The organism is Staphylococcus equorum, from assembly GCF_029531845.1.
GTDB classification, from domain to species: Bacteria; Bacillota; Bacilli; order Staphylococcales; family Staphylococcaceae; genus Staphylococcus; species Staphylococcus equorum_C.
The window spans coordinates 1-42,284 of the sequence record NZ_JAMBPV010000016.1 but is presented as its reverse complement, the minus strand read 5'-3'; the positions used below and the strand labels follow the sequence as shown (position 1 = coordinate 42,284).

At 31.3% G+C, this 42,284-nt stretch carries 49 protein-coding genes and 1 pseudogene; 22 read left to right on the top strand and 28 right to left on the bottom strand.

Annotated features, from left to right (window positions below; translation table 11 throughout):
- Positions 1-29: 29 nt before the first annotated feature.
- The 4 genes from M4L39_RS13545 to M4L39_RS13530 all read right to left on the bottom strand — a co-directional run bounded on the left by M4L39_RS13545 (position 30) and on the right by M4L39_RS13530 (position 1,901).
- Positions 30-443 carry an urease subunit beta gene (locus tag M4L39_RS13545; RefSeq protein ID WP_277582470.1) on the bottom strand — a complete coding sequence of 138 codons (414 nt, stop codon included), beginning with the start codon at positions 441-443 and terminating at the stop codon, positions 30-32.
- A gap of 15 nt (positions 444-458) precedes the next feature.
- Positions 459-761 (bottom strand): urease subunit gamma, encoded by a 303-nt coding sequence (locus M4L39_RS13540; RefSeq protein ID WP_277582472.1) that lies wholly within the window; start codon positions 759-761, stop codon positions 459-461.
- A 499-nt stretch (positions 762-1,260) separates the two neighbouring features.
- Positions 1,261-1,575, bottom strand: coding sequence for a DMT family transporter (locus M4L39_RS13535; RefSeq protein ID WP_277582469.1), 315 nt, complete (start codon positions 1,573-1,575; stop codon positions 1,261-1,263).
- 2 nt (positions 1,576-1,577) lie between these two features.
- On the bottom strand, positions 1,578-1,901 hold the full coding sequence (locus M4L39_RS13530) for a DMT family transporter (protein WP_277582468.1): 324 nt from the start codon (positions 1,899-1,901) through the stop codon (positions 1,578-1,580).
- Between the two features lie 580 nt (positions 1,902-2,481).
- Between M4L39_RS13530 and M4L39_RS13525 the strand changes: the two genes are divergently transcribed.
- On the top strand, positions 2,482-3,474 hold the full coding sequence (locus M4L39_RS13525) for a hypothetical protein (RefSeq protein WP_277582467.1): 993 nt from the start codon (positions 2,482-2,484) through the stop codon (positions 3,472-3,474).
- 420 nt (positions 3,475-3,894) lie between these two features.
- Here M4L39_RS13525 and M4L39_RS13520 read toward each other — a convergent pair whose 3' ends face one another.
- The 8 genes from M4L39_RS13520 to M4L39_RS13485 are packed head-to-tail and all read right to left on the bottom strand — an operon-like array spanning position 3,895 to position 12,262.
- Positions 3,895-4,899 carry a zinc-binding alcohol dehydrogenase family protein gene (locus M4L39_RS13520; RefSeq protein ID WP_277582466.1) on the bottom strand — a complete coding sequence of 335 codons (1,005 nt, stop codon included), beginning with the start codon at positions 4,897-4,899 and terminating at the stop codon, positions 3,895-3,897.
- Positions 4,900-4,920: 21 nt separating this feature from the next.
- A complete protein-coding gene (locus tag M4L39_RS13515; RefSeq protein ID WP_277582465.1) occupies positions 4,921-6,420 on the bottom strand; it encodes a tagaturonate epimerase family protein in 1,500 nt (499 codons plus the stop codon).
- 25 nt (positions 6,421-6,445) lie between these two features.
- A complete protein-coding gene (locus M4L39_RS13510; protein ID WP_277582464.1) occupies positions 6,446-7,693 on the bottom strand; it encodes an MFS transporter in 1,248 nt (415 codons plus the stop codon).
- 17 nt (positions 7,694-7,710) lie between these two features.
- Positions 7,711-8,544, bottom strand: coding sequence for an SDR family oxidoreductase (locus M4L39_RS13505; RefSeq protein ID WP_277582463.1), 834 nt, complete (start codon positions 8,542-8,544; stop codon positions 7,711-7,713).
- Positions 8,537-9,619, bottom strand: coding sequence for a mannonate dehydratase (gene uxuA, locus M4L39_RS13500; RefSeq protein ID WP_277582462.1), 1,083 nt, complete (start codon positions 9,617-9,619; stop codon positions 8,537-8,539). The genes M4L39_RS13505 and uxuA overlap by 8 nt, the downstream gene beginning before the upstream one ends.
- Positions 9,620-9,637: 18 nt before the next feature.
- Positions 9,638-10,654 carry a zinc-binding alcohol dehydrogenase family protein gene (locus tag M4L39_RS13495; RefSeq protein WP_107365649.1) on the bottom strand — a complete coding sequence of 339 codons (1,017 nt, stop codon included), beginning with the start codon at positions 10,652-10,654 and terminating at the stop codon, positions 9,638-9,640.
- Positions 10,655-10,669: 15 nt separating this feature from the next.
- Complete coding sequence (locus M4L39_RS13490; protein WP_277582461.1) at positions 10,670-11,614, bottom strand: sugar kinase; 945 nt, start codon at positions 11,612-11,614, stop codon at positions 10,670-10,672.
- 9 nt (positions 11,615-11,623) lie between these two features.
- The gene (locus M4L39_RS13485) at positions 11,624-12,262 is read right to left on the bottom strand and encodes a bifunctional 2-keto-4-hydroxyglutarate aldolase/2-keto-3-deoxy-6-phosphogluconate aldolase (RefSeq protein WP_277582460.1); all 639 of its coding nucleotides are present in this window, start codon (positions 12,260-12,262) and stop codon (positions 11,624-11,626) included.
- A gap of 158 nt (positions 12,263-12,420) precedes the next feature.
- Here M4L39_RS13485 and M4L39_RS13480 point away from each other — a divergent pair, with 158 nt between their 5' ends.
- Entirely contained in the window at positions 12,421-13,173 is a 753-nt protein-coding gene (locus M4L39_RS13480; RefSeq protein WP_277582459.1) for an IclR family transcriptional regulator, read from the top strand.
- A gap of 40 nt (positions 13,174-13,213) precedes the next feature.
- On the opposite strand, the gene M4L39_RS13475 is transcribed toward M4L39_RS13480, so the two are convergent.
- Together M4L39_RS13475 and M4L39_RS13470 are read right to left on the bottom strand one after the other, a co-directional pair.
- A complete protein-coding gene (locus M4L39_RS13475) occupies positions 13,214-13,414 on the bottom strand; it encodes an Ldh family oxidoreductase (protein WP_277582458.1) in 201 nt (66 codons plus the stop codon).
- Between the two features lie 442 nt (positions 13,415-13,856).
- Complete coding sequence (locus tag M4L39_RS13470; protein WP_277582457.1) at positions 13,857-14,585, bottom strand: DUF536 domain-containing protein; 729 nt, start codon at positions 14,583-14,585, stop codon at positions 13,857-13,859.
- A 418-nt stretch (positions 14,586-15,003) separates the two neighbouring features.
- On the opposite strand from M4L39_RS13470, the gene M4L39_RS13465 reads away from it, so the two are divergent.
- Positions 15,004-15,975 (top strand): replication initiator protein A, encoded by a 972-nt coding sequence (locus tag M4L39_RS13465; RefSeq protein WP_277582456.1) that lies wholly within the window; start codon positions 15,004-15,006, stop codon positions 15,973-15,975.
- Between the two features lie 65 nt (positions 15,976-16,040).
- A complete protein-coding gene (locus M4L39_RS13460; protein ID WP_277582455.1) occupies positions 16,041-16,541 on the top strand; it encodes a GNAT family N-acetyltransferase in 501 nt (166 codons plus the stop codon).
- Positions 16,542-16,975: 434 nt separating this feature from the next.
- Here M4L39_RS13460 and M4L39_RS13455 read toward each other — a convergent pair whose 3' ends face one another.
- Positions 16,976-17,614: an HD domain-containing protein gene (locus M4L39_RS13455; protein ID WP_277582454.1), complete on the bottom strand. Its 639-nt coding sequence runs from the start codon at positions 17,612-17,614 to the stop codon at positions 16,976-16,978.
- A gap of 830 nt (positions 17,615-18,444) precedes the next feature.
- On the opposite strand from M4L39_RS13455, the gene M4L39_RS13450 reads away from it, so the two are divergent.
- The 5 genes from M4L39_RS13450 (at position 18,445) to M4L39_RS13430 (ending at position 23,321) form a co-directional block, all read left to right on the top strand.
- Positions 18,445-18,696, top strand: coding sequence for a hypothetical protein (locus tag M4L39_RS13450; protein ID WP_277582453.1), 252 nt, complete (start codon positions 18,445-18,447; stop codon positions 18,694-18,696).
- 794 nt (positions 18,697-19,490) lie between these two features.
- Positions 19,491-20,441, top strand: a complete 951-nt coding sequence (gene speB, locus M4L39_RS13445; RefSeq protein WP_277582452.1) for an agmatinase — start codon at positions 19,491-19,493, stop codon at positions 20,439-20,441.
- Positions 20,442-20,475: 34 nt separating this feature from the next.
- Positions 20,476-21,867 carry a sodium:solute symporter gene (locus M4L39_RS13440; protein WP_277582451.1) on the top strand — a complete coding sequence of 464 codons (1,392 nt, stop codon included), beginning with the start codon at positions 20,476-20,478 and terminating at the stop codon, positions 21,865-21,867.
- Between the two features lie 41 nt (positions 21,868-21,908).
- A complete protein-coding gene (locus M4L39_RS13435) occupies positions 21,909-23,075 on the top strand; it encodes an aminotransferase class I/II-fold pyridoxal phosphate-dependent enzyme (RefSeq protein ID WP_277582450.1) in 1,167 nt (388 codons plus the stop codon).
- Between the two features lie 150 nt (positions 23,076-23,225).
- Complete coding sequence (locus M4L39_RS13430) at positions 23,226-23,321, top strand: type I toxin-antitoxin system Fst family toxin (RefSeq protein WP_277582449.1); 96 nt, start codon at positions 23,226-23,228, stop codon at positions 23,319-23,321.
- Between the two features lie 161 nt (positions 23,322-23,482).
- Here the strand turns inward: M4L39_RS13430 and M4L39_RS13425 are convergent, their stop codons facing one another.
- On the bottom strand, positions 23,483-24,583 hold the full coding sequence (locus tag M4L39_RS13425; RefSeq protein WP_277582448.1) for a glycerol dehydrogenase: 1,101 nt from the start codon (positions 24,581-24,583) through the stop codon (positions 23,483-23,485).
- 369 nt (positions 24,584-24,952) lie between these two features.
- Here M4L39_RS13425 and M4L39_RS13420 point away from each other — a divergent pair, with 369 nt between their 5' ends.
- Positions 24,953-25,225, top strand: coding sequence for a hypothetical protein (locus M4L39_RS13420; RefSeq protein ID WP_057511401.1), 273 nt, complete (start codon positions 24,953-24,955; stop codon positions 25,223-25,225).
- A 228-nt stretch (positions 25,226-25,453) separates the two neighbouring features.
- Here the strand turns inward: M4L39_RS13420 and M4L39_RS13415 are convergent, their stop codons facing one another.
- The 3 genes from M4L39_RS13415 to M4L39_RS13405 all read right to left on the bottom strand — a co-directional run bounded on the left by M4L39_RS13415 (position 25,454) and on the right by M4L39_RS13405 (position 27,947).
- The gene (locus M4L39_RS13415; protein ID WP_277582447.1) at positions 25,454-26,335 is read right to left on the bottom strand and encodes an alpha/beta fold hydrolase; all 882 of its coding nucleotides are present in this window, start codon (positions 26,333-26,335) and stop codon (positions 25,454-25,456) included.
- Between the two features lie 207 nt (positions 26,336-26,542).
- Positions 26,543-26,905 (bottom strand): plasmid segregation protein ParR, encoded by a 363-nt coding sequence (locus M4L39_RS13410; protein WP_277582446.1) that lies wholly within the window; start codon positions 26,903-26,905, stop codon positions 26,543-26,545.
- Complete coding sequence (locus M4L39_RS13405) at positions 26,886-27,947, bottom strand: parM protein (protein ID WP_057511404.1); 1,062 nt, start codon at positions 27,945-27,947, stop codon at positions 26,886-26,888. Before M4L39_RS13405 ends, M4L39_RS13410 begins: the two co-directional genes overlap by 20 nt.
- Before the next feature lie 463 nt (positions 27,948-28,410).
- Here M4L39_RS13405 and M4L39_RS13400 point away from each other — a divergent pair, with 463 nt between their 5' ends.
- The 3 genes from M4L39_RS13400 to M4L39_RS13390 all read left to right on the top strand — a co-directional run bounded on the left by M4L39_RS13400 (position 28,411) and on the right by M4L39_RS13390 (position 29,773).
- Positions 28,411-29,148, top strand: coding sequence for an SDR family oxidoreductase (locus M4L39_RS13400; RefSeq protein WP_057511405.1), 738 nt, complete (start codon positions 28,411-28,413; stop codon positions 29,146-29,148).
- A 17-nt stretch (positions 29,149-29,165) separates the two neighbouring features.
- Positions 29,166-29,402, top strand: a complete 237-nt coding sequence (locus M4L39_RS13395) for a hypothetical protein (RefSeq protein ID WP_057511406.1) — start codon at positions 29,166-29,168, stop codon at positions 29,400-29,402.
- A gap of 278 nt (positions 29,403-29,680) precedes the next feature.
- Positions 29,681-29,773 carry a type I toxin-antitoxin system Fst family toxin gene (locus tag M4L39_RS13390; protein WP_156393372.1) on the top strand — a complete coding sequence of 31 codons (93 nt, stop codon included), beginning with the start codon at positions 29,681-29,683 and terminating at the stop codon, positions 29,771-29,773.
- Positions 29,774-29,947: 174 nt separating this feature from the next.
- Here M4L39_RS13390 and M4L39_RS13385 read toward each other — a convergent pair whose 3' ends face one another.
- Positions 29,948-30,625 (bottom strand): SDR family NAD(P)-dependent oxidoreductase, encoded by a 678-nt coding sequence (locus M4L39_RS13385; RefSeq protein WP_057511407.1) that lies wholly within the window; start codon positions 30,623-30,625, stop codon positions 29,948-29,950.
- 151 nt (positions 30,626-30,776) lie between these two features.
- On the opposite strand from M4L39_RS13385, the gene M4L39_RS13380 reads away from it, so the two are divergent.
- Positions 30,777-31,331: a TetR/AcrR family transcriptional regulator gene (locus tag M4L39_RS13380; protein ID WP_277582445.1), complete on the top strand. Its 555-nt coding sequence runs from the start codon at positions 30,777-30,779 to the stop codon at positions 31,329-31,331.
- A 14-nt stretch (positions 31,332-31,345) separates the two neighbouring features.
- Here M4L39_RS13380 and M4L39_RS13375 read toward each other — a convergent pair.
- Together M4L39_RS13375 and M4L39_RS13370 are read right to left on the bottom strand one after the other, a co-directional pair.
- A pseudogene (locus M4L39_RS13375) lies at positions 31,346-31,435 on the bottom strand (helix-turn-helix domain-containing protein); the annotation flags it as partial.
- A gap of 4 nt (positions 31,436-31,439) precedes the next feature.
- Positions 31,440-32,141 (bottom strand): NAD(P)H-dependent oxidoreductase, encoded by a 702-nt coding sequence (locus M4L39_RS13370; RefSeq protein WP_057511408.1) that lies wholly within the window; start codon positions 32,139-32,141, stop codon positions 31,440-31,442.
- A gap of 271 nt (positions 32,142-32,412) precedes the next feature.
- On the opposite strand from M4L39_RS13370, the gene M4L39_RS13365 reads away from it, so the two are divergent.
- Together M4L39_RS13365 and M4L39_RS13360 are read left to right on the top strand one after the other, a co-directional pair.
- Positions 32,413-32,661: a type II toxin-antitoxin system Phd/YefM family antitoxin gene (locus M4L39_RS13365; RefSeq protein WP_002508597.1), complete on the top strand. Its 249-nt coding sequence runs from the start codon at positions 32,413-32,415 to the stop codon at positions 32,659-32,661.
- Positions 32,662-32,931, top strand: coding sequence for a Txe/YoeB family addiction module toxin (locus M4L39_RS13360; RefSeq protein ID WP_002508598.1), 270 nt, complete (start codon positions 32,662-32,664; stop codon positions 32,929-32,931).
- Positions 32,932-32,983: 52 nt separating this feature from the next.
- On the opposite strand, the gene M4L39_RS13355 is transcribed toward M4L39_RS13360, so the two are convergent.
- Both M4L39_RS13355 and M4L39_RS13350 read right to left on the bottom strand, forming a co-directional pair.
- Positions 32,984-33,172: a hypothetical protein gene (locus M4L39_RS13355; RefSeq protein ID WP_156393374.1), complete on the bottom strand. Its 189-nt coding sequence runs from the start codon at positions 33,170-33,172 to the stop codon at positions 32,984-32,986.
- 283 nt (positions 33,173-33,455) lie between these two features.
- The gene (locus M4L39_RS13350; protein WP_057511409.1) at positions 33,456-34,799 is read right to left on the bottom strand and encodes a gluconate:H+ symporter; all 1,344 of its coding nucleotides are present in this window, start codon (positions 34,797-34,799) and stop codon (positions 33,456-33,458) included.
- A 240-nt stretch (positions 34,800-35,039) separates the two neighbouring features.
- Here M4L39_RS13350 and M4L39_RS13345 point away from each other — a divergent pair, with 240 nt between their 5' ends.
- From M4L39_RS13345 to M4L39_RS13320, 6 genes are all read left to right on the top strand, one after another.
- The gene (locus M4L39_RS13345) at positions 35,040-35,903 is read left to right on the top strand and encodes a transketolase (RefSeq protein WP_277582471.1); all 864 of its coding nucleotides are present in this window, start codon (positions 35,040-35,042) and stop codon (positions 35,901-35,903) included.
- Complete coding sequence (locus M4L39_RS13340) at positions 35,900-36,847, top strand: transketolase family protein (RefSeq protein ID WP_057511411.1); 948 nt, start codon at positions 35,900-35,902, stop codon at positions 36,845-36,847. Before M4L39_RS13345 ends, M4L39_RS13340 begins: the two co-directional genes overlap by 4 nt.
- A 15-nt stretch (positions 36,848-36,862) precedes the next feature.
- A complete protein-coding gene (locus tag M4L39_RS13335; RefSeq protein WP_057511412.1) occupies positions 36,863-37,621 on the top strand; it encodes an SDR family NAD(P)-dependent oxidoreductase in 759 nt (252 codons plus the stop codon).
- Positions 37,622-37,722: 101 nt separating this feature from the next.
- Positions 37,723-38,424, top strand: a complete 702-nt coding sequence (locus M4L39_RS13330; RefSeq protein WP_057511413.1) for a FadR/GntR family transcriptional regulator — start codon at positions 37,723-37,725, stop codon at positions 38,422-38,424.
- A gap of 33 nt (positions 38,425-38,457) precedes the next feature.
- Positions 38,458-39,138, top strand: coding sequence for a ribose-5-phosphate isomerase RpiA (rpiA, locus tag M4L39_RS13325; protein ID WP_082587021.1), 681 nt, complete (start codon positions 38,458-38,460; stop codon positions 39,136-39,138).
- Positions 39,139-39,151: 13 nt separating this feature from the next.
- A complete protein-coding gene (locus tag M4L39_RS13320) occupies positions 39,152-39,571 on the top strand; it encodes an organic hydroperoxide resistance protein (RefSeq protein WP_057511414.1) in 420 nt (139 codons plus the stop codon).
- A 134-nt stretch (positions 39,572-39,705) separates the two neighbouring features.
- On the opposite strand, the gene M4L39_RS13315 is transcribed toward M4L39_RS13320, so the two are convergent.
- The 4 genes from M4L39_RS13315 to M4L39_RS13300 all read right to left on the bottom strand — a co-directional run.
- Entirely contained in the window at positions 39,706-40,257 is a 552-nt protein-coding gene (locus M4L39_RS13315) for a recombinase family protein (RefSeq protein WP_057511415.1), read from the bottom strand.
- 216 nt (positions 40,258-40,473) lie between these two features.
- Positions 40,474-40,980 carry a GNAT family N-acetyltransferase gene (locus tag M4L39_RS13310; protein ID WP_277582444.1) on the bottom strand — a complete coding sequence of 169 codons (507 nt, stop codon included), beginning with the start codon at positions 40,978-40,980 and terminating at the stop codon, positions 40,474-40,476.
- Positions 40,981-41,159: 179 nt separating this feature from the next.
- A complete protein-coding gene (locus tag M4L39_RS13305) occupies positions 41,160-41,372 on the bottom strand; it encodes a hypothetical protein (RefSeq protein WP_277582443.1) in 213 nt (70 codons plus the stop codon).
- A gap of 212 nt (positions 41,373-41,584) precedes the next feature.
- Positions 41,585-42,284, bottom strand: a 700-nt coding sequence (locus M4L39_RS13300; protein ID WP_277582442.1) for an urease accessory protein UreD, incomplete at its 5' end; no start/stop codon positions are given.

The window sequence follows — 42,284 nt, the reverse complement described above, 5'->3', positions numbered from 1 at the left end:
CGTATATTGAGATTGCGTCATTTTAAAACTCATCTATCATACCCACTTTCTTTATTAGCATTTTCACCTGTTAAATTAGAATCATCTATAATTTCAGTTTTTGAATCGTCGTCTTCAGGCTTATAGACGCGAGATTCGTCGATTGGGCCGTTTACCTCACCATGAAAACCGAAAATTTTACGCTTACCACTATATTCAACCAATTGTATTTCTTTTTCATCTCCTGGTTCAAAACGAACAGCAGCGCCTGCTGGAATATCTAGACGTTTACTGTATGCTTTTTCACGTTCGAATTGAAGTGCAGGATTAGCTTCGAAAAAGTGATAATGTGATCCGACTTGAACTGGTCGATCTCCTGTGTTTTTAACATCAATTATTGTAGCATTAAGACCTTTATTCACTTCGATCTCTGTACGTTTAACAATGATTTCACCTGGTTTCATAATATAAATCCTCCTTTATACAATTGGGTGATGGACGGTAATTAATTTAGTACCATCTGGGAAAGTTGCTTCAATTTCCAAGTCAGTTATTAAATCTCCAACCCCATCCATAACATCATCTTCACTCAATATTTTTCTACCGTAACTCATAAGCTCTGCGACAGATTTTCCATCTCTTGCACCTTCAAGTATTTCATAGCTAATAATGGCTACTGCTTCTGGATAATTTAACTTTAAACCTCGTTGTTGGCGTCTACGTGCTAAATCTGAAGCTACGACTAACATCAACTTATCTTGTTCACGTTGAGTAAAATGCACGGTTTTCACTACCTTTCTCTGTATTAATTATATTTTATGCATAAATATACGTCCACACTTTAATAATAAGACTATGGTATGATAACTACAAGAATTACGCTCCCAGTCGTTATGTTAGGTTATAGGTTAGTAACGATTCCTTTTGTTTTATATTTGAACGCTAGCGTTATACTACAACTTTTTGGTATTCCTCCAATTTTGAGTTCACTCCGAACTAAATAGATGCTTGTCAGCATTCACTATTTCTTATAGGACTTTTTAACTCCACTTATTACAAAAGAGACATACATAATATGTATATTCCTTAATTTCTTCAAAATCAAACCTGTCTTAATTACGAAGTTTTTTTATATTTATACAAATTATCAAAGTATGGTTGTAGCTTTAATGTAGTAGTCGCCCCTAACGTTAAAAACCAAAATAAAAAGTAGAGCACGCATTTATAGAAAATTTGTTGGAGGCAAGGTTTCTGAGGCTGAAGATCAATAAAGCGATAATATTAGCTAACTAATTTTAAACCGATTGTGCTACCTAATATTAAGGTGATGAATATAATACGTTTTATATTTTTAGATTCATTAAAGAAAACTATACCTACAATAGCTCCTCCAACTGCTCCTATCCCAGTCCAAACAGCATAACCAGTACTCATTGGAATAGTAGTAAGTGCCATTGATAAAAAGATAAAGCTAATACCAAAATATATTATGAGTTGAATTATGTGCGTCTTTTTTGCTGTTTTACTGTAGAAATTCATAAAAGTGACTCCTAACATCTCAAATATACCTGCTATGATTAATATTATCCATGCCATAATTAATTTTCTCCTTTCTGATTAGTCACTAATTTTAGTCCTATCACTCCAACAAGTAATAAGAAAATAAGTAAGATTTTTGATAGTTGAAAGGGTTGGTCAAAAAGCAGTAAATCACATAGTGTAACTCCTGTTGTACCTAATCCTACAAAGACAGCATAAGTTGTGCCTACAGGTAAGTGTTTAGAAACGTTAATTAATAAATAAAAGCTAATTATTATAGCTATGATAGTTAAGGCTATTTCAAATATATTGCTAGAATGAGTCAATCCTAGTACCCAACCTACTTCAAATATAGCTGCGATGATAATTTTTATCCAATTCATTGTGGTCCCCTCCGTGTCATACAATTAGTTGTATGTTTTTTTTAGATCATACTATTTTAATTCTCGAACAGTCTTAAGAGGCTTGAGAAAATATCCAAACGCCACGCCTATGGCAGGTAATATATTCTTTGTTATTGACTCAATTTCAATATAGTAGAAAAAAATAACTCGGAAATAATTGGTGCTACTAAATACAAAACTACGCTTTTATTTCCAATACTTATAAATTGAATTACTATAGAAGGACTTTATTATGGCCCTTACGTAAAAAGTGAAACATTGATTTTGAACTTCAAAGAGCTAAATTTCTACTTTTATGTTCATCAATATACTGTTTATATTCAGAATTGGCCTTTTTAATTCTTATTTTGTTATTAAAAAGTGTTGCTTGTTTTAGTTACCCTAATGAATCTTTTAGTAAGTATTAAAAAGACACCTATGTAGCATATAAGCACCCTTAACATTTCAAAATCAAAACCATATTTCCTTATTCTCATTTTTTACGATGTGAAAATTTTTGCTGACATTTAATTTTTTTTTTTTGCTATTGTTAAATGATTCGCTAAGAAGGAGAATATAAATGAAAAGAAAATATGAACCATTATTTCAAGCATTTCAGTTAACAGAATATATAGAATTAAAAAATCGTTTTGTTTTAGCGCCCTTAACCCATCTATCTTCAAACGAAGATGGATCAATTTCAGAAGAGGAACTTATCTATATCGAAAATAAGTCTAAAGATGTCGGAATGGCTATCACAGCAGCAGTTTATACATCTTTTAATGGTATAGCAGTTGCTAATCAAGCATCCATAGCAGAAGATAAATTTATAGATGGTTTAAAAAAACAAGCAGCAGTTATGAAAAAGCATGATGCTAAAGCAATACTTCAATTGCAACACGCTGGTGGTTTAGGATATTCTGAACTATTACCTAATAAACAGCCTTTAGGACCGAGTAATATTCAACGAGAGGGTTACAGCCAGCCTAAGTCGCTAGAACATGACGAAATTTTAAAAATTATTAAAGAAGTCCTAAAAGTTAAAAGCGAAGAAAATAAGGCGTTTATTGTTGGTTATAGATTTTCTCCAGAGGAACCAGAACGTGGTGGCATAAAAATGGAGGATACTTACAAATTATTGCAAAAAATAATTAAGACAGATTTAGATTACCTTCATGCCTCTACAATGCATGTTACTTCGAATGTAAAAGAAGGCAATTTTAAAGGACAAAACAAGTTAGAATTGCTTCGAAAATGGATTCCTTTAGAGATGCCCTTAATTGGTGTTGGTTCAATGTATAGTCCAGATCAAGCAGTAGAAGTTTTAAACCAAGATGTTCCTTTGATTGCCTTGGGACGTCCTCTACTTATAGATTCTAACTACATACAAAAAATAATAGAAGGTAAGGAAGATACTATAGAAAAAGCACTAGAATATAATAGAATAGATAAACATGGTTTAACTCAAATATTTTATGAAGATGCTTTAAAATCTGATTGGATGCCGACTAGAGATAAATATAAGAGTCAAATAAGTGGAGGCGAAGAAGACAAACACAAAGAATATAAATAAAATTTATGAATGCCTAGAAGAAAACCAACTTTTGAACAAACTGACAACGAATGGACAGCAAACGGCTTAAATAGTATACTTTTCAAAACATTTTTGTCGGTCAGTTTATCTACAAATAATAATAAAGACACATACATAATATGTATGTGTCTCAATCGTTTCAAAATCAAATTTCGTCTTAATAAGAATCTGGGACATAAATACACTTTATCAAACTCAAAACCTCACTCCTTTGAATGTTTAAAGGAGTGAGGTTTTCTATTTAAAATCAATCTTACGATTTTTCATGTGCATGCTCACCTAGAGTATGGATCGAGCTGCACCATCTCACATACCATCCCTCGGCGTCTGCACTTTACAAAATAGTGGAAGTTTATAAGTTACATAAAATAGCGATTATAATAGGGTTATTTTCTAATTCTATATTTCTATAACTGTTTTGTTCGTTTTAAATACACCTTGTTCAAAGAAATTTGGTACTTTATCAAATTCAAGTCTCTTAGTAAAATAACTCTCCTGTATTTTACCTTCTTTGATTTGATTTATAACAAAATCAAAATCTGTTAATGTAGCGTTTCTACTTGCCATTAAAGTAATTTCTTTTGCGTGTAAATCAGAATCTACGAACTGAATATTATCTTTTACTAACCCTACGTATACAATTCTACCTCCGTGATTTACATAATTGAATGCTTGTTCCATTGAATTCTTATTGCCTGTAGCATCCAACACTACCGTTGGTAATTTATTGTCATTTATTTCTTTAATATCTTCGATGATATTTTCATTTGATTTAATTATTTCATCACATTCAGACCATTCTTGACAAAATTTTAATCTTTCTTCACTTAAATCTGCAACAATAACTTTTGCTCCGAGTAGCTTAGAGAATCTTGCCACACCCAATCCTATAGGTCCTGCTCCAACTACTAACACCGTTTCATCTTGTTGAATACTCGCTCTTCTGACCCCATGAGCACCAATACTTAAGGGTTCGATCATAGCACCCATTTTTAGCGGCAAATCATTTATTTTAATAACATTTGAGTATGGTACAGATAGATATTCTGTCATACCTCCATCTTTGTGCACTCCAATTACTTCTATATTTTCACAGCAATTAGTTTTGTCATTTAAACATGATAAACAATGTCCACAAGATACGTATGGAATAATTGTAACTTTATCTCCATATTGAAAATCCTCAACTAATTTACCTGTTTTTTCTACTTCTCCTGACAATTCATGCCCCAAAATTCTTGGATATTCAAAGAAAGGTTGATTCCCTCCATATGCATGAATATCTGTTCCGCATACCCCAATATATTTTATCTTAATAAGAACATGATCATCTGAGACTTTTTTATTTAATTGTTCACTTTTAATCACCATATTGCCTGGTTTTTCACAAATTATTGATTTCATAATATACACTTTCTTTCTATATTATTTAGAAATTATATTTAATAATTCTAGATGGTAACCGATATGTTTATTTAACAATTGATAATATTCTTCTTCATATTTTTCTAACATATCGTATATATCTTTTTTAAATAGATATTCTCCTTTTTCATTTTTAGCAGTTAATAATAATCCATAAGAAACATGTAAAACTTGTCGAGCATTATCATCTTCTAAATAATCTTGATATTTTGTTTTTTCCATATCATTTATAGGCGTAATATTATCAACATCAGGGGTTATGTGATAATATTTTTGAGTTTCAGGAAAATATTTTAAAGAATATTCATGTAGTTCTTTATATAATACAGGGTTATATATTGATATTAACCTTAAGGCTTCTAACCAATTAGTTCCTGCAGTTTTAAGATGGAAGAGGCCATTAGTTTTTTCACTTATTAAAGGAAATACTGAAAATTTATCGCTTCCAGAATGTATACTTAACTTGTATTTAAAGTAATCAGCAATTAAGGCATGAATTTTCAAATCTTTTTCAAATTGCTTTATATCACCTATATAATCAATGCCTTTTTGAAATTCTCCACAAAATCTTGGTGCTAAGCTTGTCACTTCTATCCTTTGATCATATAATTCTTGTGCAACAAAGAAATGATCAAAAGGTGATGTAATCGTTTTAGTTTCATCAATAGAAATTTCAAAATCAATATCTTTATCTAACGTTTTAATATAAGTTTTATAAATATGAACCATATAATCTAAAGCTTTAGAATAAACAACTACAACTTTCATAAGATCTGATTTTCTAAAATCAAGAAATTCATCATTAACTTTGAAAGTTTGTCCGAGATATTTATTTTCATAATATATTCTAGTATCTTTGTTTAATTTATTATATGCACTTTCAATATCGGATTCATCGTCTAAGTTTATATCATTTCTTATATAATCCGAACAATCCAAAGTAAGCATAGAAATTCCTAATTTTAACTCATGTTCAATATCTTTTTCTTTCTTCAAATGATCTCCATCTGCTCCATAACCACCATCATAGCCTTCTTGTATGACTCCAAATGCTGCTTTATCTATAACATCTTCCATTGAACGATCTGTTAAATCTAGTTCTCTTATACTTTGTTGTGCAAAAATAGGTTTCGCATCAGTTCTACTCATTGCCATTACGTGGCCTGGAGTTGCTAACCCTAGTCTATCCCCTAGACCAATAGTAGTTTCACCCCTACCAAAAGCTTGAGGTTTTGTGAACTCAAAATAATGATTTAAAACTAATCTGTTTTCATGACTTAAATCACATAATTTTGCTTCATCTCTAATTAATTCACCTGCTAAATTATTAAATAAATCACTCTCTCCTACAGCTAATATATATTTACTATTATCATACTTAACCATGATTAAATGTGTTTCTTCATAGCTGAGTAAGGATTTTTTATATATTTTAATGTCGTTTGAAGTTGGTACTTTTTTATTTTTCAATGGTTCAATTATTTCTATTAAGCTCTCCATTAAATTTCCCCCTTTTAAAATATGCTTATACCTCTTCAGTTTTTGCTATTGGTTTAACAAAGAAAATGACTGCTATTGAAGCTACTACTGCCAACCCTCCTGCCAATAAAAATGCTGCTGTATAAGTTCCAGTAGTTTGTATAATATATCCTGTTACAGTAGGACCAATAATACCTGCTGTATTAGCTAATAAATGCATAAAACCACCAACTGAACCTACATTGTTGCTATCTACTACATCTTGCACAATTGCCCAATATATTGCGCCAGTTAAATACAAGAATAATACTGATAAAGCAACTAAAGTAACTGCTCCAGCTGTAGTTGTAACAATTCCTGATACACCTATACAAATCGCAGAAATAAACAAACAGACTACAAGGACAACTTTTCTTGAGAATAAAACTCCTTTTTGAACAGTATGTCGGTAAACAAAATCTGACACAATACCACTTAACGCTAAACCTAAGAAACCAAGTATCCACGGTATTACAGTGATTAAACTCATGTTTTCTACACTTAAATTTCTAGCATCTACTAAATAACTTGGGAACCAAGTTAGGAAGAAGAACAAAATATAGTTATATGCGAAAAATGCAAAGGCCGTAAAAAGTACGGTAGGATTTTTTAAATAAAATCCTAGTTTAAATGTTGCTATTGGTGCTATTTCTGCTTTTTTATCTATTGTTGTTTCTTCTATTTGATCAGGTTTTTCTTTTGCGACAAACCACCAAGAAATTGCCCAAATAATACCAATGATCATGATGGCAACGAAAGAAACTCTCCATCCTAAATGCAATGCTATAAAACCTACTATTGGTCCAGAAATTGCGCCACCTAATGGCGTACCACTGTTAGCTAAACCAACTGCAGTAGCTCTTTTAGAAGGTGGGTACCAGTTATTGACCATTTTATTTATAGTGGTGCTTAGTGGGCCTTCTCCCATACCAAAGAGAATTCTCACTATAAATAAACTAGCGAATCCAACAACTAGGACAATTGCTCCGCTAAATAATGACCAAACTATCATTGCGACAAATAATGTTATTTTTGCCCCAAATTTATCTGAAGCTATCCCTCCAACAAAGTTAAAAATTGCATACCCTATAGAAAAACTACTAAAAATTATTCCCATTTGACCTGGTGTTAAATTTAAATCAGATTGTATAAACGGTGCTGCTACTGAAAGAGCAGATCTATCTAGATAATTAATCACGCCTGCTAGAAAAAGAAATATTAAAATTATTTTTCCATCTTTGTTTATTTTCCCCATGTTTCCATCCCCCTTAATTAAACACCAGAATAAGCCATAAATCCTCCATCAACAGGTACCGTTATGCCATTTACAAAAGAAGAATATTCTTTATCTAATAACCATAATGTTGTACCAATTAGTGCTTCTGGTTCTCCGAATTCGGCTAGTGGGGTTTGACTTATAATTTTATTTGAACGCTCAGTTAAACTTCCATCTTCATTTAAAAGTAAGTCTTTATTTTGTTCTGTTAAGAAAAATCCTGGTGCTATTGCGTTAACTCGAATATCTTCTTCTGCAAAGTAAACTGCTAACCATTGTGTAAAATTATTGATAGCAGCTTTAGCAGCACTATATGCTGGAACTTTAGTCATTGGAGAATAGGCACTCATTGATGAAAAATTAATTATGCCTGCGTTTTCTGACTTTAATAATTCTTCTCCAAATACTTTAGATGCAACAAATGCACCTATAAAATTATTGCTAAATACTTGTTCAAAACCACTTTTTTCTAAGTTGAAAAAGTTATTCTTATCATTTGAATCATATGCTTCGCCATCAGTTATAGCGTCTGGATGATTTCCACCTGCTCCATTTATTAAATAATCAATTTGTCCGTAATCAGCTAAAATTGCATCTTTTGCTTTTTTTAACTCTTCTTCATTTGTGACATCAGCTGAATAATTACTTGATGTGCCGCCCTCTTCTTCAATTTCTTTAACAATTTTTGCACCTTTTTCAAATGTACGGTTCACAATTGCAATTCTCATGTTTTGCTTTGCTAAAGCTTTTGCTATTGTGCGACAAAGCACTCCACTTCCACCTGTAATCACAATTACTTTACCTTTTAAATTTTCGTGTTTACTAAACATGTTTTTCACCTTCTTTTTCAAGTTGATATGCATCCCAAAGACCATTAAGATACATAATACCTAATGCTCGATCATATAAACCGTATCCTGGGCGACATTCTTCTTCCCATAAGTGTCTCCCATGGTCTGGCCGAACATATCCTTTATAATCAACATCTGATAAATGCTTCATAATTTGCTTGATATCTATATCCCCATCTTCTGTATAATGAGATTTCTCAACGAAACTACCATCATCTGAAATATGAACATTTCTAATATGCATAAATGGTGCATGCTTATGATATTTTTTTGCTATTTTAGCCATATCATTTTTCTTAGACGCACCCATTGAACCAGTACATAAAGTAATTGCATTATTAGGACTGTCATTGATTTCAAACATTCTTTCGTAACTTTTCGCACCTGTAATGATACGAGGTAAATTAAATATAGAATATGGTGGGTCATCTGGGTGTATTGCCATTTTTATGCCGTAACGTTCAGCGGTTGGTATAATAGCATTTATAAAGTAACTAAAATTCTCCCAAAGCTTTTCTTCATCAACGCTTTTGTAAGATTCAATTAATTCCGAAATTTGATCGAGCTTTTCTTTCTCCCAACCTGGCATCGTCAAATTATTGCTTGAACTTGCTACTGTTTCAATTAATTCTTTCGGGTCTAAACTTTTTACTTTTTCATAATCAAAATATAAAGCTGTTGAACCATCTTCAAGAGGGTGAAACATCTCTGTTCTTGTCCAATCAAATATAGGCATGAAGTTATAACAAATTACTTCTACACCGTATTCAGCTAAATTTTCTATAGTTTGTTTATAATTCTCTATGAGTTCATCACATTCACTATTACCTAATTTGATTGATTCGTGAACATTAACGCTTTCTACGACTTTTGCGTTAAATCCATGTGATTCTATATATTCAACTTCTTCTTTAATTTCTTTTTTCTCCCATACAGCACCAACTGGCTTCTCATGCAACGCCCAAACTATACCTGTTGTATTCGGTATTTGTTTAATATCTTCTAATGAAATCGTATCGTTATTTCTTCCATACCAACGAAAAGTCATTTCCATTGTCTTCATCTCCTCTGTTTAATTGAAATTAATAATTGCTTTTTTTACTTTTTCAGGATGTTCATCTATAAATTGAAATGCTTCTTTCACTTGATTCAAATCATATTGGTGTGTAACTAAATCAAAATCATCAAATTTATGATTTTCCATATTTTCAATTACATCTTTAAATTTATAAGTTTGTAATCTTGAACCCACAATTGTTAATTCATTTTTAGTAATTGGCATTTGGATTATATTTGCTGGTTTTTCATCAAATCCTAAAACGACAACTCTACCTGCAGCCGACGCAACATTAATACTTAACTCAAATGTTTTAGGCATACAAACCGCATCAATTGATACATTAACTCCTTCCCCGTCTGTTAGTTTATGAATTTCTTCGACTAGGTCTAAGTCTTTTACATTTATAGCTACATCAGCACCTTGTTCTTTAGCGTAATCTAATCTTGACTGATCTAAATCAGAAATAAATACAGTTACATCATTCAACTTTGCATATTTCAAAATACATAAACCTATTGGTCCTGCACCTTGTATAAGTACTGTATCTCCATCTTTTAAATCTCCTCGACTAGTCGCTTGGGCGCCTATAGTTAAAGGCTCAATTAAAACGCTTTTTTCAAAAGCAACATCGTGATGCACTTTATGTAACTTGTTTTCACTAGCTGTAAAAAACTCTCTCATTCCTCCATCTTCATGAACGCCAAATACTATTAAGTTTCGACATACATTCGGTCTGTTTTGTTTACATGCATAGCACTCACCACACGGTGTTATAGGTTCAACAACTACATGCTCTCCTACTTGTAATTCAGATTCTCCATAAATTTCTTCTACTATACCTACTACTTCATGACCAACTATTCTTGGTATTGTTGCTAGAGGATTAGTGCCATGTAAAATATGTCTGTCCGAACCACATATGCCAACTTTTTTTGTTTTAACTAATATGTTTCTTTTTTCATCTGGTACAGGTTGTTCTATTTCTTCTATAATAATTTCATTTTCACCTATTACTCTAGCTGCTTTCATTTTTTCACCCTTCTTTTATCTCAAGATTAGTTTTTCCTCATTTAAAAATTTTTCTACTTGTTCTAAATATGGCAACCCTTCATTATCTCCCAAAACTTCTGTCACCATACCACCTACAGCGTTTGCAAAAGTCACTCTTTTTTTAGCATCATAACCTCTACTCATCGCATATAAATATCCACTCGCAAATCCATCACCTGCGCCTACTGTATCTATTGGATTGACTTTAAATACTTCTTTATCAAATTGTTTATCTTTACTTACATACTGTGTAGATAAATGACCACGTTTTACAATGATTTCCTCCATCTGATATTCGTCTAATAAAGATTTTATGTCTTTAAATGGTGTTGCAATTTTTAAAACTTCAAGTTCGTCATCACTTGTTAGCAAGATGTCCACATAAGGTAATAACTCACCTAAAAAAGTGCTTGCTGTTTCTTCATCCCATGTTTTAAGTCTGATGTTGGGATCTAAGCTGATTTTGACATCATTTTCCCTTGCTTTTTTCACTAAAGTTTTAATTAAATCAATTTTATGATGTAGTAATGCCACAAACACGCCACTAACATGGAAGTAATCGAAATCTTCAAAGTTCACACTTTCAATATCTTCTTGAGTAATATCCTTAATAGGTGTTGCATCTCTGTAATAAAATGATGCGCCACTTCCATCTGCATTAATTTGTTTAAAATATACTGAAGTCGATTTCTCTTTGACTTGTTCAATTATTTCAGTATCAATGCCTTCTCCTCTTAACACATTAATAATATGTTGACCAAATTCATCCTTACCTACTTTAGAATAAAATGTAGTATCAAGTCCGAGCCTACTAGCACCGATTGCTACGTTTAATTCTGCGCCACCAATTGTCCTTTCAAATGTATGATTAAATCTTAATGGCCCTTTATTTTTTGGATTCATTGCAATCATTGAATCTCCTATTGTGAATAATTTCATCAACCCCACTCACTTTCGTTTATTTCTATAAGCGTCTACATAAGCTTTTGCTTTTTTTGATATCACTTCACAATTATTTCCAGTGAATTCTTTTGTTAAATCACTTCCAATGCCTACCGCAAAGGAACCATTTTCCATCCATTCTGAAATATTTTCTAAATTAACTCCTCCTGAAGGCATTAATTCAACATTGGGAATTGGCCCCTTAATATCTTTAATGAAGCTTGCACCCAAATGTCCTCCAGGGAACAGTTTTACTAAATCTGATCCATAACGTAATGCTTCAATGATTTCAGATGCACTACTGCAACCTGGTAAATAAGGAATTGAATACACATTACATACTTTAGATATTTCAGTATCCAAATGAGGACTAACAATATACTGAGCACCTTTACTAATTGCTATACGAGCTGTAGTAGCATCCAACACTGTTCCTGCCCCTAAAACGATCTCATTACCATATTCTTTATTTACTCTTTCAATAACAGATTCTGCATTTGGTACAGTAAATGTAATTTCTATATTCTTAAATCCACCCTTTATTATTTCGTCAATAATTTTTTTTGTTTCGTCCTCGTTACTGCCCCTTATCACTGCTACTAAATAATGTTCGTGCAACTGATTCAATATTTTATATTTTTTCAAAATTTACCTCCGTTTCACATTATGATACAATGTACTGTATAATGACATTGAATATTATTATAACGTTTATGTAAGCGTTGTCAATAATTTATGTAATCATAAAATGCTACTATAAATGGGTATATATGTGATATATTTTTAATAAAGAGGTGGTTAACATGGCTTCAAACGTGCAATCAATTGATCGTGCTTTAAATATTTTAGAAATTATTTCAGAGCAAGAACAAATATCTTTAAAAGATTTAGTCGAGGCAACAAAATTATCAAAAGCAACAGTTCATAGGCTTGTTAATTCTCTGATTAATAATGGCTATGTAGAAAAAAATGAATTAACAGGACAATATGAAATTACTTTTAAAATGTTCCAATTAGGTAATAAACGGGTCCAAAATATAGATTTTTTAAATGTAGCTAAAAGTATGATAAGCCAGTTAACAAATACTTTAGGAGAAACATGTCATTTAGTAGTGGAAGATAATTATGAAGTTTTATATGTAGATAAATTTGTACCAAATAACAATACACGAGCTATGGCTTCTAAAATAGGTACAAGAGCTCCTATGTACTGTACAGCTGTAGGTAAATCTATACTTTCTACATATGATAATGAAAAAATAAAAGAAATATGGGAACGATCGAATATTGTGAAATTAACAGAGAATACGATTATTGATTTTACGCAGTTAATGCATGAGATTAAAGAAATTCGTAAACGAGGGTATTCAGTAGATAATGAGGAAAACGAAAGAGGAATATACTGTGTAAGTACATATTTTGTGAATTATAGAAATGAAGTTCAAGGAGCAATAAGTCTTTCTTTTCCGACAACACAATTAGATAAAAAAGAGTACTTTGTAAAGCAATTAAAAGAGTGTGCGGATAAAACATCTAAATTATTAGGTTATAATTAAAATAGGATTGAATATTATATATAAAAACTAATGACTCTTCTTAAACATACTTATTAATACAACCAGATTTAATTCTTTTAACATAATGTTCTAAACGGAGAACTCCATGAGAATCAACACCTCTTAAATTGGCATTTAGCAAAACATTCGAAATAATTTTAGCTTGTTCTTCAGATAAATGCTGTTTTTTAAAGATTTTTGTTGTTTCACTTAATAAATTTTCATATGTGGTTGAGTGCATGTTAAAATTCCTTCTTAACCTTAAGTTTTATAATATAGAATGAAGTTATACATTATAATAAAGATAATACAACACTAAGTGTAAGCGATATCAAAAACCAAAAGAACAAAAACTATCGATTTATAGATATTAATAATTTTTAACTATAAAATATTTTGAAATTGATTCATTTAATATTAGTGGTGGCTCCACCCCTATTGATCTAGTAACTTTAAAAACCTTGGTGCTTGATCACTTGGCTAAAAAATATTTCAATGATGAATATTTTATGGACTTAATTCAGAACTCACAACCAATAAGCCAAGCTGTATCAAATTTGTTGGGTTAACATAATCGATGATTATCAGAAGTTCAGATGATATAAATAAAAGCGCTACAAGTTCTTTAACTTGTAGCGCTTTTTTAATAAATACAGTCTTTTCAAGCGATTATTATAATATAATTAGCCACCAAACAAACGACTCCAGAAGCCTTTTTTAGGTTGCGTTTCTTCACTCTTTTCTTCTATATCACTATCATTGTCATTTTGATTAGATGGAACATCTTCATCTTGTGTACTTTCATCGCTTTGACTTTCAGATATATCCTTATGTTGAATCTCTGCTTCTTTCTCTTCTTCCTGGTGTTGATTAATATTTACAGAATCAGTAGTATACGTTGCTTCTTGTGCATCAACGTTTTGTCTATCGTTAGTAGATGTATCAAAGGAATAATTAAGGTGTCTTTCTTCCTCTAATTGATTCTCTAATTTTTGAATCTTTTTATTACTCTCTAATGCCAATACTTGCTGATTCTCAAGCAATTTTGATCTTTCCTGCAACTCTTTTCTGTAGAATTCAATTGTTGTTTCATGACGATTTTCTTGTTTTTCAATTTGATCATTCAAAGTATCAATCTGATTTTTAAGGATTTCTACTATTTGAGTATCACTTTTGGATTCAAGATTAATATTATCTGACTCTTTTTTTGGTTTGTCTTCAGTAGTACTTTCAAAACCATATTTCTTTTTATTTTCATTTACTCTTTGAATGATTTTTTCTATATCGGTATCTTCTTTAATAAACGAAGTGTTTTCCTGTTTTATTGTCTCTATATTCAATCGTTTAATGTTATTAAAAATTGTTTGCTTACTAACCCCTAATTCTTCACTCAATATTTTCACGCTTTTCATATCATCAACCCTTTATAAAATGTTTATAAACCCTTTATAACATATTACAAGCTTGTCATGCTTAATAATAAAGTAATTGGTAAACCAAAAAAATAAAACCATCAACCCTTTTATCAAGTGTTTATAAAGGGTTGATGGTTGTTGTCAAAGGTTTATAAACCCTTTATAAACACTTGACAAACCTACATTTTCCCTTTTATAAGCTTATTCAAAGTGCTATAATAACCTTAATACAACAAAAACCCCAACTACTGGTAATAGTCGGGGTTTGGTAATAAAACGTTGCAGCACGTTTATAAATATTTTGATATCTGTATTATATACAACTATATCATCAAAGTGCAAGCAAAAAATTTATGTGTTCTTGTAATGTTTTATTACCTCTATCCAAAATTTGAATAGGAAAGGGGTTTTTATTATGTCTAGAAAAAACATAAAAAATCAGGCCAGTCAAAATTTCTATATGCTACATAAAGTATTATTTATCAATGAAAAATATAAAAAGTTAAGTGATAGTGCAAAAGTTACCTATGCAATTCTTAATGATAGAGTAAGTTTATCTATTAAAAATAATTGGATAGACCAAAATGGAGATATATATTTTATTTTCACAAATGAAAATCTTCAAGAAGTGTTAGATAAAAGTAAAAATACAATAACTAAAATTAAAAAAGAATTACAAGAAGTGGGTTTATTAGAACAAGTTAAAACTGGATTTAATCGACCAAACAAACTATACCTTCATGAAATTGAAACAAATATAAATATTGAAAAAGAAATACAAAATAGCACTTCAAACAATGACGAATCAAGTGATAGCAAGGAATCCCAAATAATGGGAGTCCAGAACCCCAAACAATGGGAGCCCAGAATCCCAAACAATGGGAGCCCAGAATCCCAAAACTTAGACTCTAATGATACTGACTTAAGTAATACTGATTATATAGAGACTGAGAATAATGATACGCATGATATGAATGATACATACAACAATTCAATAAACAGTAATCATTCGGATCATACAAATCATCAACAAACCGAATTTAATAATGATGCACTTAAGTTCCAAGTCCTCGAAGAATTGCCGCAACAACTACAAGATTATTTAAGTAAATTTGAAATTAGAGAAATTCGGATTATTAAAAGTGTGTTACTCAAAGGTAAGACATCATTTAATAATGCACATGATACCTATTACCGTTTAGAAGATGTGGAGTTTGAAGTTGTAAGCGTGTTGAAACGTTTTAAAGCGATGCTGCTACAAAAGGATGAAACCGTTGAATCGATGCAAGGGTATTTAATGCAATCCATTAAAGCTGAATTCGAAGAAACACATGCACTTTATATGCGACGTCAAAACATGAAACAGCATAATATCTTTAATCAGTAGATGTGGAGTGATTTCACATTTAAATAAAGGGTTACATAGGATTAATAATTTTTAGGAGGGCGAGTATGGAGTTCTATTCTAGAGACTTAAAGAATACAGATATAGATCATTTAAATGAATTATATACTTTACCAGAAGTGACTCAGTATCAAACTTGGGGTCCTCAAAGTTATGAAGAAACTCAGCAATTCATTAATGTGGTTTTAGAGAAAGATTCAAATTGGATTTACAATGTCCTCGTGGATCCTGATACAGATCAAGTCATAGGGACAATACAATTAGCCATAGATGAAGTGAACCAAAGTGCTAAAATTAACTTTATTATCCATCCAAATTATTGGGGCGACGGCGTTGCGACCGATATAGCAAAAACAATCATCAAATATGGCTTTAAAGTACTAAAACTCAATAGAATAGGGGCATCCATTGATTCAAGGAATATAGCTGCCGGGATTGTTTTGGAAAAGTTAGGTATGAAACGAGAGGGCATTTTGAGAAAAGATAAATTAGTGCAAGATGCGTACAGAGATACATTGATCTATGGTCTTTTGAGAAGTGAATACTAAGAGAGATTATTTATATACTCAATCCTTTGTTAAAGTTCGAATGCATTAAATGATTGGGTACATAAATGGGCAGTGTCTAAAAAAACAACATTGCTTTTGATTAAAAATTAACTTGTGAAATTAAGATACATTTATTCAGCTCACATTTGCATTTTAAGGACGTATATAAACTTTAGGTAGAATTCTCTATAAATAACAGCTAATTCGTTAAAATACCCCCTTAAAATCCAAATAAGGCTATATAAAAACAAAAAGCTAATCCAGATAAAATGGATTGGCTTTTTGTTTTCGATACGGACTATTTATTTTTCTGTATCACTTTTTCAAGAATACAGTAGCAATATTCACGCAAATTAATTTTTGTAACTGCTCGGAATATTTCAAGGCGTTTACTTAATTTATAAATAAAAAATCGACAAAGCAATTGATTACTTTTAGCTATCCCATTTTGAACGTAAAATGCATGAGCAAAAATTATTTTGAGGATATTCTGGTTCGAAATATTTAATTACATCTGATTTTATATTTCCAAAAGTTGTTTCTGGTTTATGTTTAAAGCCGTCGTAAAAAGATTGGATTACATCATTTTTAAAGTTACCTCTTAGAAATTTAGTAGCAATTGCTTTTCTAATATCATCAGAATATTGATCCCAGTTATCGCCCATGACGTCCATTCCTACACCGTGATATAACAATGCTACGTTGTTTTCTTTATGCTCAGCTACACCTAATGTTGTATGTAATGCAATGGAATCCCAGGCAAGTTGTAAGTCGCGATCGTCATAATTATAAGTTTCTAAAAATTGTCTTACAGCGTTAGCACCATCTACTTCGAACCTTAAATCATCGCTACTGTATGTTTGGGTTAAACCTAAATCATGAAATAAAGCCGTGATATAAAGTATTTCTTTATCGTATTGCAATTTATCTTGCATCCCTTTAACTTCTCCAAATAAATAGACTCTATTTGAATGATTCCATATTAATTCATTGCCATATTCTCGTACAATCCCTTGTGCATCTTGAATAATTTTACTGTCGGGTACTTTTATTTCATCTATGCTATTAACCATAAAAAACTCCCTTTATTAAGAATGTTATTTTGTATTAATGTTCCCCTGAAAAATAATACAAAACTTTTCCATTTTAGAAAGGACGTTTTTAGAATAAAAGCATATTCAAAAAATAGGTACTAAAAATTCTATGTTTTAATTGAACTAGTTTAATAATGTATGTATTTCTAATTAACCATATGATAAAAAATGATAGTATATGATCGATATATCACCATAATTATTTCATCCTATTCATCTCTTTACTAAATAAAACTTTTTAATAAAGAGAAGAATATTTTAATTTAAAACCCTAAAAGGCGTTCTTGGATTTTGATGGTCAAAATTCAAATGATAAAAGAGTAACTTCTTTAAAAAATGAATATACCAATCAATTTAAGTCTGTTATTTCTTTAGATATTTTTTCAAAAATGAGAGCTAATTTTTGAAAAAATATATGTAATTGGTGAAATAAAAACACACTCAAATTGACATAAATTATGTAAACAGCGTAAATGACCTTAATTTCTTGTAAGAGCATAAGGAGAATATGCTATCATTTAAAATGATAGGTCTGGCAAAGCCAGACATTCCAACGGATTAAGGTGTTTTCAGTGTGATATCAAAAATTTAGAAAATGCCTCACCTTTGTGACACAATATATTGTGATTGTCTCACCTTTGTGACACAACATATGTCATTTGTCACAAAGGTGAGACACCCTGTTTTTGAATATAAAATGCCTAATAGCTATCTTATTTAGTACGAAGTTTAAGAAGGATTTTAGCAAATATAAATGTGTATGAAATATTAAAAAGAAGCTGAAATTTTGTGAAAAGGAGATAAAAATAATGAAGAAAAGTTTATTAATTCGAGATGTAGATAGTGAATTATTAGATCGATTAAGTAGACTGGCTAAAGAAAAAAATGTATCAAGAAATAAATTGATTTTAGAGATATTAGAACTATTAGATCCACTTGAAAGTTATCAAAAATTATATGCAGAACAAAGTCATCAGCAAGCCCAAAATACAAAAGTTTTAAAAGAAGTGGCGAGTAAACAAGATAAAATATTAGCATTACTTGAGTCCGTTGAATATTAAAAAGAAGGTTAAATAATGATGGAAGAAATAAAAAATGTAATGCTAAATTTTAGAGATAAAAGTAAAAAAATAAGAGTTGTATTGTTTTTTTGTACTATGTATTCCCACAGGATATTTAATGTGGAATATACCAAAAGTACTTGATATGTTTAGCAATTTACAAAAGGGCACAGATGTATTTATGTATATAGGTTGCTTTACTTTACCAGCAATACATATATTTGAACTTTATTATATTTCGTTTATTACTTATCATTGTTTGTTTGAAAAAACACTAATTGGATTACTTAGAAGTATTTATTTGAAGCAAGATAAGTTATCTTAAAAATGAAGGAAAGGGATGTGTAAGTTACACAAATGTAATTAACACATGTGTAATTTACACGCGCCTACAAAATTATTCGATGAGATATAAAAAGCAATTATAATTTTAGTTAAAACACTGTTTATTGGTTAAGGTAAATTAATATACTATTAAACTATTAAATAAGTATACAAATTTAATGATAAAACTAGTTGTCTTAAAGTCAGTGGTTTATTATTAATATATCGGCTTTTGAATGGGATTATTAGAGCAACATGTTGCTCTATGACATACACTGAGTTGCATTTTTATAGATAATGTTTAATTTCTTAATTACATATTTCAGCTTATGAGAAGTAAATATTAACATTTTATAATAGTAAACTGGTACCAAACGAAAAATAAACTGGTTCTTTACATTTTCTATTTATTAAATTAGCATTTATGAAAGCGCATTCATAAATATTTTGAATTAAAGGAGTAGATTTATATGTTTAAGCCAAAAGATTCGTCTATGTCGCCAAGATTTGTTGGACCAAGAACTTTTATGAGATTACCATTGGAAAATACTTTAGAAAACGTAGATTTTTTAATTATGGGCGTACCATTTGATACTGCTGCTTCAAATAGAACTGGTCAAAGATATGGTCCTCAAAGTGTACGGGATTTTTCAGTTTTATTGAGACCGTATAACCCAGATCAAGATATAAATATTTTCGATTATTGTTCAGGTATAGATCACGGGGACGTCGATGTTATACCAGGTAATGTGTTGAAAACTTATGATAAAATCACTGAAAAATTAGAACCTATTTTAAACAAAGGGATTATACCTATTATGATGGGGGGAGACCACTCAATAACATTAGGTCATCTACGTGCTTTTGCAAAAAAATATGGGCCTGTATCACTCGTCCATTTTGATTCTCATAGCGATACTTGGGAAGATTATTTTGGGGAAAAATATGTCCATGGAACGCCATTTAGAAGAGCGGTAGAAGAAGGGTTAGTTGATACACAAAAATCAATTCAAGTAGGTATTAGAGGACCATTATATGGACCTGAAGATATACAAAATGCAAGAGATTTAGGATATCAAGTTATTCCAATGAGAGAAGCGCGTGAACTAGGTATTGAAAACGTAATAGACAAAATTCAAAAACGAGTAGGAGACAGCCCGGTTTTCGTTTCATTCGATATTGATTTTTTAGATCCTGCGTACGCTCCAGGAACTGGAACGCCAGAAATTGGAGGGCCAACAAGCTTTGAAGCATTAGAATATGTAAGGAAACTTGATGGTCTAAATATTAAAGGGTTCGATTTGGTAGAAGTATTGCCAACATATGATTCTAATGAAATAACAGCTGTAGCTGCATCTTCAGTCATATTTGAAATGGTAACATTAATAGCATTAGCAAAACGGAGAAGTGAAAACCAATAAACTTATTTTATATTAAAGAAAGTTGGTAAAGCTTATGACGAATATAGACTTTATAATATTTGCAGTATATTTTTTCGTGCTGATGTCAATTGGTGTTTTAGGTGTAATGAAAGCGAAGTCTTCAAAGAAATATATGCTTGCTGATAGTAACTTAGGTGTGTTTATGTTATTTGGTTGTTTAACGGCTGTATTTTTAGGAGGTTCTTCCACAATTGGTTCATCGCAATTAGGTTATGAAATTGGTTTTTCTGGATTTTGGTTTGTATTTGCATTAGGTGCTGGTATCACAATTTTTGGATTGCTTTTTTTAAGTAGAATTTTAAATATGGAAGTTATTACAATAAATGAGTTGTTGTATAAATTATTTGGTTCTAAAGTACGTATTATAGGCGCTATTGTTACAGCAATATACACATTAATGATAAGCGTTACGCAAGTAATCGCCATTGGTTCATTAGTATCTGTTATATTCCATTGGGATATGGAAACAGCTATCCTTGTTGGTGGTAGTGTGGTTTTTATTTACACAATACTTGGGGGCATGTGGACACTATCTATTACTGATTTCATTCAGTTTTCAGTTATGACAATAGGGATGTTTTTCATTATGCTACCTGTAAGTGTACATAGTGTTGGTGGATTTGGAGAATTATTTAGTTCATTGCCATCTTCACATTTAAGTTTCACGAACATTGGAATTAATGAAATTTTTAATTACTTTATAACATATACACTTGGGGTCATGGTAGGACAAGATATATGGCAACGTTTCTTTACAGGGAAAACAAAACGAGTTGCTAAAACTTCTGGTGTTTTAGTAGGTATTTATAGTGCATTGTATTCAATAATTATGGTGATTATAGGAATGTGTGCGTATGTTTTATTTCCAAATATTCAAAACACACAGAACGTTTTTACGCATATGGCGTTTGAGACATTACAGCCTGGTTTATTAGGTATTGTATTTGCGGCTTTAGCAGCTGCAATAATGTCCACGGCTTCAGGTACATTACTCGCGTCGTCAACAATTATTTCAAATGACATATTAAAACCATTTTTCTTTAAAAATATCAATGACGAAAAGTTTTTATTATTAACGCGTTTGACGACTTTATGCTTAGCTATTATTGCAATTGTTATTGCAATTTCGATTAAAGAGGTCCTTGTTGCAATTGATATCGCTTACGCTATTTTAACGGGAGCTATTTTTATGCCAGTTATACTAGGATTATTTATTACATGGATTACAGAGAGGGCAGCATTTTTAGCAATTCTAGTGAGTATTATTACAGTTTTCTTAAGTTTAATTATTGTCGGTCCGAGTTCAAATGTAACGATTATTTATGCTATTGCTTTAAATACAATTACCTTACTCGGTGTATCTTATTATGATAATAATTTAGCAAAGGAAAAGAATAACTTTTGATTCAATGTGGACCCGTCTATTAAATTAAAGGAGGTTTCTCAATGAAATCATTAAACCAATATATTTATGATATTGAAGTTCCTGGTACTCGTCAGTTTGCGAATAAAGTGGATCAATATGCCAACAGTATTGATTTAACTTTAGGGCAATCGGGATTTGAACCAGCTAAATATATCAAAGAAGCAATGATTACAGCAATACAAGACAATAAATTACGCTATACACATAACAAAGGATTACTAGAGTTAAGAGAAGCTATTTCAGAATATACATTTAATAGGCATCAAACATATTATAATCCTGAAAATGAAATTGTAGTGACAAATGGTGGGTCTGAAGGTATTGATGACGTATTGAGAACAATATTAAATTCAGGAGATGAAGTTATTTTACCATCTCCTACATACTTAGGTTATGAACCTATTATAAAATTAGCAGGTTGTAATGTTAAACTCGTAGATACTACAACTACAAATCTTAAACCCACACCTATAAATATTAAACAAGCTATTACTAAGAATACAAAAGCAGTTATATTTAATTATCCAACAAATCCAACTGGAACGACGCTAACATATGAAGAGATAGCATCTATTGTAAATGTGCTTGAAGGTACAGGCATTTATATTGTTACTGATGAAATATACAGTGAAAATGTTTATGAACATAAACATCACTCGTTTATGGAATTCCCATCGATTCGAAATCAACTATTTGTAGTAAATGGTTTATCAAAATCTCACGCATTAACAGGTGCAAGAGTAGGCTATGTATTATCCACACCGCGTTTAGTTGAAGAAGTAACAACAGTACATTTATACAATTCGATATGTGTTGCTACGCCAAGTCAATATGGAGCAATAAGTGCATTGAAAAATGGAAATGAAGATATTAGAAAAATGAATCAAGCTTATTTAGAACGACGTAACTATATATATAGTCGAATTCAAAAAATGGGCTTACCTGTTGAAAAACCTGAAGGCGCCTTTTATATTTTCCCAGATGTTAGTCAATATAATAAAGACTCATTTGAATTTTGTACACAACTTTTAGAATCAGAACAATTGGCCGTAGTGCCCGGAAAATCCTTTTCAGAATTTGGTGAAGGTCATATTAGACTATCGTTTGCTTGTACGATGCAAGAAATAAAAGAAGCATGTAATAGATTACAACGTTTTTTAGAAAACTATAAAAAACAAAGAAGCTAATATGTAATAGGATATTTAAACTCTACACTCTTTTATTTAAACATAATTCAACTTATTGGAAGTGGATATGCTTACTTATTTACAAATGATATAATAATAAAGTCGCCTATCTCTCAGGCGTCAATTTGACGTAGGGAGGAGGTGCAGAAAATGCCAGATATTCTTGTTCACATCATGGCCACAACAGCAAGTGGTTGCATTGTCGCATTATTTGCGTATTGGCTTCGCAAACGTGATGATAAGTAAAATAGGCGACTAAGTCACACCAAAAAACCCCCTCACTATTCTCAGTAGTGAGGGGGTTGGTGCATCAAATGCAGATATTCTTGTTAAATGCATTATAACATCATAGTGAGTGGAAATGCAAAATAAGAATAAATATATACATAGTTTAAATAAAGAGCAATTTACTTCACTTTGCCTCCACTTAATTCATTCACTGCTAGTATAGCTTGCGCTACGTCTTCAGCAGTGAATTCGTCACTTAAATTAGAGAAAGTATCATTAGGATCTTTTGCTAATTCTCCTACTTTTACTAAATCTTCAAAAGAAGTGTCATGTAAATGCATATTATTTAAATTTGTTGGCATTTCTAAGAATTTATAAAAATCAATATATTTTTTAATTTCTTCATAAGGTCTATTTTCTAAAACCATTTGAACCAAAGTCCCATAGGCCACTTTTTCGCCGTGTCCAAGTTTATGAATATCTCCTGATAAAGCTGTAAACCCATTGTGTATTGCGTGGGCTGCAGCAAGGCCACCATTTTCAAAACCAAGTCCTGAGAGTAAAGTGTTTGCCTCGATAATAGACTCCACTTGAGGTGTTACAATACCTTGTGCCGCAGCAAAATAGGCGCTTTTACCATATTTAAATATTGTTTCTTCTGCTTTTTCAGCAATGGCTAAAGAAGCTAATGTTGGTTTTCCATCTACCATAGTTTTCCCTCTACGGTTTAAAGTTGCTTTAACTTCTACTAAAGTAGCTAAAGCATCGCTCATGCCCGCCGCAAACAATTTGACTGGTGCTTGGACTATAATTTGTGAATCTGCTAATACTACATTTGGGTTTTTATAGTAAAATCTGTAACCAGTAAAAACACCTTCATCTGAATAGATAACTGATAAAGCACTCGTAGGTGCATCTGTAGAAGCAGTTGTTGGGACAATAATAACGGGAGAATTAAGATCATCAGAAATTGCTTTTGCTGTATCTAACGTCTTTCCTCCTCCAACGCCAACAATTACATTTATATTATTATCTTTAGCTATTTGGCTAAGCCTTGCTATTTCATTTTCAGAGGCTTCTCCATTAAATTCTTCGTATTTGTAACTAATCTCGTTAGATTTAAAACTTTCATTTATGTCTTTATTTGTTAGTGACCAAACTAAACTATCTGAAATAATCAAGGGCGAGTCACCTAATTTATTAACCTCATTAGCTAAACTTTTTATTTCTCCTTTTCCTTGTACATATCTACTTGGCGATTGAAAAACGTATCTTGACATACAAACCCCTCCTCGTTATTTGATATACACTTATTTTATCCCCTGTATTTATAGGTATAAATCATAAATATTTGTAAATGTGAAAGGCTATACGTAAAACAATTACTTATTCGAATGATTTAACTTCTTTGTTTTTTGAGCAAGTCGTATTCGGGGTATGGGTCGTTTTCTTATTATTTAAATCGGCAAATAAGCTTTTGCTTAAGTCAAAATTTTAATTTTACGTGTTTAATATACTTCTTTAGAGGTTATTTGAGTTTGTAAGTAGGATATTTATTATGTTTTTCTATCAACGTTAGGAATTACTTAATATTAACGCATATTTAAATAAATACTATACGCAGTTTGAAACATTACTGGAGGGGTTTGATGGATTTTATTATTGCAATAGTAATAGGTGTAATCGTTGGCGTGGCATTTTCAATCTGGTTAACTAACAATAAAATTACCAACCTTATTATTAGTACACTTTCAGCGATAATTGGTGCATTCATTGGTGTAACAATGTTAAATTCTTCAGGCAATGCATTGCCAAATTCAGCGGGCATGTTCTTTATAATTCCGACACTAGTTGGTTCTGTTTGTCTGACTTTACTTGTTTTGTTTATTATTAAAACGAGTAAAGATATTGCAACAAATTAAATTAGTTTACATTACTGTAGTATATGAGAGATTGTACTAATTTTTAATAATGCAATAAACAATTCTTAGGTTTTGGCTAAACAACTGTAATAAATAATAAGTCGACATAGTCACACCAAAAAGAACCCCTCACTATTCTCAGTAGTGAGGGGTTCGATGTTCCAATGGAGCTACTTTTCATTAAATAAATTATAACACCATAGGGGCAGGAAATGAAAAATCAAGTAGTCACTCCTCAAATCTTCTACGAACAAATGAGGAAACTTCAGTGTTGAACTTTTCACACTCATCAACAAATATGTTATGACTGCTTTTTTCAAAGATTACTAATTCACTATCAGGAATTTTTTCTGCCATAAGCACAGAGCCTTCTACTGGGCAAACCAAATCGTAGCGGCCTCCCACAACTAATGTAGGACATGCAATTTTACTTAATTGATCAACGAAATCGAATGTTGTCATAAATTCCCATCCTGCATTTGCCACTGACCAATTAAAAGCCGACATTTTTTTCACAATTTCTTTCTTTTCTTTTTCTGTTTTTACTTTGCCTCTTGATACATAAGAATAAAGCGAATCCATAACAACCCAATATTCCGCCATTTCTTGCTCGGTACTAATAGCTCCCTCAAACAATAGCTTGGCATACTTTTTCTGCTCCTTCGTTCCGTTTTCCTCTAATTTCTGTTGTGCTAGTTTCATAAAGTGATGGCTTGGTGTTGTAGCGATAAGGAGAAGACCGGACACGCTGTCAGGGTATCGGAGCGCATAACTTTGAGCAAGCATCCCTCCATAAGAATGACCAAATAAGATAACACTTTCCAGCCCTAAATATACTCGAAGTGCTTCCAAATCTTCGACATTATTTTCCACTGTATATGAGGACGACGGCCCTCGTTCAGATTGACCACACCCGCGCTGATCAATATAAACCAATTGCATATATTTGGACAATGGTGTAAGCAATGATTGAAATATTGTATGTTCACCTCCAGGTCCTCCATGAAGGATAAAGCAAACAGGCTTCTTCCTCCATTCTTCTCCGTCATAGACTTGCTCTCTTCCTTCCACATCAAAGTAAATACGTGTGCCATTAACTTTCGCGAACATATTATAACCTCCCTGAAATTTTAATTTCTATTCGTAACGGTTATTGAACCTGTGATAACTGGATGTATTGTAGCTTGGTAGTTTTTGTGCTCCAATTATTGCGACGTCATAAATTATTACTATACTTACTTAAAATTTTATATAAGTAAAAAGAGAGCCCTTTCATTAGAGGAGCTCTCTTGGTAGATATGATATCACCATTTTAGACTAAATTTGATTTATATTGATGTCTACCATTTCATCTTGTTCTTCTTTTTTTGTTCGGTGTTGTTTAAGCCCTTCTTGCTTTATTGCTGTTTGAATTTCTTCTCTTCTTTTAATATCCTCTTGTTTCATTTGTTCTTGGTATCTTTTTTTAACGGGTTTAAAATCTGAACTTTCAGCAAAAGTATTTTTCTTGTTTATGTTTGATGGAATAGGGGGAGTACCCAATTCCTCAATATATCTAAGTAATGCTTCTCTAATATGTGCTGTTTTCGTCCCTTTAGGCACACCTTCTAAAAATTCGAAGATTTGGGGATAATCTTTTTTTTTAATTTTTAGGAGATGATTAGTTTCTTGTTTGCTCAAACTCGGTAAAGTTTTGTTCGACTTGTGCTTTTAATAATTCCCCCAACTTCTCATAACCACGTACATTGCTAAGTTGACTATCCTCGACGCTTTCAAAGACATCTGGGTAATAATGGCTTAATGAATTAAAATGAACATTTGCGCCGCCACCTGTAACTATTATTCTATCTATTGAGTTAATATTTCCAATAACTGTTTCAAAGTTACTCATTACTTCTTGTATTAATTCGTCCTGTTCTTTGTAGAAATAATCAGTGAAGTCTATCGTTAATCTTGAATTTACTTTACATTGTTTATACTCCATACCTTTTTCAATCATTCTAGGTGTGATAGCATCACCACCTGCCTCTTTACTAACATGAGTAGCTATACGTTTATAAAAATCAATCATACCTTTGTTAATAACAAAACTTTCTTCTTCAACACGTTTTAAGTTTTGATATGTGTCGATAATAGTTGTACCACTACCAAAATCTAATACACTATATTTACCTTCAGTGAAAGATTTGAACACTTTACCGTTTTCCATATGTAAATCTAATAATGTACCCATGGGTTGTGCGATAATTTTAATATCTTGTACGTTTACTATTTTAGTTATACCATCAATTTCTATAGAACGATTTCTCCTAAGTATCTCTTCAAACTGTGCTTGATTTTTAGAACCAATTTCATTACTTGGCATACCTGTTGAGATAACAACGTCTATTTCTTTTTCTGGCACTTCTCTTGCCAATAATCCAATTGAACAATTAACTAAATCCTCGAATGATTTATAAATATAACGTTTGTTTGTTGAGGCTGTGTCTTTACCTGTATTTGTAGTTTTATCTAAATCTTTGCCAAATAATAATATTTCATCTGTATTATTATTTATTATAAATTCACTGACGTCTAAGTCACTATTGATAAATCCCTCTAACTGACGAGTAGTGCTAGACTTTAATCCAACACGTGAAGGAACTATAAAATTTTCATTATTTATTCTTCCTTTTACAAATCCATTTCCAAAATCTAAAGCCATTGCATAAACAGTACTCATATTCTCAAAACCTCCGATGTAAAATAAAAACTATTTTAGATGTACTAATTACACCTAAAATAGTTTAAGTGACTATATATCTTTATATACCCTTATATATATTTATAAACATTTATATATCAATAATAATTAATTATAAGATATTTTATTTTGATTGAAAAATTAATATTTATTAGATTTCTTTTACAATTCTTCATTTAAACACAATTGTTTATAATATAAAAAATATCAAAAAATACTTGTAGATTTTAAATGTAACAATACTTTGGAGCATTAAGATGGTCTTATATCTTTATTGGATAAAGACTTAGTTGGTTACTAAAATGAAAATTTAAAACAATCTATTTTGTTGTAGAATCTATCATTCCGAATATATGTCGAAATTAGTATGAGAATATCAACGATGTTTTAATCACGATAATATAGTGAAATATATAATTGTATTAACCAAGGAGGCAAAATAATGAATAATGTAAAAGATAAAGTAGTCGTGATAACTGGTGCGTCTAGTGGCATTGGCGAGGAAACAGTAAGTTTGCTATCTGAAAATGGGGCTAAGCTTGTTTTAGGAGCAAGACGCGTAGATCGATTAGAAAAAATACAACAAAAAATAGGTGATAATGTAAGCATTCAAAAAACTGATGTAACGAAGCCAGATGAAGTAAATGCATTAATTGAAACAGCGTATAATGATTTTGGACGTGTAGATGTTTTAATTAATAATGCTGGTCTTATGCCTCAATCTTTTTTAGAAAAGAATAAGCAAGATGAATGGAACCAAATGATTGATGTTAATATTAAAGGTGTACTATACGGTATCGGTGCAGTATTGCCTTATATGAGAGAACAAAAAGCAGGTCATATTATCAATTTAGCTTCTGTAGCAGGCCATGTTGTTTTCCCAGGTAGCGCTGTTTATAGTGGTACTAAATATGCAGTAAGAGCGATAACTGAAGGATTAAGACAAGAAGAAGCTTCGGTGGGTTCAAATATTAGAACAACAATCCTTTCTCCAGGTGCTATTGATACTGAGTTAACAGACCATATTAGCGATAAAGAAATGAAACAAGGTATAGATGAAGTATATAAAGATGCAATTAAACCAGATGCTATTGCTAGAGCTATTAATTACGCCATTAATGAACCCGAGGAATCATCTGTAAATGAATTTATAATTCGTCCTAGTAGTCAAAATCTATAATTAGGAAGTGATAAATTATGGAAAACATTTTTGGAAATTATAATTATAACGAATCACAAAAAGTTAAAATATTCAGTGTACTAACGCATTACGATAATAAAATCAAAGGCGATGTTAGTGATTTTAGTGTTACTAATATTGTTGAAGAATTGAAAGAAGACCAAATTGAGATAAGCGATAAAAATATTTTTGATATTGTAGATAAATATAATGAAGAAGAGCAATTTACAAACTTATATCTTTATTTAAATTAAATAGTTTTCATCGCATTTGGCATATTTTTCTTATTATGTTAGTTAACAATAGCCTAAGTGTAGAGTGTACAGGAAATGGGTCGTTTTTTGTACACTCTATTTTTTGTTGAATACGGTTAATCTTATTACTTTATAAAATTAGCAACGAAAAAGGCATTATACTTAATTGTTACATAATTTAACTTATCGGAAGTGCATATGATTCAAAAGATACAGATGGTATAATAGTGGAGTCGCCTTAACTTCCGGCGGTATTTTCGGCGGAAGGAGGTGAAGTCATGAGTTTAATATTTGTTAGCATAATTGCACCCATCATATCAGGGTGTATGATTGCGATTTTCACGTTTTGGCTAAACAATCGCAATAAGTAAGGCGACAGAGCCTCACTATTAAAAGAACCCCCAATCTATGACTGTAGATTGGGGGTTCGGTGATTCATGAGTCTAATATTTGTTAGTCATATTATAACACCATAGTGTAGAGGAATGCAAAATCATTTGATTAATATACTAATAATACTTTATCAATTAAGTGCGTTACACTAATTAGAACATATCAGATTGTTTAAGGTCTTGTGGGAATGTTTCTTCAAACTTTCCTTTTTTGTTGTATAAATTATACCAGGCCTTCGCAATAGAATCTGGATCACCCATTGTTCCAGATTCTATTACTGTTCCTATTGAAAGGTGTCTGATAAATATACCTTTTTCTTCCATTTCATTGTAGAGATTTTCAGCATAATTACGCAATCCAGCTCCTATAATTCCAGCATTTCCAGCAAAAGGTAAAGGGAATATTGTAGATACACCTGTTGTAAATAGAATTGATCCACTGCCTTTATTTATCATATCTGGTAAAATTTCGTTAACTAACTGGATTGATGGGAATAGATAAGTTTTTAACATTTCTGATACACTCTCTGGCGTAGTTTCTAATATATTTGTAAATTTATCTTCTTTTGCGTAAGGGCTAAACTCTATGATATCAATCGAACCAAACTCAACTTTAATTGTTTGGATAGATTGTTTTAATAATTCCAAGTCTGTGATATCTGCTATAAAAGTCTTTGCCTCAATGTTTAAGTTACTCAGGTCTTCTTGAATAACTTTTAATTTCTCAGCATTTCGAGAAATAGCTGCTACTCTAAATCCTTCAGCACCAAATTTTTTAGCTAGAGATAGCCCTAAACCAGTACCTGCTCCTACAATAACAATCGTTTTCATTTTAAGTAGCTCCTTGTCTATGATATGTTAAAACAACAAAATGTTGCTTTAACTAAAATATACAGTTAATAAAATAATATAACAATCAACAAACCATGCTTAAATGTTGCTATAGCAACAAGAACCTTAAATTGTTGAGGAGATGATTCAAATGGCAGAAAAAGTAAAAAATTTGAGAACGACACATACAAAGAAATCACTAATTAACGCCTTTTTTAGTTTGGTTAATAAAAAAGATTTTGAGAAAATAACAATAGCAGATATCACAAAAGGAGCTCAAGTAAACAGAGCTACGTTTTATGCGCACTTTAAAGATAAATATGAACTAATAGACTATATTATGGAAGATTTTGCTACAGTTTCTATTGAGAACTATATTTCAGATACTGTGACTTTTAATCAAGAAAATATAAGCCAACTCATTTTAGCAGTTCATGATTTTTATCAAGAACCTAATATTGAATGCCGAAGTAGCTATGCTGGGTTAGCACTACCTCAAATGAGAGAAAAAATATTAACCGAGTTGAATATTGTTTTAGCAAAAAGTTTGAAAGACGTTTACGCAGATAATGAAAAAGAAATGTTTGTCCCTATTTTTGCACAAATGATTCATGAAGGCGCATTACAGTTAGTTGATAGTAATAGTACTACAGAGAAGGAAGCATTAGCTAAGGAAATTGCATTATTTATAATTGTGAGGTTTTAATTATAGAAAATATATTATTTTAGTATTCTATAAACAGTGGATCGACTTACACCTGTTTGTTTAGCAATTTCTTCCAGAGTAAGTTTTTGTACGTCAATAATAAAACAGTTAATCTAATTGTCCATTTTCATTAAATTCATCTAATTTGTGATAGTTTATTCTTTTGATGTCATCGATATTTTTAAGTTTATTTTCGAGTTTTATTAAATAATTTTTTCTTTCTTCCTCGCTATGACTTACTGTATAAGCTATAAAAGGTTCTAGTGGTTTCATACCAGTAAAATATAACATTCCATGATTAATATGAAATAATATTTGCTTGTGAATATCTCCTGAAAACCCTTTAGGGGCGTAACTACCTTCTGGTGACCCCGTTGTAGTAGATAGCATTGCGATTTTATTAGTTAATCTTGCTTTATCATATCTATCGTAATTTCCACCATATACGCCACCAAATAGTAATATTTTGTCAAACCATCCTTTTAAAATTGCTGGAACGCTGAACCACCATAGTGGAAATTGAAAGATTATAAAGTCTGACCACAACAATTTTTCGAATTCACTTTTTATCGTTTGATTTAACTTTTCGTTTTCATAAGCATATTTTTGTTCTTTAGCGTATTTAAAAAAATCATTATCACTCAACTCTGTAAAGTCATTCTTATTTGCTACAGGGTTAAAATCCATAGCGTATAGATCTGATACTTTAACTTCGTGTCCCTGATTTTTTAATACATCTAATGCTTTATCCTTAAGAGCGCCATTAAAGGACTTGGGTTCTGGGTGTGCATACACTATTAAGACTTTCATATTCCCCCACCTTTGTTTTTATATTATATAACTTCTATGTTAAATAAGAAGAGTGATGATTACAAATGTTTCAAAATGGATTTCTCTTCTGAGATACCAAGAGCTTGTAAATTTAATATCATAGAATTATTGTTACGTAATTCAACTTATCGGAAGTGCATATTTTCGCTATTTGTTGTAGCGATGCTATAAGTTAAAAACTTGTTTTATCGTACAATTTCTTGTACAATTAAGATAATAAATATTTAACAACTGTAAGGAGGCATTTAATATGACTGTTAAATCTTATTCATATGTACGTGAAAACTTTAAAGATATGATTAATAAAGTTAATGATGATAGCGATACGATAACAATTACAACAAAAGATCGTAATGCAGTTATAATGTCAGAAGATAATTATAACGAAATAATGGAAACACTATACTTGCAACAAAACCCTGCCAATGCGAAACATTTATCAGAATCTATTGAAAACCTAGAACGTGGTAATGTAAAAACTAAGGATATCTTGATATAAGTGGCTAAATTGAACATTACCTTTTCGCCACAAGCATTTGATGATTATGAATATTTTCAGACAAAAGATAGAAAGATGGTTAAAAGGATTAATCAGTTATTAAAAAGTATCTCTAGAGAGGGCGCATTAGATGGTATAGGTAAACCAGAAAAGTTAGTTGGCAATTTTTCTGGGTATTACAGTAGACGAATTAACCAAGAACATAGATTAGTATATACAGTAAATGACAATGCAATATTAGTTGCATCTTGCAGATATCATTACAAATAAAAGCACTCTACTATATCAAATAGTAGGGTGCTTTATACTAAATACTACTTATTTAAAGTTCTATACTTTTCTTGTCAATAAATATACTTATTAATTGAACAATAATACCTAAAATAACTACAGTAAATGTACTATGGATTAACATGTTAGTTGATGCTCCTTGTGCAAGTAATAAACCACCCAATACAGCACCGATAGCACTGCTAAACAGTTTATAGAAGTGTTTAAAGATACCTTGCAAAAAGTATTAGAGGCTTTACTTGAAGATGATATTTAATATTAAGTAAATGGAAATAGGAAATGAACTTCAATGTGTATGACTAAAGTACGCTCTAAACATACAGAACATATTATTCTAATATTAATAGTGTATATAGAGTTATTAGATTCTATATTTAAAAAAAGCGAAGTATAATTATTAATTATACTTCGCTTTAAGTTAATTTTATAATAATGAATTTCACCAACATAAAAGATATAACAAATTAATTTAAAAAACAATATAAATAAACAAATTCTCGTTATTATATAAAAATGTCTAATATCAGTATAAATACTAATCCTGCTATCGAAACTATTGTTGATATAACAGTATATGTAGCAAAAGTCTCTTTTAGCGTCATTCCCATATATTCTTTAATCATCCAAAACATAGCATCATTGACGTGTGAAAGTATACAACTCCCTGCTCCAGTAGCTAGTGTAACTAAAGCTAAATTAACATCAGGAGTTTGACCCAATATGGGTATAACTAGTCCGGCTGTTGATAATGTAGCTACTGTTCCTGATCCTAATGATACACGTAATATTGCTGCTATAAACCAAGCCAATATAATAGGATTGATTGTAGAACCTTCGAAAATTTGTGCAATATAGTCTCCTACGCCGCCATCTAAAAGTACTTGCTTGATCGCGCCGCCACCCCCGATAACTAAAAACAAGAAACCTAATGTATTTATACCAGATACACATGAATCCATTAAACTAGATACGGGGATTTTTCTTTTAATCCCCATTGTATATATAGCTAAAATCAAAGAAATTAATATAGCTACAGAAGCATTGCTAATGAAACTTATAGATTCGAAAAAGAAATTATTACTCATCCCTAGTGAATCTTTTATGGCGATGATAATAGCTCCTAAAGCCATCAGTATAACAGGAAATATTGCTGTTAAAACACTAATTCCAAATCCAGGTGTATTTTGAGGAATTGTATCATCTTCTAATTGATATACACTCCTAGTTTTTGTGAAAATAGAAGGATTTATTTTATTAAGTAATTTCGGATAAAAAATACCACTTATAATAACTGTAGGAATTGCTATGACTATTCCAGTAATTAATACTGTACCTACATCTGCACCATATTCTAATGTAACGGCTGTTACCCCAGGATGTGGAGGTAAAAAAGAATGTGTTACAAGTAAAGTAGCGACCATTGGAAAGCCTAACTTTAATATAGATATATTTATTTCTTTTGCAATTGTAAAAATAATAGGCACTAATAATATAAAAGCTACCTCATAAAATAGTGTTATCCCTACAATAAAAGAAGCTACCACTACAGCCCATTGAATTCTTTTTTCTCCGAATTTACCAACTAATGTAACGGCAATACGATGAGATCCCCCAGCGTTAGAAATAAGCTTACCCAGCATAGCTCCTAAACCGAATATAAGACCGATATGCCCAAGTGTATCTCCTAGACCTTTTTCTATAGAAATTGCTATTTCATTTGGTGGTATTTGAAGTGACAAAGCTAATATAAAAGAAACAATAATTAAAGCTAAAAACGTATTTATTTTAAATTTCATGATTAATAATAACAGTACTAAAATTCCAAGCCCTGTAATAATTAAAGGCATAAATTCCCCTCCCCCTTATTTTTAAAAAGTCACGTTGAATTTGATAGCGCTTACAATTAAAGTGAAATTTTAAACCACTTCTTAAAAAATGGTTTACTTCTGTTCTTGTATACTAAGTATATAAGAAGTATAGACTCGACAAATATGTCTGTCAATAAGGAATTTTAAAAGTAAAGGTAGACAATGAAAACGGTTTATTGTAACCTTGTGTTGTAAGTAACTTAGTAGACAAGTTGAAAAATTGCACTAAAAGAGGTGGAGAGCATGGCAAATTTAAAAGTGAGCAAACTAGAAAAAACTGCAAATGAGTTAAGAAAAACTGTCTTGAAAATGGTATATAGTGCTCAATCAGGTCATCCTGGTGGATCATTATCAGCAGCTGACTTCGTGAGTGCTTTATACTTCGGAGAAATGAATATTGATCCTCAAAATCCTGAATGGGAAGATAGAGATCGTTTTGTTTTATCAAAAGGACATGTTGCACCAATTCAATATTCTGCTTTAGCAACATTGGGTTTTGTACCATATGAAACTGTTTATACTTTACGTGAATACAAATCACCATTTCAAGGGCACCCAGATTCAAAAAAATGTCCAGGCGTTGATATTTCAACTGGCTCTTTAGGACAAGGATTATCATGCGCGGTAGGTATGGCTTTAGCTGGTAAAATGGACAAGAAAAAATATAAAGTTTTTGCTGTTCTTGGTGATGGTGAATGTCAAGAAGGGCAAATCTGGGAAGCTACTCAATCTGCAGTTAAATATCAATTGGATAATTTAATTGTCTTTGTTGATGACAATGGATTACAAATTGATGGTACTACTGAAGAAATCATGCCAAACGGTGACTTAGAAGAAAAATTTAAAGCTTGGGGATTTTATACAAAACGTATAAATGGCAACGACATGACAGAAGTCGTTGATACTTTAAATGAGATTAGAGATTTAAATGATAATAAACCTAAGTGTATTGTTTGTAATACCACAAAAGGTCAAGGTGTGTCATTTATGGAAAATAGCGTTAGTTGGCATGGAAAAGCGCCAAATGAAGAAGAATACAATTTGGCAATGAAAGAATTACAAGAGGCAGGTGCTAAAATATGAGCTTAATCAAAAATAAAGAAGGAAAAGCTACTAGACAGGCATTTGGCGATGAAATATTGGAGCTAGGTAAAGAAAACGGAAATATTGTTGTTGTAGATGCTGATATTGGAGGATCTTGTAAAACAGGGGAATTTATGAAGGAGTTACCCCAACAACATATAAATGTGGGTATTGCTGAACAAAATGCTGCTGGCATGGCTGCAGGTCTTTCAACAACAGGAAAAATACCCTTTGTAAGTACTTATGCAGTGTTTGGATCATTAAGAATGGCAGAACAAGTAAGACAAGAAGTATGTTATCCCAACCTTAATGTAAAAATAGCTTGTTCACATGGCGGGTTAACACCAGCTACAGATGGAGGAAGTCATCAAGCTATAGAAGATATGGGAGTTTTGCGTACATTTCCCAATATGAAAGTTATCATGGGCGCTGATTATTATTCCACAAGAAAATTAATCAAAGCTGCTTCTGAAATATATGGCCCTGTTTATTTAAGATTTACTCGTGGCCCAATCCCAATTATTTATGATGAAGACGAAACGTTTGAAATAGGAAAAGCAAAACATCTTAAAGATGGAGAAGATATCGCAATTATTGCTAATGGAGATACATTGAGTTTGGCAATAGAAGCATCTGAAAAATTAGAAGAAGAAGGTATATCGGTTAAATTACTAGATATGCATACTATAAAACCTATTGATAAAACAGCTATATTAGAGTGTATAGATATTGGAAATATTGTAACAGTAGAAGATCATAATATTATTAATGGATTAGGTAGTGCTGTTAGTGATGTTGTGGCAGAAGAAGGTGCTGGTAAAGTAAGGAAAATTGGTGTTCAAGATCAATTTGGGCAATCCGCACCTTATGAAAAATTACTAGAAATAAATGGAATAACAGTAGAAAACATTATAAATACTGCTAAGTCATTGGTCCAGAAATAGAGAGGATGAATATAAATGTTTAGATTAGACAATCAAGTAGCAATTATCACAGGAAGTGGGTCACCAAAAGGGATTGGAAGAGAAATCGCTCTAACTTTTGCAGAACAAGGAGCAAATTTAGTTATAGCAGATTTAAATAAAGAAGGTGTAGACGCTGTAGTAAAAGAAATTGATGATTTGGGTGGTACAGCAATTGGCGTGGAGCTGGATGTAACTAATAAAGTTTCTGTAGATAACATGATTGAAAAAGTAATTGATCATTACGGAACAATTGATATTTTAATCAATAATGCAGGTATCTCTCAAAAAGTGACCGTAGAAGATATGACTTTAACTGACATGCAAAGAATATTCACTGTAAACATGTTTGGTTTATTCTTAACAACACAAGCTGCTTTGAAACCAATGAAAAAGCAAAATTACGGTCGCATTGTTAGTCTTTCCTCTGTTTCTGGAAAACGCGGTGGTGGCGTATTTGGCGGTGCTCATTATTCAGCTTCTAAAGCTGCAGTACTCGGGTTCTCTAAAAATTTAGCACGTGAAGTTGCTAGTAATGGGATTACTGTAAATTGTGTTGCTCCTGGATTGGTTAATACTGATATATGGAAATCGTTGCCTGAAGATGAAGCACAAAAAGTAATTGACACAATTCCGAGTGGTCGCCCAGCTGAAACGAAAGAAATTGCCACAACGATAGCATTTTTATCATCATCTGAAGCATCTTATATTACAGGTGAAGATATCGATATTAATGGAGGTTCACACATGGACTAACATTATTACTTTCTATGTTACTTAAAGACATACATGTTATGTTATTAACTAACATACATGGTAATATAAGATTACAATAAACATAGAAAGAAGTGTTATTTATGCCTTTCAATCGTGTCTCTAGTAACAAATTATATATTCAAATTTACGAGCAAATTCTTCATGAAATAGAAATAGGTACATTCCAAGTTGGTGATAAACTACCTTCAGAAAAACTTTTATGCGATCAATTTGGCGTAAGTAGAGCCCCTGTTAGACAAGCAATAAGCGCATTAGAATTAAATGGTTTTGTATTATCAAAACAAGGCGAAGGCGCTTATGTTAAAAATACTATAAATACGACTAAAGACAATGATTCATCTAATGTTTTAAATAGTGTTTCACCAGAAGAAATAATTGAATCAAGAATGGAAATTGAACCTATCATCGCTAAATATGCTGCACAAAGAGCAACAAATGAAGTTATAGAAAAATTAAATAATATAATCTCGAAAATGGAAAAGGAAACAAACGATGGTATCTATAACCCTATAACAGACGATGAATTTCACCAAACAATCGCTAAAGCTACTAAAAATGATTTGCTAATTAAGTTTATTCAAGACATTAGTGACTCTATGGGACATCAAAAAATGTGGAAATTTTTAAGAGATAGAACTGTTACACGTTCAGATTATAGACAAGTAAACTTTGAGGAACACAAGAAAATTATTCAAGCTATTGAATTACATGATGACGTGAAAGCATCTGAACTGATGACATTGCATATGAATAATTTGTTTGAAAGATATTGGAAGAAATAAATTATTCTTGTTCTATAAACGGGAGATGAGTAATTGAACAATGATGAATTAAAAAAATTAGTTGCAAAAGAAGCTGTCACACAGATTAATGACGGAATGACAATAGGCTTAGGCACTGGTTCAACGATGCAGTACGTTTTAGAGTATTTAGGCAATCAAGTTAAAAAAGGTCTAAACATTTCTGGCATACCAACATCGGAAAACACAGCTAAATTAGCAAAACAATTGGACATTCCCCTCACATCCTTTAAAGAAGTTAGAAAATTAGATTTAGCTATTGATGGAGCTGATGAAGTAGATGCTAACTTTAATTTAATTAAAGGGGGTGGTGGCGCACTACTACGTGAAAAAATAATCGCTGATTCTGCTAAATCATTTGTTGTTGTAATAGATAAAACTAAACTTGTAGAACAATTAGGAGCATTTCTATTACCGGTAGAAATTATACCATTTGGTTGGGAAGTTACAGCTCAAAAGATTGAGTCTTTAGGTGGTGTGTCTACACTACGAGAATTGCATAACCAACCATATACTACAGATAACGAAAACTATATTCTTGATTGTGACTTTGGTTTTATAGATGATCCAAAATCCCTGGAAAAGGCCTTGAATTCTATCGTAGGTATTGTAGACTCAGGATTATTTATTAACATGACGGATAAAGTTTTAATCGGAGATGAACACAGTGTAAAGACTCTTGATAATACAATATAAAGGAGAATGAACTATGACAGTCCAATATGAAACAAGTGCTACCAATAAAGGTGGAAGAAACGGTCATGTGAAAACAGATGATAATGTGATAAATGTAGCAATAGTACCACCAGACAAAACAAGCTCTGATAATGGTACTAACCCTGAACAATTATTTGCAGCAGGTTATGCTTCTTGTTTTAATGGCGCATTCGACTTAATTTTAAAACAAAATAAAGTTAAAAATGCTAATCCTGAAGTAACATTAACTGTAAGATTAGTCGATGATCCAGATGCTGAAAGTCCAAAACTAGAAGTAGATATCAATGCCAAAGTAAGTAATATATCTCAAGAAGAAGCAGAAAAATATTTAAAAGACGCACATGATTTTTGTCCTTATTCAAAAGCTACGCGAAATAACATAGATGTAAATTTAAAAGTTGTAACTGAATAATAAAACCATTAATTGCTACTTTAAAAATAAGTAAATTAATTTTTACTTTCTTATAACCAATCTACTTGCCTCAATCTACTGCCATTGATTGAGGCACTTTTTCATTATTTAAAATTCATTTTATCTGTCTGTTTTTAGTCTTTTTTCTTAATACGATAAACTGTAGAACGACTTACTCCTGTTTGTTTCGCAATTTCTTCACCAGTAAGTTTTTGTTCATCGTATAAGAATTTAATCTCTCTTTTCTTATGGTCAGGTAATGAAGGACGACCACCTTTTCGGCCTCTTGCTCGTGCTGCTTCTAACCCTTTTTTCGTTCGTTCACTTAATAAGTTAGCTTCAAGTTCAGAGAATGCACTCATCATTGTAAAGAACATTTTGCCCATCGCATCTTTGGTTGATACATTCATATCAATAATATGTAAATCAATGCCGTTTTCATCCAACCATTGCGATAGTTCAATTAACTGTTTTGTTGTACGTCCAAGACGATCTAGTTTATAGATAACTAGGATATCTCCTTCACGTAAATAATCTAAACACTTATCAAGTTCCGTTCTTTTGGTTTTACGACCACTCGCTTTCTCGCTAAAGATACGTTCACAACCATATTCCTCAAGTGTATCAATCTGTCCATCAAGACTTTGATCTTGTGTTGATACACGGGCATAACCAATTTTAGCCATTTGAATACCACCTCTTTTAATCGTTTTATGGGTACTTATTAATGAAATCTAATTCTCGATGCAAATAAACACGTCTGTCATCGTCTAAAAACTCATGTTTTTTGATATTTGTGATACATTGATTATAACACAGGTTTAGAAACTAAAATATGTAAGAAAAACCTCTCAATTTTATATTAAGAGGTTTTGTGTCAAAAACGAACGTTTTATAAAATGTTATCGGTTTATAAAATATCGTCTTACATAAACATTATCATCTTTATCGAAGACCTTATTTTCTAAAACACCATTGTTCTTTTCAATTACTTTTATAGAGGGTATATTATCGTCATTACATACTAATAATAAATTTTTAACCCCTAGTTCTTTTGAATGCGTGATGGCTTCTTTTAATATTTCATAACCATATCCCTTTTTTCTTTCACTAGGTCTAACAGAATAACCAATATGTCCACCGTAATTAAATAGATAGTTATTTAAATCTAATCTGATATTAAGCATACCTACAATTTTATTTTGTTGGTTTATTGCTATATATTGTATAGCTCTTATTTTCTCCTCTTTTTTCCTTAAATTCACATTATTTTTCAAATGTATTAACCAATCTTCAGGAGATACCATAACGGCTAATCTGGAAGTTCCTTCAATTCCGTTTTCTATATCGTGGAATTCGTTTTTAAAGTTCCATATTTCATTTAAATACTCATCTGTAGGATTAATCAACCTTATTTTACTTATTTTACACACTCCTTTGATATTAGAAAACTTCTTTCATTTTACATAATAGGTCGTTAGCAGAAAATATATCAAAAGAGACTCCTTATTTCAATAAGGGGCCTCTTACTCGTTTCAAAATAAAATTCAGTCTTAATAACGATCGTTTTTAACTTTAAAGATTTTATCTATTTTTTATTCGCCCATATAATAATAGATAAAATTATTGTTAATGCAAATATCAGTATAGTTGTAAAAATAACAATTTTGTTATTAGGATTTTTATCTTCTTGCTCATCATATTCTTCTAATTCTTTAATTCTTTGCTCGTCTACTTCAACTTCTTCTCTTGAGCCTAGCTCATTATCTAAGATATAGGGTTGTTGGTTTTTTACTTTCATAAATTTTTCTCCTTATTATTAGAATAGCAAAGACACCTAAATCTTTAGGTGTCTCAGTTTCTTAAATTTCATTTTTATTACATTCGGCTAAGCAGTTCTTTTTTATAATAATCAAACAATAATAAAAAATTTGTTGGTATACACAAACCGATATCATGCACCAAAAAATGTTTCAAAGATAATTTGTATGCTCTTTGGCCGTCTCAATTTGTCTAATATTTTCTTAAAAAGTCAACGTCACGATCGAATATTTCTTTAACAACATAAGTTTGTAATGTCGTTAAAATCTTTTCGATTACTTGCGTTTTGTTAGATAAAATACGAATGCTAAAACCATGTGTTGGTAAGTGTGTAATACCAAAGCGACAATCATATGCTTGTTGCAAGTGTTTAATTTGATCGAATACGTTATCTATGAATTTTTGGTTAACATTTGGGTGGATAAAATAACAAGAACCCAAGTGACTATAATGCTCCATATAACCGATATCATCAACTTTATTTTTAGTTGGATCAAGTAACATATTATCAAATACAACGAGATTATCGTCTACATGAATTTCATTTAATAAATGCATATAAGTGTAGCTAAAGGCTTTACCTTCTTTAGAATACCCTGGTGTTAAAATATCTGTATAAAATAAAGCTGCTGTTGAACTCAAGTTAAACGTATTATGTTGGTAGAATTTGGCATTTTCAAAAGCGATAATTGGATCGCCTACATATTCTGCATAAGCGTTATCTTTAATATTGAAATTTTGATATTGTTCCACATGATCATTTAACGTCTTATAAATCTTCGTTGCACCTTGCGAAGTTAATATCACTTTCGCATTAGTGTCTATATTAAAGTTCATGTTATAGCGGTCACCATCTAAATAACCGCCACCTACGTTTACAATATAAAATGTC

Coding starts and splice junctions, on each gene's coding strand:
- M4L39_RS13380 (WP_277582445.1), top strand. CDS start 30,777: ATGGCAGAAAAAGTAAAAAATTTGAGAACGACACATACAAAGAAATCA.
- M4L39_RS13520 (WP_277582466.1), bottom strand. CDS start 4,899: ATGAAATCAATAATTTGTGAAAAACCAGGCAATATGGTGATTAAAAGT.
- M4L39_RS13415 (WP_277582447.1), bottom strand. CDS start 26,335: ATGTTCGCGAAAGTTAATGGCACACGTATTTACTTTGATGTGGAAGGA.
- M4L39_RS13330 (WP_057511413.1), top strand. CDS start 37,723: ATGCCTTTCAATCGTGTCTCTAGTAACAAATTATATATTCAAATTTAC.
- M4L39_RS13420 (WP_057511401.1), top strand. CDS start 24,953: ATGGATTTTATTATTGCAATAGTAATAGGTGTAATCGTTGGCGTGGCA.
- M4L39_RS13515 (WP_277582465.1), bottom strand. CDS start 6,420: ATGGAGAGCTTAATAGAAATAATTGAACCATTGAAAAATAAAAAAGTA.
- M4L39_RS13435 (WP_277582450.1), top strand. CDS start 21,909: ATGAAATCATTAAACCAATATATTTATGATATTGAAGTTCCTGGTACT.
- M4L39_RS13510 (WP_277582464.1), bottom strand. CDS start 7,693: ATGGGGAAAATAAACAAAGATGGAAAAATAATTTTAATATTTCTTTTT.
- M4L39_RS13425 (WP_277582448.1), bottom strand. CDS start 24,583: ATGTCAAGATACGTTTTTCAATCGCCAAGTAGATATGTACAAGGAAAA.
- M4L39_RS13495 (WP_107365649.1), bottom strand. CDS start 10,654: ATGAAAGCAGCTAGAGTAATAGGTGAAAATGAAATTATTATAGAAGAA.
- M4L39_RS13385 (WP_057511407.1), bottom strand. CDS start 30,625: ATGAAAACGATTGTTATTGTAGGAGCAGGTACTGGTTTAGGGCTATCT.
- M4L39_RS13455 (WP_277582454.1), bottom strand. CDS start 17,614: ATGGTTAATAGCATAGATGAAATAAAAGTACCCGACAGTAAAATTATT.
- M4L39_RS13505 (WP_277582463.1), bottom strand. CDS start 8,544: ATGTTTAGTAAACACGAAAATTTAAAAGGTAAAGTAATTGTGATTACA.
- M4L39_RS13480 (WP_277582459.1), top strand. CDS start 12,421: ATGGCTTCAAACGTGCAATCAATTGATCGTGCTTTAAATATTTTAGAA.
- M4L39_RS13315 (WP_057511415.1), bottom strand. CDS start 40,257: ATGGCTAAAATTGGTTATGCCCGTGTATCAACACAAGATCAAAGTCTT.
- M4L39_RS13370 (WP_057511408.1), bottom strand. CDS start 32,141: ATGAAAGTCTTAATAGTGTATGCACACCCAGAACCCAAGTCCTTTAAT.
- M4L39_RS13430 (WP_277582449.1), top strand. CDS start 23,226: ATGCCAGATATTCTTGTTCACATCATGGCCACAACAGCAAGTGGTTGC.
- M4L39_RS13365 (WP_002508597.1), top strand. CDS start 32,413: ATGACTGTTAAATCTTATTCATATGTACGTGAAAACTTTAAAGATATG.
- M4L39_RS13335 (WP_057511412.1), top strand. CDS start 36,863: ATGTTTAGATTAGACAATCAAGTAGCAATTATCACAGGAAGTGGGTCA.
- M4L39_RS13450 (WP_277582453.1), top strand. CDS start 18,445: ATGAAGAAAAGTTTATTAATTCGAGATGTAGATAGTGAATTATTAGAT.
- M4L39_RS13440 (WP_277582451.1), top strand. CDS start 20,476: ATGACGAATATAGACTTTATAATATTTGCAGTATATTTTTTCGTGCTG.
- M4L39_RS13470 (WP_277582457.1), bottom strand. CDS start 14,585: ATGAAAAGCGTGAAAATATTGAGTGAAGAATTAGGGGTTAGTAAGCAA.
- M4L39_RS13320 (WP_057511414.1), top strand. CDS start 39,152: ATGACAGTCCAATATGAAACAAGTGCTACCAATAAAGGTGGAAGAAAC.
- uxuA (WP_277582462.1), bottom strand. CDS start 9,619: ATGGAAATGACTTTTCGTTGGTATGGAAGAAATAACGATACGATTTCA.
- M4L39_RS13395 (WP_057511406.1), top strand. CDS start 29,166: ATGGAAAACATTTTTGGAAATTATAATTATAACGAATCACAAAAAGTT.
- M4L39_RS13305 (WP_277582443.1), bottom strand. CDS start 41,372: ATGAAAGTAAAAAACCAACAACCCTATATCTTAGATAATGAGCTAGGC.
- M4L39_RS13400 (WP_057511405.1), top strand. CDS start 28,411: ATGAATAATGTAAAAGATAAAGTAGTCGTGATAACTGGTGCGTCTAGT.
- M4L39_RS13475 (WP_277582458.1), bottom strand. CDS start 13,414: ATGCACTCAACCACATATGAAAATTTATTAAGTGAAACAACAAAAATC.
- M4L39_RS13525 (WP_277582467.1), top strand. CDS start 2,482: ATGAAAAGAAAATATGAACCATTATTTCAAGCATTTCAGTTAACAGAA.
- M4L39_RS13535 (WP_277582469.1), bottom strand. CDS start 1,575: ATGGCATGGATAATATTAATCATAGCAGGTATATTTGAGATGTTAGGA.
- M4L39_RS13350 (WP_057511409.1), bottom strand. CDS start 34,799: ATGCCTTTAATTATTACAGGGCTTGGAATTTTAGTACTGTTATTATTA.
- M4L39_RS13460 (WP_277582455.1), top strand. CDS start 16,041: ATGGAGTTCTATTCTAGAGACTTAAAGAATACAGATATAGATCATTTA.
- M4L39_RS13390 (WP_156393372.1), top strand. CDS start 29,681: ATGAGTTTAATATTTGTTAGCATAATTGCACCCATCATATCAGGGTGT.
- M4L39_RS13490 (WP_277582461.1), bottom strand. CDS start 11,614: ATGAAATTATTCACAATAGGAGATTCAATGATTGCAATGAATCCAAAA.
- M4L39_RS13465 (WP_277582456.1), top strand. CDS start 15,004: ATGTCTAGAAAAAACATAAAAAATCAGGCCAGTCAAAATTTCTATATG.
- M4L39_RS13545 (WP_277582470.1), bottom strand. CDS start 443: ATGAAACCAGGTGAAATCATTGTTAAACGTACAGAGATCGAAGTGAAT.
- M4L39_RS13340 (WP_057511411.1), top strand. CDS start 35,900: ATGAGCTTAATCAAAAATAAAGAAGGAAAAGCTACTAGACAGGCATTT.
- M4L39_RS13405 (WP_057511404.1), bottom strand. CDS start 27,947: ATGAGTACTGTTTATGCAATGGCTTTAGATTTTGGAAATGGATTTGTA.
- M4L39_RS13530 (WP_277582468.1), bottom strand. CDS start 1,901: ATGAATTGGATAAAAATTATCATCGCAGCTATATTTGAAGTAGGTTGG.
- speB (WP_277582452.1), top strand. CDS start 19,491: ATGTTTAAGCCAAAAGATTCGTCTATGTCGCCAAGATTTGTTGGACCA.